We start from the raw sequence: 56,903 nt of genomic DNA, 5'->3' as shown, positions 1-56,903 counted from the left end.
GAGAACTGAGATATCGAGCGGTGTCACCATCGGGATGTGTTTCGGTAAGATACCGAGTTCACCGGTCACCGATTTGGCGACGACCATCCGTGCCTCGCCCTCATAGGCTGCACCATCCGGGGTGACGACGTTGACGTGAAGAGTATTCATCGTCTAGTTTCCCCCTTCCGTGTAGGTCTTAGACCAACGTCTTCGCTTTTTCGATGACGTCTTCGATTGGACCAACGAGACGGAATGCATCTTCTGGAAGATCGTCGTGTTTACCATCGAGGATCTCTTTGAAGCCGCGAACTGTCTCTTTAACTGGTACGTACGAACCTTTTTGGCCTGTGAACTGCTCAGCCACGTGGAAGTTTTGTGACAAGAAGAACTGAATACGACGGGCACGGTGAACCGTGAGCTTATCGTCTTCAGACAACTCGTCCATACCGAGGATTGCAATGATATCTTGAAGCTCTTTGTAACGCTGAAGCGTCTGCTGGACGTTACGGGCTACTTCGTAGTGCTCTGGTCCGACGATGTCAGGCGAGAGGGCACGTGAAGTCGATGCGAGCGGGTCAACGGCTGGGTAGATCCCCATCTCCGAAAGACGACGCTCCAAGTTAGTCGTTGCATCAAGGTGAGCGAACGTTGTCGCTGGAGCCGGGTCAGTATAGTCATCGGCTGGTACGTATACGGCTTGAATCGATGTAACCGATCCTTTAGCTGTTGACGTGATCCGCTCTTGAAGCATACCCATTTCCGTCGCGAGTGTCGGTTGGTAACCTACGGCAGATGGCATCCGACCGAGAAGGGCCGATACTTCCGAACCTGCCTGTGTGAAACGGAAAATGTTATCGACGAAGAGAAGAACGTCTTGTCCTTGCTCATCGCGGAAGTATTCTGCCATTGTAAGACCCGTCAAGGCTACGCGAAGACGCGCGCCCGGCGGCTCGTTCATCTGACCGAAGACCATCGCCGTTTGCTTGATAACGCCTGAGTCCGTCATCTCGTGGAACAAGTCATTTCCTTCACGCGTACGCTCACCGACTCCTGCAAATACAGAAATCCCGCTGTGCTCTTGCGCGATGTTGTTGATGAGTTCCTGAATGAGAACGGTTTTACCTACACCGGCACCACCGAAGAGGCCGATTTTACCACCTTTGATGTATGGTGCGAGAAGGTCGACGACTTTGATTCCTGTTTCCAAGATCTCAACTTTTGTCGACAACTCATCGAACGTCGGTGCGAGACGGTGGATCGGTGACCGACGGACAGTCGGTGATACTTCTTTATCGTCAATCGGGTTACCAAGTACGTTGAAGACACGACCGAGCGTCTCTTCTCCGACCGGTACTGAAATCGGTGAACCTAAGTCAAGTACTTCCATGCCGCGGCGAACGCCGTCCGTTGAGTCCATCGCAATCGTACGGACCGTGTCATCCCCAAGGTGAATCGCCACCTCGAGCGTCAAGTCGACACTGACATCTTGCGCCGATTCAGCCACATGCGTGACTTTGAGGGCGTTGTAGATGTTCGGTAAGTGGTTGTCGAACTTAACGTCGATAACTGGGCCCATGACTGCGACTACGCGGCCTTTCATGCCGTATTCGTTCATCGTGTTAGCCTCCTACAATCTAGAGGGCGTGCGCTTATTCAAGCGCAGCCGCACCTCCGACAATCTCTGTGATTTCTTGTGTGATCGCCGCTTGACGCGCGCGGTTGAACTTGAGCTTGAGTCCACGGATAAGTTCATCCGCGTTGTCCGTCGCGTTCGACATCGCCGTCATCCGAGCCGCGTGCTCCGATACTTTCGCATCGAGGAGCGCGCCGTAGATGAGTCCTTCCGCGTAACGCGGAAGAAGCGCTGCTAAGATCGTTTCTTCTTCTGGTTCGTATTCATACATCACATTAGATGCGGTCTGTTCGATATTCCCAAGCGGAAGCAATCGATCGATCTTCACTTCTTGGCTGATGACAGAGATGAATGAGTTGTAGCAAAGCTTCAATTCATCGATCTCGCCTTCACTGAACGCGCCGACCGTCTGTTTGACGATCTCTGCGACTTCAACGAATGATGGCTGGTCGTTGAGTCCTGTCATGGCACTGTACACCGGAATGTTACGGGCCTTGAAGAACTGAACGCCGACCTTCCCGATCACGTACAGACGGTATTCGTCTGTTGAACCGTGTTTGGCTTTCAACTCGCGATACACGTCACGAAGGACGCTGGCGTTGTATCCACCAGCAAGTCCGCGGTCTGACGTGATGACGATATAGCCGGTCCGTTTAACGGGACGGACTTGAAGCATCGGGTGTGTTGCGCCTGAAGTACCGCCGGCAATCGACGAGATGACTTCCTGCAACTTGGTCATGTACGGCTTGAAGTTGGCGTTGCTCCCTTGAGCGCGGTTCAATTTCGAGGCCGACACCATGTTCATCGCTTTCGTGATTTGCTTCGTGCTTTGGGTCGAGGTGATCCGCATCTGGATCTCACGTAATGATGCCATTTCGATTCACCACCTTAATAGACGCTCGTCACCGGATTAAACCGATGGCGAGAACGTCTTTTTGAATTCCGTAAGTGCATCGACCATCGCCTCGTCAGCAGGAAGGTTTCCTGTTTGACGGATTTCACGGCAGAGGTCCGCACGGTTTTGGTCGAGCCATGCGTTCATTTCTTTTTCGAAACGACGGATGTCTTCGACTGGGACGTCATCGAGATGACCTTTCGTGAGAGCGTAGATGATGATTACTTGCTTGTCGACCGAAAGCGGTGCGTTCAAGTCTTGTTTCAAGACTTCAACAGTCCGTTGTCCACGGTTGAGCTTCGCTTGTGTCGCTTTGTCGAGGTCCGACCCGAACTGGGCGAACGCTTCGAGCTCACGGTATGACGCGAGGTCAAGACGGAGCGTACCCGCAACTTTCTTCATCGCTTTCACTTGAGCCGAACCACCAACACGCGATACCGAGAGACCGGCGTTGATCGCAGGACGTACCCCTGAGAAGAAGAGGTCCGACTGAAGGAAGATTTGACCGTCTGTGATCGAGATTACGTTCGTCGGGATGTAAGCCGAGATATCCGACGCTTGTGTCTCGATGAACGGAAGTGCTGTCAATGAACCGCCGCCGAGTTCGTCGTTCAACTTCGCCGCACGCTCAAGAAGGCGTGAGTGGAGGTAGAAGACATCCCCTGGGTAGGCTTCGCGGCCTGGAGGACGACGGAGAAGAAGCGAGAGCTCACGATAAGCTGCCGCTTGTTTCGAGAGGTCATCATACACGACGAGGACGTGTTGTCCGCGGTCCATGAAGTACTCACCCATCGATACCCCAGCGAATGGTGCGAGGTAAAGAAGTGGGGCTGGCTGTGAAGCCGATGCCGAAACAACGATCGTGTAATCGAGGGCGCCGTTTTGACGGAGCGTCTCAACTACGCCACGGACAGTCGATTCTTTCTGACCGATTGCGACGTAGATACAGACCATGTTTTCTTCTTTTTGGTTGATGATCGCGTCGATTGCGATCGAAGTCTTACCAGTTTGACGGTCACCGATGATGAGCTCACGCTGACCGCGACCGATTGGTACGAGGGCGTCAATCGCCTTAATCCCAGTTTGGAGCGGTTCGTGAACTGACTTACGGGCCATAACGCCGTAAGCTTTACGCTCGATCGGGTTGTATGTGTCCGTCACGATCGGTCCGAGACCGTCGATTGGTTGTCCGAGCGGGTTGACGACGCGTCCGAGGAGCGCTTCACCGACTGGAACTTCCATGATGCGGCCCGTACGTTTTACCGAGTCGCCTTCTTTGATGCCTTTGTAGTCGCCAAGGATGATAATCCCGACGTTACCTTCTTCTAAGTTTTGCGCCAAGCCCATTACGCCGTTAGAGAACTCTACGAGTTCCCCCGCCATAACGTTATCGAGTCCGTATGCACGAGCGATACCGTCACCTACTTGAATGACTGTACCTGTCTCACTGACTTCGATTTCAGAACCGTACGAAGCGATCCGCTCTTTTAGCAGGGCGCTGATTTCTTCAGCTTTGATCGTCATTGAATTCACCCCTATTTCTTACGCATTCAACAATTCACGCTCGAGGCGTGTTAGTTTGTTTTCGATTGTGTCATCATACGTCGTGTAGCCGATCTGGACACGAAGTCCACCGATGACGTCTTCATCGACGACGTTCTTCAATTGAAGCGTCTTGTTCATCTTCTGACCGAAGACGAGTTCGACTTCTTTCAACTCTGTTGCCGACAACGGGTAAGCACTCGTGACGAACCCTTCGGCGATGCCACGGTAGTCGTTGATGTAATCAAGGACGTAGCGCGACAAGCCGCGAACCTCGCTCGCACGGTCGTTTTCGACCATGACGAGAAGTGTGTTGAGCACGATATCTGTCATGTCACCAAAGCTATGTGTTAAAAGCTGTGCAAGCTCGCTGTCACTGATCGCCGGATTCGTTAAGAGATCCGTGAGTTCAGGAGTCGCGTGGAGCACTTCATCGAGCAGACGCACTTCCGCTTCGACTTGGTCGAGCGTGCCTTGTTCCCGCGCTAAGTCGAAGAGCGCTTTGGCATAGCGTTTTGCTAACGATGTGTTCATCAGTTAGCACCTTTCGCTTTAGACAGGAAGTCTGTAACGAGGGCACGTTGTTTCACTTCGTCGCCTTTGAGGTCTGACTGAAGGACGTGGCGTGCGGCCGAGAGCGCCTGTGTGACGACTTCGGTCTGGAGCGATTGCTTCGCGAGCTCACGCTCACGTTCGATCGCTTTACCCGCCTCGATCTTGATTTGTTCGGCTTCCAAACGCGCCTGCTCCACCAAGCGTGCTTGTTCCGCTTCTGCTTGACGACGGCTTGAATCAAGCATTTCTTTCGATTCTGTACGTGCGGCGCTGAGCGCGTCACGTTGTTCGACTACATATGTTTCCGCATCTTTGCGGCTCTTTTCGGCGAGCTCAATTTCGTTCGCTACATACTCTTCACGCTGTCTCATCATTCCAAGGAGTGGTCCCCAAGCAAATTTCTTCAACAGGGCCAAGAGTACGAGGAATGTGAAAAGTGTAAAGATCATATCCAGGATGCGGAGGCCTTCGCCGCCAGCACCAGCTGCAATCATCATCGTATCCATGCATACCCTCCTCTTGACTAAATAAGTGAGGGAGACACGCTCCCTCTTACGTTGTTCTCGTTAACTCGTAATCAAGAGTTGAGGAGAAGGAAACCGACAGCCACACCGATGATCGGGAGGGCTTCAACCAAACCGATACCGATGAACATTGTTTGACGAAGTTCGTTTTTGAGTTCTGGCTGACGTGCTTGTCCTTGTACTGTTCCGTATACGATGAGACCGTTACCGATACCAGCCGCGAGTGCTCCAAGACCGATAACGAGTGCTGTTGCGAGAAGATTCATTTGTTCCATTGTGTATATTCCTCCTAAAAGTTAAGTAAATAGTTTTTTTGTTCAACGCTTTGGCGAGACCTGCCCGAATTAATGCTCGGCAGAAGCTTTATGCCCGATGTACACCATTGCAAGCGTCAGGAAAATGTAGGATTGGATAACCCCGATAAAGATTGAGAAGCCTTGCCATAAAATCATTGGGAGAACTGCGAACACAGCACCGAGCGGGTTAAGTGCCCCTTCTGCGGTAATTGCGAGTCCCAAGATGATGGTAATCATGATTTCACCGGCAAAGATGTTACCGTAAAGACGCAGACCGAGCGTCAAGGTGTTCGCGAACTCCTCGATGAGCTTGATCGGCAATAAGAACCAGACCGGCTTCACGAATTCCGCCGAGTAGTGCTTCAAACCGTGTAGCTTCACGCCGTAATAGTGCGACATTGCAACGACGAGTGTCGACAATGCCAACGTGACGTAAGGATCGGCCGTCGGTGAGTTGAACCATACATTGTGACCAGAAATGACGTTAAACTCTAGACCCATCAAGTTCGAGAAGAGAATGAACAAAATCAACGTCATCCCGAACGAGATAAAGCGGCCACCTGTCTTCCAGTCCATCGCACTCGAGATGACCCCGCGTACGAATTCTGCAAAGAATTCCATGAAGTTCTGCTTACCGGTCGGCTTCATAGCCAAGCGTCGCGTTCCCCAAACGGCAAACGTAAATACGAGTAGTGATGCGATCAGCACCGTAATGACGTTCGTCCAGCTCCCATATAACGTATAATCTCCGAGTTGTAGAGAATATTTGGGATACTCATGACCCATTAGTATTCACCTCTTTTCCTGCTGAGCTGGGCAAGTGTGAACTCGCCAAATTGTATGATGTGGCCGGCGATTAGACCAGTTACCACCGCAATCAGCGATACTCGATCCTCATAAAAGAGGCCGACTATCACGGCTAGTGCACCGACTGCCATTCTTGAAACAGTCCCGTGCGACTTTGGGCGTCGTCCATGTTCGATGACGTCATACATGCGAATGACGCTTCGATTCTGCATATGTAGAATAATGAGACTGGCGACCCCACCTAGGAACAAGCCGAGAAATACCGGTTTGTACATAGGGACGATGAATGCACCGATGAGGAGAATGGCGAACCATCTACTAAACCACTTCGTATAGCGTTTCATCAACTGCTTCTGTACTTTTCTGTCAGCTTGCACTTGTTGTAGTTCCGTTTGTTCTAGCTTCATTCGTCCTCTCCTGTCAGTAAACTTCGAAGGGTGAGAACAAGCGCCGTGATTCCGAGAGCCATACCCAGAAACACCGACACATTCCAACCAAACGTGCCCCAAAATTCACGTCTCGCCCCGTATTGGCCAACGAGATAACCGATGACGATCGGTCCAGCGAGCGCGGTCGAAATTTGAGAGGCGAGCGAGGCGTAGGATAGGTAACGATTGTCTTTTTTCGTCATCCAAATCCCCCTTTCGAGCTGCCATGCTTTCCATCTTCTTGATCGAATTCACACTCGCGTGACCATCAAAAGTCACACAAGTTCAGAGTAATGGAAATGGCATAAGAAGTCAATGAATTTCACAATTATAAAAGCGCTTTAAATCAAGGTGTATCAAGGCTTTTACGCAGTTCACAAACTAAATTAAAATCGCTAAATTTTAAAAAAGTATGAAGAAACGGTGAAATAAAAATGTTGACTTTATAACATTTCACATTGCGAATCAGATGAAGAATAGTTCAGTTATACCTCCACGTTTTGGAAAACACAATGACAAACGGCTTACGTTCACAAAAGGTTTTGAAACGAACGTTGACCCGATTTTGAAATCGTTTTCATCGTCCTGTATCAGTATACCGATTATCTTTTTGTCGTGTCGAGGGGTTCTGACGAATTTGTAGTGATGAATCTCACAGGACGATTTTAGCCGTCCATGCGACTGGAAATCCCTTCCCATCAAGCCGAAGTGGGTGGACAATCCCAGTTCGAATGGCTACGATTACGATGTAAGCGCTATCTAAAAATGTGTCGATTTTGTGACTTTCGAAACCGACGCCCGCATCGTGAGTATTTTGATGCGTGTGAGGAGGAACTACCATGGACTGGATGAATCAATTACGCGAGGAAATCGGTGACGATGTCGTCTTCACGGACCCGACGACCCGACTCGCCTATTCGTTTGATGCGACACCGAACTATCAAGCGATGCCCGATGCCATCGTCGCCCCTCGTTCGACCGAACATGTACAGGCCGTACTGCGATTGTGCCATGCACACCGCATCCCGATCGTCCCGCGTGGGTCGGCGACGAACCTTGCCGGCGGGACGACGCCACTCTCGGGCGGAGTCGTCATGGACTTCCGGCATATGGACCGCATCCTCGAGATTGATGAGAAGAATTTGACGGTGACGGTCGAGCCCGGTTGTATCACCGCCCACTTGGCCCAAGCCGTCGAGGCGAGAGGACTGTTCTATCCGCCCGATCCGAGCTCGATGAAGATCTCGACGATCGGCGGCAACATTAGCGAGAATTCCGGGGGCTTGCGCGGTCTAAAGTACGGAGTGACCGCCGACTACGTACTCGCCCTCGAAGCGGTGCTCCCGAACGGCGAGCTTCTCAAAACGGGTGGGAAACTCGCGAAAGACGTCGCCGGCTACGACTTGACGCGCCTCCTCGTCGGATCTGAAGGGACGCTCGCCGTCATCACAAAGGCGACACTCAAACTCATCCCGCTCCCCGAGACGAAGCGGACGATGCTCGCCCATTTCAGCAACTTGGACAGCGCGGCCCGAACGGTGAGCCGCATCATCGAGAACCGCGTCATCCCGGCGACCCTCGAGTTCATGGACAAGAAGACGATTGAGGTCGTCGAGGCGTATGCGAACATCGGATTGCCGACCGACGTCGGCGCTCTCCTTCTATTAGAACAGGACGGTCCATGTGACGTCGTCCGACAAGATATCGAGTCGATGCACGCCGTCTGCCGAGCTGAAGGCGCCTTAGCGGTCGAAGTGGCCCGTGACGAGGCGCACGCCGAGACGTTGCGTTACGCCCGACGGATCGCCTTGTCCGCCCTCGCCCGGCTCAGTCCGACGACGATTTTAGAGGATGCGACCGTACCGCGGAGCGAGATTGCCGAGATGGTCCGACGCATCGAAGCGATCGGACGGGCGTATGACATTCAAATCGCCACGTTCGGCCATGCCGGGGACGGCAACTTGCATCCGACGGTCGCGACCGATGCCCGGGACCATGAAGAGATGGAACGCGTCGAAGCGGCGTTCGCTGATATCTTTGCTGCCGCGCTCGACCTTGGCGGGACGATCACCGGTGAGCACGGGGTCGGGGCGATGAAAGCCCCGTATCTCGAATGGAAGCTCGGACCGGCCGGGATTGACGTCATGAAAGGCATCAAGCTCGCCTTCGACCCGCACGGCATCATGAACCCACAGAAGATGTTCGCCAAAGCGGCGAAGAAACGGATCGTCCAAGGAGGCACAGCATGAAGCAGACGCCCGAACTCGCCACCCGTATGACCGACAAGCTCGACTATGAAGAGATGCTCGGCTGCATGCGCTGCGGCTTCTGTCTCCCGACGTGCCCGACGTATATCCGCTCGAAAGACGAGACGGCCTCCCCGCGCGGCCGCATCGCCATCATGAAAGGCGTCGTCGACGGCTTGATCGAACCCGACGCCGGCGTCGAGAAGACGCTCGACGAGTGTCTCGGTTGCCTCGCCTGTGAACCGGCATGCCCGGCCGGGGTGCGCTATAGCGTCCTGCTCGAGGACGCGCGGGCCGCCATCACCGAGCACAAACGGGCGACGGGCCAAATGGACGTCCGAGAGCGCGTCATCCGCAAGGTCGTGTTCGACGGCTTGTTCATGAACAAGGCGAACATGGAGACGGCGACAGGCTTCCTTCGTTTTTATCAACAGTCCGGTGTGCAGACGCTCACGCGGAAACTGCACATCCTCGACTGGTTCCCGGACCAGCTCCAAAAGATGGAGGCGATTTTGCCACCGGTCCCACCGAAGACGGAACGACGTCGTCGTCCGGAACGGCTGAAGGCGGCGGGTCAACCGACGGCCCGGATCGCCTTCTTCAGCGGATGTCTGATGGACACGATGTTCTACGAGACGAACGCAAATACGATGAAGTTGCTCCAGGCAGCGGGCTGTGACATCGTCATCCCCGACACCCAACAATGTTGCGGTGCCCTGCACGGACACGCCGGCGAACAAGCCGGGGCCGTCCGACTCGCGAAACAAAACATCGAGGCGTTCGAAGCACTCGACGTCGATTACGTCATCACGAACGCGGGCGGGTGCGGGGCGTTCCTGCTCGGTTACGACCATCTGTTGAAACAAGATTCCGCCTGGCTCGCGCGCGCCGAGCGTTTCAAGGCGAAAGTGAAAGACTTCGCCTCGATTTTGATTGAGGTCGGCTTCCTCGACCGGGTCACACTCACGTTGCCGAAGCAAGTCATCACGTATCAAGACTCGTGCCATCTCCGAAACGTGCAACAAGGCGCGCTCGCCCCGCGACTTTTACTCCAAGCGATTCAAGGGACGACGTACGTCGAACAGCGCCACGCCGATCACTGTTGCGGCTCGGCTGGCGTGTACAACTTACTCCAACCTATCATCGCGAACGACATCCTCGAGATGAAGATGGGCCACGTCCGGGACACGGCCGCCCAGACGATTGTGACCTCGAACCCGGGCTGTCATCTGCAAATGCAACTCGGCATCCAAGAACACGGGACCGACTCGATGCGGGCCGTCCATTTAGCCGATTTATTGGCGGAGGCGTTACCGAATACGTAAAGGAGAAGAGCCCACGCTCTCCTCTTTTTTTGTCGTCCCATACATTCCCCTTCTCTGATTCACACATACTTCACAATTCCGATGATTTCACATGAAATTAAAGCTTACACACTTTTCACATGGGGTATAATAAAATATAGACGGTTCTACCAGTCTGTCGAAATGTGTAAACAGAGAAAGGGGTTTTCAAATGGAAGAGAGGCAGTGGCATACGCTATCGATTCACGAGACCGAGGACCTTCTCGATACCGATATCGATCAAGGGTTACGTGAGGAGACAGCGAAAGAACGAATCGAACAACACGGGAAGAACGTCCTTCCCGAGCCAAAGAAAGACCCGAAGTGGCTGAAATTCGTACGACAGTTCAATGACGTCCTCATTTACGTCCTGTTGGCCGCCGCCGTGATTAAGGTCGTACTCGGCTATTGGTACGACTCGATCGTCATCGCTCTCGTCGTCCTCATCATCGGGATTATCGGTTACCTGCAAGAGAACAAGGCTGAGCAGGCACTCGAAGGGATTAAGAACATGTTGTCCCCGTCCGCCCTTGTCCGTCGTGACAGCAAGCGCAAGGAGATCGAGGCCGAGTACCTCGTCCCAGGTGACATCGTTTATTTGAAACCGGGTGACAAAATCCCGGCCGACCTTCGCCTCATCACAGTGGAGAACATGAAAGTCGAGGAGTCGGCCTTGACCGGTGAAGCGATCACCGTCGACAAGACGCTCGACCCGCTCGAAGAGAAAATCGGTCTCGGCGACCGGACGAACTTGGCGTTCTCCGGGACGTCGGTCGCTGCCGGTACAGGTAGCGGAATCGTCATCGCGACCGGTTCAAAGACCGAACTCGGTAAAATCAACGCGTCCATCGCCGAAGTCGAGAAAGTGCAAACACCGCTCATCCAGCAGACGCAACGCTTCGGGAAGACCATTGCGAGCGTCATCGCCGGTGTCGCCGTGTTCACCTTCATCTTCGGCTACTTCTTGCGTGATTATGAGACGACTGAGCTGTTGCTCGCGGTCATCGGTCTCTCCGTCGCCGTCATTCCGGAAGGACTACCGGCGATCATTTCCATCATTCTCGCCCTCGGCGTCCGCCAGATGGCAGACAATAAGGCGATCGTCAAAAACTTGCCGTCCGTCGAGACGCTCGGTGCCGTCTCCGTCATCTGTTCGGATAAGACCGGGACGTTGACGAAAAACGAGATGACCGCTCAAAATATCCAACTCGCTGACCGCACGCTCCGTGTGACCGGTTCGGGGTACGCGCCGGAAGGTCGCATTGAATTTGAAAACGACGTCTACTCGAACAAGCAAGACGAGATTCTCAACGAGATTCTCCTTGCCGGTGTGACGTGTAACGATTCAGACTTGTTCTTCGACGAAGAGTCGAAGCAATGGATGATCACGGGCGACCCGACGGAAGGTTGCTTGCTCACGCTCGGAGAGAAAGCAGAAGAGTCGATTCGACCGCTCCGCGTCATCTCGAAGATCCCGTTCGACTCGGCGCATAAATATATGGCGACACTCTCGCCACGTGACGAAGCGCACGTCATGTACTTGAAAGGTGCACCGGACCGCTTGTTCTCGATGGCCGAGGCGAGTGACTCGAACTTCCCGACAGAGATGTGGGAAGAGAAGATGACCGACCTCGCTAAAAAAGGGCAACGTGTCATCGGTGTCGCCAAACGCACGTTCAACACATCAAAAGAGAAGATTGACCATGACGACTTATATGAAGGAATCGAATTCCTCGGGCTCATCGGCATCATGGACCCACCGCGTCCCGAGGCGATTGAAGCGGTCAACGAATGTCAGTCTGCCGGTATCCAAGTGAAGATGATTACCGGCGACCATAAAGACACAGCCATTGCCATCGGGAACGAACTCGGTATCCCGACTGAGGCCGGCGCCCTTCAAGGGACGGAGATTGATGACTTAACGGACGAGGAACTCGTCGAAGTCGTCGGTCAATACAATATCTTCGCCCGGACGAGCCCCGAGAACAAGACGCGTCTCGTCAAGGCGCTCCAGACGCAAGACCATATCGTCGCCATGACCGGTGACGGTGTCAACGACGCCCCTGCCCTCCGCCGCGCCGACATCGGTGTTGCCATGGGAATCAAAGGGACAGAAGTATCGAAAGAAGCGGCCGAGATGGTGCTTGTCGACGATAACTTCAACACGATCTTCAAAGCCGTCAAAGAAGGTCGACGTGTATACGACAACTTGAAGAAGACGATTCTCTTCATCTTGCCGACGAACGGAGCGCAAGGATTATTACTCCTCATGAGTATCTTCCTCGGGACGCAGCTCCCGCTCACGGCGCTTCAAATCTTATGGGTGAACATGGTCGTCGCCATCACCTTGTCCTTTGCGATCGCCTTCGAGCCGCTCGAGCCGTCGACGATGCAGCGGGCTCCACGACCGAAGAAGACACCGCTATTGAGCGGTTACTATATCTTCCGCATCTTGCTCGTCTCACTCCTGATCAGTGGCGGGACACTCATGTACAACCTATATATGAACACGGGTGATTATAGTGTGGAATATATCCACACGATGACGCTCAACACGATCGTCTTCGCCCAGCTCTTCCACTTGTTCAACGTCCGTGTCGAGCTCGAACCAGCGCTCAGCCGTTCGTTCTTCGAGAACCCGATTGCGTTCTACGTCTCCGGGGTGCTCATCGCGTTGCAGCTATTCATCACGTACGTGCCGTTCATGAACACGGCATTCGGAACGATGCCAATCGCTGCGACCGATTGGTTGATTCCGATCGCGCTCGGGATTATCGTCTTCTTCATCATCGAACTCGAGAAGCTGATTTCACGCAACCTCATCAGACGCAACCAATCCTAAATGACTCCAATAAAAGGAGCGATGCCTACGGGCGTCGCTCCTTTTATTCGTGTGGCTCATATATGAGACTACAACTTTACCTAATCCCGTTTTAGAACGTCTTCAAACCTCATTTTGAGAAAAAGATGTTTACATCTTCATAACAAGGGAACATTAAGGTTATGTGAAAATAATTTGAAAAGAGTTGAGTCGATGATTGAATTCAAGCAAGTGAAAAAAATGTTTAAGAACACGACCGTCTTGAAAGAGATGAACCTTATCATCAACAAAGGTGAGCTCGTCGTCTTTATCGGCCCGTCCGGCTGCGGGAAGACGACCTCGCTGAAAATGATTAACCGATTGATTGAACCGACGGAAGGCACAATCATCGTCAACGGCCAAGACACGCGCAAAATGGATCCGATTGAATTGCGGCGCCAGATGGGGTACGTCATTCAACAGACCGGCCTCTTCCCGCATATGACGATCCGTGAAAACATCCAATTGATTGCCGGGCTCGAAGGCCATGCCGAACAAGACATGGACGCCCGGACCGAACACCTCCTCCGCATGGTCGGCCTTGACCCGGATCAGTTCATCGATCGCTATCCGAGCGAATTGAGCGGTGGCCAACAGCAACGCATCGGGTTCGCCCGTGCTCTCATGAACGACCCGGAAGTCATCTTGATGGATGAGCCGTTCAGCGCCCTCGATCCGGTGACCCGGAACGACCTGCAAGAAGAGCTGTTCAACCTGCAAGAAGAAGTGAAAAAGACGATTGTGTTCGTCACCCATGATATGGATGAGGCGATCAAGCTGGCCGATCGCATTTGTATCATGCGCGACGGGGAAATCGTCCAATTCGATACCCCGGAACAAATCCTCCGGAACCCGAAAGACGAGTACGTCGAGTCGTTCATCGGGAAAAATCGAATTTGGAACAGCCCTGAATTCATCAAGGCAAAAGATATCATGATCACCGACCCGGTATCGATCAGCGGGAAACGGACGGTGCTTCAAGCGATTGAAATTATGCGTTCGCGCAAAGTCGACAGCCTATTGATTACCGACCGTGACCGTACTTTGCAAGGACTCATCAAATTGAAGGACGTCCACGGCATCCCAGATAAGACGAAGCGACTCGAGGAAGTCATGAACACGAATTACGCCTTCGTCTCAATCGAGGATTCGCTCCTCGATATTTTAGACGTCATGAACACAAGCGACCAAGGGTACCTCCCTGTCGTCGACGGTTCGATGCTTCACGGCTTGATTACACGCAGCAGTTTGCTTTCCGTCCTCAGTGAGCAATTCATGCAAGAGGAGGGAACGCTATGAACGCCATCCAATCATTTTTTGATTACTTCACAAACAACACGAACCAAATCGGGACACTCTTACTCGAACACTTACAACTGACGGTGTTCGCCGTCTCGCTTGCGGTCCTGTTAGGGGTACCGCTCGGGATTCTCATCTTACGGATCCCACGGCTCGCGAAGCCGATTCTCGGTCTGACGAGCGTCGTCCAAGCCGTGCCAAGTTTGGCACTCCTCGGTTTTCTAATCCCGTTCATCGGCATCGGGTCGACACCGGCGATTATCATGGTCGTCCTCTACTCGCTCCTCCCGATCGTGAAGAACACGTATACGGGACTGTCGAGCATTCCTGGTGACACGCTCGAATCGGCCAAAGGGATCGGCCTGACCGATCGCCAGATTTTAAGTAAGATTCAGTTACCCCTCGCCTTACCGATCATCATGGCCGGTATTCGCATTTCTGCGGTCACGGCCGTCGGACTGATGACAATCTCGGCGTTCGTCGGGGCTGGCGGACTCGGCTATCTCGTCTTCGCCGGGATTCAGACTGTCGACAACAACCAGATTCTCGCCGGGGCCATCCCAGCTGGTCTTCTCGCCTTGTTGATCGACTTCGTCGTCAGCCGTATCGAGTATAAAGTCGCACCGAACGGCATCGTCCTCGCCGACGGCCGCATGAAGAAGAAGACGCGTCGCTCGGCGAAGAAAGTCACAAAACCGCTCATCGTCATCGCATCGGCGTTCGCCCTACTCCTTGCTGGTTCGATTTACGCCTTCACCCGTGAAGACGATACGATTGTCGTCGGTTCGAAAAACTTCACCGAGCAATTGATTCTCGGGAACATGGTCGCCGACTTGATTGAGGACAAGACCGACCTCGATGTGAAACGTCAACTGAACCTCGGTGGCACCCAGGTCGCTTTCAGTGCCCTACGGACCGGTGAGATTGATACGTACGTCGAATATACGGGCACATTGTTCGTCGATGTATTGAAGCAAGAAGTCGAGAACGACCCCGACGTCGTCTACGACAAAGTCGTGAAACAAGTGAACGAACGTTTCGATATCCGCACGCTCGACCCGATCGGCTTCAATAACACCTACGCCATCGCCGTCAAACAAGAAGACGTCGACAAATACGGTTTAAAGACCGTCTCAGATCTCGCTGCGGTGAGTGACGAGCTCGTCTTCGGTCCGACAATCGAGTTCTCGAACCGGGAAGACGGCTACCTCGGATTGAAAGAGGCGTACCCGTTCAACTTCCAAGACGTGAAACCGGTCGACGGCGGACTCCGCTATACGGCACTCATGAACAATGAGAGTAACGCCATCGACAGCTTCTCGACCGACGGCTTGCTCAAGCGTTTCGACTTGACCGTCCTCGAGGACGACAAGCAGTTCTTCCCACCGTACTATGCGGTCCCAATCGTCAGCGAAGAGACGCTCGCCGAGCATCCTGAGCTCGCGGACGTATTGAACTTGCTGAGCGGGAAAATCACGGACGAGACGATGCAAGAGCTCAATTATCTTGCTGACGTCGAGAAACAACGTCCGGAGAAAGTCGCCCGCGACTTCCTTATCCAAGAAGGATTAATTGAACAATAAACCTATACGAAAGACGACCCTCCCGTTCGAATCGGGAAAGTCGTCTTTTTTCTGTGGCCGATTTTAACCTACGTTCGTCGCCTGGCCGACCGAGACGCGGTTGCGCCCACTCTGTTTTGCTTGATAGAGGGCTTGGTCGGCCGCCTCCATCAAGTCGGTCTTATCGCCACTTGGCGTTGGCGCATGTTCGGCGACGCCGATGCTGACACTCACTTTTCGCAACGGTGTGTACATTTCGTGCGCGATGTTCAGTTTGAGCACCGCTTGCCGAATTCGTTCCGCGATTTCTTTCGGTTGGCGCGCGTGGCGTGGCCGCAGGAGCACCGCGAACTCTTCGCCTCCATAGCGGGCCGTCATGCCGTCTTCCCCGACCGCCTTGTCGATCGCGTTCGCCACCCGTTCGAGGCAAGCGTCTCCGGCCAAATGGCCGTATGTGTCGTTATACGTCTTGAACGCATCGATATCAAGCAAGAGGAGCGCAAGCACGTCTCCGGTATCGGTCGCTTCGTCCCACATCCGTTCTAACTTCTCGTCAAAAGCTCGACGATTCCAAATCCCGGTCAAGGCGTCATGGAGCGAGCGATGGATGAGCGCTTGTTTGCTGCGCTCGAGCCGGAACGTATGCATGAACGTCATCAACAGCAACAATGCAATGCCGACGACGATGAAGATGACCCATTTCGCTGAATTTGAGGCAGTTTCACTCCGAAGCGTGGCTTGTTGGATGATGTTGTCGATGTCTTCACGAAGGGCCGCATCGACGTCTCGGAACTGGTTGATATAATCGATGCCGCTATAGCGACGCGCGTTCGCGGCGATGACATCCCCCGCCTCGATGAGTTCGATTTGCGACGCATGGAACGCCTCCATTTTTTGAATGAGCGGCAACGCCTCGTCTTGAATCAATTCCTGCATGATCGGATGACGCTCGTCGAGTTCACGAATAATACGAATCGTCTCCTCCAATGATTGTTTCGTCGCCTCATACTGTTCGAGCGACTGCGCGTCTTGGTTATATGTATAGCCCCGGACCGACAGCTCTTGGTCGAGCAGTAACCGAAACAGCTCCGAGGCGGCGTTCGAAATCGGGATGGCTTCCTCGACAATTCGTCGATTTTCCTGCTCGATGTCCTGAAACGCGCTATAGCTCCAGACGCTCGTTAAAAACAACGCCATCAAGGAGATGAGTAAGTATCTTTGCAGTAGCGAGAATTTAGTCTTCATCGTGTCTCTTCCCTTATCCCGACATCGGACCGACTTACGGTCTCTTCCTCTTCTACTATCGGCCGTCTCCTCGATCGTCTCAACTAATTTGAATCGATTGGTGCACATTCCCACAAAAAAGAGAGGATCACCAGGATCCTCTCATCGGGTTCATGCTTATTTTGTTCCGAACAGACGGTCACCTGCGTCACCGAGTCCTGGTACGATGTAGCCGTGGTCGTTCAACTTCTCGTCAAGTGCGGCGAGATAGATTTCGACGTCCGGGTGTTCGGCTTGAACACGTTCCACACCTTCAGGGGCTGCACAGAGGCAAGCGAGCTTGATCGACTTGGCACCGTGCTTTTTAAGCGCGGCAATCGCGTCGGCTGCTGAACCGCCTGTCGCGAGCATCGGGTCGACGACGATGAAGTCACGTTCTGTGACGTCCGTCGGCAACTTGAGATAGTATTCGTGCGGCTCGAGCGTCTCTGGGTCACGATATAAACCGATGTGACCGACTTTGACGTTCGGCATCATTTTGAGGAAGCCATCCACCATGCCGAGGCCTGCCCGTAAAATTGGGACGATTCCCAATTTCTTGCCGGCAATCATCTTCTGTGTCGATACAGAGACCGGTGTCTCAATTTCCACATCGGTAAGCGGAAGGTCGCGTGTAATTTCATATGCCATGAGTGACGAAACCTCGTCTACGAGTTCACGGAACTGCTTCGTCCCCGTCTCTACTTTACGCATAATCGTCATCTTGTGCTGAATCAATGGGTGGTCATAAACGTGTACTTTGCCCATCATGCTTCACTCCTCTCTCAATCTCTCTTGAGCATTGTACCCTAACTTTTCTGAGAAAGGTAGGGTCAACTTCTGTTTTTTAAGAGGTCAGACGAAACCCGAAGGAACGAAATCGATCCCTCGGGGTTCAGGTGACACATGGTTTAGAATTTGAAGAAATTTAGGAAACCGGCCGTCTTGTGTTTCACTTTTCCGCACATGTTTCCTTTGGCGGCGTGATGGTCGTTAGACGAGCTGTGCTTGGCGGCATGCTTTTTAGCATGTTTTTTGGCATGCTTTTTCGCCTTCTTCTTCTCTTTTTTGTCTTTCTTCTCTTGCTTCCAGTCAGCTTTTGCTTTTTGTTTCGACTCGGTCGGTTTGTCCGTCGAGGCATCTGCTTTCGGAGCTGAGACTGGCTTTGTGACAGGCTTTGTCGCCGTTTCTGTTACAGGCTTCGCCGTTGTCGTCGCAGCCGGTTTCGTGGCTGTCGTTGTAGCAGGCTTCGTCGTTGTCGTCGTAGCCGGTTTCGTCGTTGTCGTCGTAGCTGGCTTCGTTGTTGTCGTCGTAGCCGGTTTCGTCGTTGTCGTCGTAGCTGGCTTCGTTGTTGTCGTCGTAGCTGGCTTCGTTGTTGTCGTTGTAGCCGGTTTCGTCGTTGTCGTTTCAGCTGGCTTCGTCGTTGTCGTCGTAGCTGGCTTCGTCGTCGGTGCTACTGCGACCGGTGCCGGCGCCGTATCCTGTGTGCGCGTCACGAGACCTGCGTTCCAGTTCACGTAAGCATCCGCTTCGTGGAAATGGATGAAGCCAGAATCTTTGGCGAGCTTGTGGCTGTCCGCGCTAAGACGTGTCGAAATCGTGAGCGTCTTGACCGAATACTTCGCGTCGACCGCTTGTAATTTCTTAATCATGTTTTGTGACCAAGCGTCGCTCTTGATCGTGTCGGCGTTGAAACTCTCCCACATGATGCCGTCGACGTAAGGTGCCGTTGACGTTTCTAACGTGTCAAAGCCCCAGTTTTGGACCATGGCGATTTCACCATAGCGGGCCCGTGCTTGCTTCAAGAAGTTGACGAGTCCGTCACGTTGCTGCTTGAGCACGGTCGGATTGTTCAAATGTTCGTTATCAATATCACCGACCGTATCCATGAACACGCCATCGATGCCTTTGGCGACGACTTGGTTCTGGATTTCCGTGAGGAGCAATCCTTGGAAGTTCGGTGAGGCGATGTTCGTCAAGTACGAATCCCATTCCGAGTAATGGACACGTTGTCCGTTACGCGTAAAGAAGTCACCTGACTGAAGTTTTGACATGAGACCCGTGTTCCATGTCGCGACTTCCATGACGCTAATATATCCGAGTACTTTTGTCCCGCGTGCTTTGATTTGCTCCACTTGCGCTTTCGTGTAATGGAGTGGCTCAATGATGACGAGGTCATAGTTTTGCATATCTTTCAAAATCGCTGCCGTTGGATGGCCATAATACACTTGATAGTTCTTCACACCGTCGAGTGGGTTCATGGTTTGTGCCCCCGTTTTAGACATGTTCAGACTAACAATCAACAACACTACCGTTAGAGACATAATTAACTTTTTCAATTTCACTACCTATTCCTCTCCTGATGACTGACAAAACGTGGTGACGGACGATGATGGTTGAATGGAGTTGTGTCTCGTTGCTCCCCCTTTTCTTATATTCAAATGACGAGAAGGTTAGTGCTGTGTGTTTTATGGATGTATCGGATTCGTGTATGTAATGTTGAACCTTCGCAAAAAAAATTATAGGATAGTTTTTCACGAAAACATAGTGTCAATTTGACAACAAAAACCCGTCTCACGACATGAAAGTGTCATGAAACGGGAAAAGAATTTGTTTTAGCTCATATGTAAGTGTCTAGCAATCCCTCTAATTCCAGTTGATCAATCAAATAGACCCGCTTCGACTCGACGTCCATCAGTTGAAGGGTATCTTTCCCTTCCTCGGTCCAAACGTCGAACCGTTGCTCGGTCAACTGCTCATATAACACGAGCGTCCCACGTCGTTCGCCCGTCGGTGCGGCACTCGTCGTCTTCACGCGGGACAAAAGTTCGAACAGTTCGCGCGTGTTCGGGCCTCCGAGGTGGGCCGTCTTCGTCTCCGTCTCGTACGTCGCCAACCGCATCGCCTCTTTTTGCTCCGATGTGATCGTCAATTCACCGGCTCCTGGTCGTTGAACGGCCCCCCATACCTCGATTACGGTATCATAACGAGTCGATAAGACGGCCGAATCCTGCTCCGAGACGTCTTCGATCGGCTCATCCGCGAGCACGATTCGTTTCAAGAGCCTACGTCCTTCGGCATCTAAATTGAAGACGGCTTCCATCGAGTCAATTTGCACGTACTCACTCGACAGCGAACTGGGTAATACGGTGCGATCCCACGCCTGTGCTGTACCCATCTGGAGGGTAATCCGTTGATCGGCCAACTGGGTCAAGAACGCCACGCCTTCATTCTTGCCACTCTCGAAAACGAACAGTCCCGGTTCAATCAGCTGTCCCGCCTCGGCACCGCCTTGATAGACGTGATAGGTGACGTGAAGCGCGCCACGGTCCGGTGTGTGATACCGGAAGACCGAACCGGGAACAATCGTCTCATGCGTCTCGTTAACCGCGAAGGCGCGCGCCACGGTCGTGACGTCTGGTTCAGGAATGAACGATAACGTGCTCCCGACATCGACCTCCCTCGGCCCTGAACCGGCCGCGGACTCGAACGCCTCGATTCCATCGGTACGGAAGACGCGCTCATTTTGTTCGTTGCTGTTCAAACAAGAGACGTAATGCTCGTCCCCGCTCCGCCAATATTTGACGGTCTTGCTACCTAATTCGTCATAGAAGGGGTGGCGGAATGTGATGGCCGCCAATTCGGCCCGACGCGTCGGCAACACGTCTGTCGGTTGCCGCTCACAGTAATTCAACAGTCGCGTCTTCAACGCAGACGTCAACGGAATGTCTTGGTCTTGTTGAATCGCATACGTCGACAGCGGTCGTAAATTGAGCGCATTGATTTCATTCGTCCCGCATCCACTTAACAGTATGACGGCTATACTCATCAGTCCGATGACGTTTTTCATCCCGTCCCCTCCTTTCACATTTATTTGGTTTGAATCGCCTAAAATTTTCATGTTCACCTTATCATACAATAATAATTACAACTCTTGTTAGAAGAATAAACAAAAAATGCCACTTGCGTGGCATTTTTTTAGTCGTCGTCGCGATCATCATCTTGATCATCGTCACGGTCGTCATCTTGGTCGTCATCATTTTGATCGTCGTTTTGATCATCTTGATCGTCTTGGTCATCCCGGTCATCGTCGCGTTCAATCTCTTTCACTTGCTGTTGAAGGTTCAACTCGAGTTTGACCCGGTCACCGGCTTTTGGCGCCTCGTCGTCAAGCTCGTAGCGGCTCGCGAGTTTGAACGTCTCTGACTTGCCATCACGTTCGATGGTCACGTCACGATCCGACAGGCTGACGAACGTGCCGTAAATGTCGAAGTCGTCACTTTCACGGTCGACTTCCTTCACTTCTTCGTTTTGATTGAATTCGAGTTTGACGCGGTCACCGGCTTTCGGTGTGTCGTCGTCAATCTCATGACGGGCCGCGAGCGGATACGTCGATTCTTTACCGCTGAAGCTGATCGTCACGTCACGGTCTGATAGGCTGACGAGGGTACCATACAATTCATAATCATCGTCATCGACCGAACGAACCGGCGTATCGCTCGATGCTGATCCTTCTGACGAAGTGGCTGCTTCTTGACTCGCATCATCTTGCGCATCGTCTGCGGCATCATCGGTTCCGCTGTTCACGCTATCGACCGCGCGTGGGACGATGACCGTGTCCGTCTTGTCGTTCGCGACATACAACCCGATTCCGGCGACGGCTAGTACCGCCAACCCGACTCCTAAAATCCATCCGATTAGTTTCATGATGTTTCCTCCTCGTTTCATGTGGTGAACTTGTTCTACATCTTCATCATAGAACGGTGACCTTAGAGCACCACGAGGATTCCATTAGAAAATGATGAGAATCTGCGAAAGTTTTGTCATTTTGTGACGTAGAAGACGCTGCCGTCCGGCGCATTCGCATAACTGCCGACCGTCCACCCGTTCAAATCCGCCACTTCTTTGGCGATAGCAAGACCAAGTCCGCTGCCGCTCCGGTCCCGTGCCTCATCGAGTCGATAGAACCGGTCAAATAACCGTGCCCGGTCCTCCTCATTGAGCGCCGTCCCATGGTCGCGTACTTCGATGCGGTCCGGCGTCATCGTCACGCGTGTGTCAGTCGCATACTTCAAGCTGTTATCGATGAAGATGACGACGAGCCGCTGCAACGAATCACGATGACCGTGCCACTCCCCCATCGCCTCGATCGGTACGTGGATACCGTGCGATCGTTCGAACCGTTCGGTCAATTGTTCGGCCAGCTCAGTCAATCTGATCACCTCGATCTCCACTTCTTTGAGCGAAGAGAAACGGCTCAATTCGAGCATCGGTTCAATCAAGTCCTCGCGCATTTGCCGCGATTCGGTCAAGATGTGGTCGATGGCCTCGTCACGAACGGCCGGGTCGCTCTGTCCCCAGCGCCGGAGCAGTTTGGCGTACCCTTCGATGACGGTGAGCGGCGTCTTCAGTTCATGTGAAACATCGGCGACGAAGCGGCGCTGTTGCTCCATCGACCCTTCGACCCGGTCAATCATCTGGTTGAAGCCGGTCGCGAGCGTCGAGACTTCGTCTCGGTTCGTCCCGACATCGATCGTCTCGAGCGTACCCGACTCGGTGATCCGTTCCATCGTCGACTCGAGACGGCGGAGTGGATCGAGACCTTGCCTGACGATCCATAGGCTACCGAGGAACGTCATCGCCACTGCAATCAAGAAGATGATGAGAAAAATCGTGGCCAGCGTCTGGAGCGTCTCGCTCACGGCCGCGTCTTGAAACGCGTAGCCGAGCCCGTTCGACGTCGCGATGACGAACCAATCATCGACGAGCGCCGGTTCTCCGAAGTTGACGGGAAAACGTAAACTCTCTTCGGCCTGGCCGCCGATGATGCCCCAATCGCCGTTCGCTTGCCGTTCGAGCACGACACTGTCCTCGTGCAACGACAAGACGGCTTGTTGGTTCCGCTCGTCTTCCTCGAGCAAGCTGAGTGCTTGGCGCAAGACATCATAGCGGGCGTCGACGATCTGTTGCCGCGAGACGAGCCAGGCGACACCGAACGAGGTGATGAGTAAAAACAACATGAACCCCGCCATCGCCAAGGCGATCTTCGTCCGTAGCTTCATATTATTCACCACGCTTCAACATATAGCCGACGCCTCGGACCGTCTGAATCCAGGAGCCACCGAGTTTCTTCCGGACATAGCGGACGTACACATCGACGACGTTCGTGTCCCCGTAATAATCGAAGCCCCAGACGTGTTCGACGAGTTGGTCGCGTGTGAGCACGCGTTCGGGATGTTCGAGCAGATAGACGAGCAAATCGAACTCCCTCCGGGTCAGGTCGACTTTTTGCCCCTCACACACCACTTCATGGCGATTGACGTCGACGGTCAGCCCCTCATAGGAAAGGACCCGTTCACTCGTATCGACTTGGACGTGTTGACGCATCCGTAAGAACGCCCGAATCCGCGCGAGCAACTCCTCCATTTCGAACGGTTTTGTGATGTAATCATCGGCCCCGAGGTCGAGCCCGCTCACTTTGTCGTAGCGGTCCCCGCGTGCTGTTACCATCAATACCGGGAGAAGCGGTTGCTCTTCTTTGACGCGACGCACGACTTCAAGACCGCTCATCTGCGGCAGCATGACATCGAGCAACATGAGATCAATCCCACCAGTGAGTGCCCGGTCGAGCCCGGCCCGCCCGTCATGGGCGACCTCGACTGCGTAACCGGCATGCATGAGTTCAAGTTCGAGTAATCTGGCAATTTTAGCATCGTCTTCAACGACGAGAATCGTAGGCATTCCATTCATCCTTTCTCAAAAAAACGCCGAGCAGTCCGCCCGACGCATCATTTTAAGTGTTCCCGGATTCCTCAGTCAAAAAACGGACGAACTGCTTCTGGAATCGCTTGTTCGATGCGCAATTCGAGTGAATCGCCCATCCGGTCAAACGTCGTTTCAATCCCTTCCGCCTGAAACGCCAAATCAGTCCCGACTTGAGCGATTTGGTCGAGCCACGCGTTGCCGGTCAAGGTGAATAATAAGAACCCGGCGACACCTGCCGCCATGAGTGTCAATGCGAGCACACCGACGGCCACTCCTCGAATCAATCTTCCAATCTTTCCTCTGCTAGTTGAGCGCATATGTCCCTCTCCCTTATCCTTTTTCTTTACTGTACGGGAGCGAGCTGAGAAAGAGCGGTGAAACAGATTAAAATTTGATGAGAAAAAGGTCACAGCACGGCTGCGACCTCATTCTTCCTCGAGCACCGATTTGGCAATCGGGGCCCAATACGTCCCGTCCATGGCGGCGACTTCGGCGAGCGTCGTCCGGTATGTGTCGTCCCCGGCCTTCTTCTCAGCGATGCCTTTCATCCATAAGACGTCCGCCTTATATCCCGACTCTGGATACGTGTCGACATAGGCGGCATAATCGGCGATCTCTGCTTCGCCGAGCTTGTTGTCGACGAGCAACCGATAAAACCCGACGACCTGTTCCTGACCGGCTTTCGCCTTGCCGATGAGGAGCGCATCGGCTTCCTCGTACCGTTTGTCCGAGACGAGCGCTTCGACTTCGCCGAGCGGGATGACGGCCGGCGCCTCAGGGGCTTCGGTCGTCTCGTCCTCGGTTTGGAGCGCCTCGTTCGCTTCCTCGAGTCGAGCAACTTCTTGCTCGAGCTCTTCTAACCGTTTCGCGAGCGCCTCGTCCTCCGTCACCGTTTCGACCCGTTCGTTTGATGCAGTCGGCGTCACGGGCGGCGGCTCCGAATCCGGCCAAAAGAGGAGTGCGACCAGACCGAGACCAACGACGAGCGGCAGACCGAGCCACGATTTGTTCCATTTGAAGGCGTTACGCCAAGCCGACAAGTCCGCATGACCGGTGACAGCCGGCGAGAACGAACGAAAGCGGCGCTTGGCCGCCTTCTTTCCGTTCGCCTTCACTTCGAGCGCAAGACCGAGCCGATGAAACGCCGCCGGCACTTTCATTCCGAGAAGCGGTACAATCCGTTCACTTGCCTCGATAAAATACCCGTGGTCGAGTAGCGTCGTCACGACCCCGAACTCGTTCGCGACGAGGCGAAACGTCGGGTCATGCTCGCCTTTTCGGACGAGCCATTCCGTCATATCGATGAGCGGCAGTTCCGCAAGTTCCCGATCTGCGAGTGTCCGTACGTCCATTCGTCAGCCTCGTTCAGGATAGAGCGAGAACTTCGACGTCAACGCGCGAACTGCTTCGTGCGCTTCCGCGAGCACTGCTTCATCTTCATGGTTCGTCAAGACGCGTCCGATCAAGCGAGCGACTTCACGCATATCGTCTTCTTTCAATCCGCGCGTCGTCATCGCGGCCGTCCCGAGACGAATCCCGCTCGTGACGAACGGTGATGCCGGATCGAATGGAATCGTGTTCTTGTTGACCGTGATGCCGGCTGCGTCGAGCGCATGCTCGGCCGCTTTCCCGGTGATGTCGATGCCGCGGAGGTCGACGAGGAGAAGGTGGTTATCCGTACCGCCCGATACGATGCGGAGTCCTTCCTCTTCTAGCCCTTGTGCGAGCACCTGTGCGTTCTTGATGACTTGTGCCTGATACTCTTTGAACTCAGGTTGGAGTGCTTCCCCGAACGCCACGGCCTTCGCCGCGATGACGTGCATGAGCGGACCACCTTGAATCCCTGGGAAAATCGACTTGTCGATTGCCTTGGCGAACTCTTCTTTACAGAGAATCATGCCGCCGCGTGGACCGCGAAGTGTCTTGTGCGTCGTCGTCGTCACGAAATGCGCGTGCTCGACCGGGTTCGGATGAAGACCGGCTGCGACGAGACCCGCGATGTGGGCCATGTCGACCATAAGGTAGGCACCGACGCTATCGGCGATTTCACGGAACTTAGCGAAGTCGATCGTCCGCGGGTACGCCGAGGCACCAGCGACGATGAGTTTTGGTTTATGTTCTTTCGCGAGGGCTGCGACAACGTCATAATCGATGTGTTCTGTCTCTTTGTCCACACCGTATTCGACGAAATTGTACTGAACGCCTGAGAAGTTGACCGGACTTCCGTGCGTCAAATGGCCACCGTGCGACAAGTTCATGCCGAGCACCGTGTCACCGGCTTCAAGGACTGTGAAGTAAACGGCCATGTTCGCTTGGGCACCCGAGTGCGGCTGAACGTTAGCGTGTTCTGCACCGAACAGCTCCTTGGCGCGGTCGCGGGCCAAGTTCTCGGCCACGTCGACGAACTCACAACCGCCGTAGTAGCGACGGCCTGGATAACCTTCCGCGTACTTGTTCGTGAGCACGCCGCCTTGCGCTTCCATGACTGCTTCTGAGACAAAATTCTCCGAGGCAATGAGTTCGATGTTCTCGCGTTGGCGACCGAGCTCGTGTTGCATCGCTTCAAACAATTCCGCATCCTGTACTTTCAACTTCGTCGTGTTTACCATGTTGAAACCCCCTCTGAATGTCTAAAAATCAACACCCCCATCGTAACATATGCTTCTTTTTTTGGGTATCGTCTAATCCACGGGCAAGTCGGGTATCATATGAAAGAAGACGATCAGAGGAGGCTACTTATGATTGAGACAAAACAAATTACCATCACCCCGTTCGAGCGCGAGCGGACGATTCGGATTTATACGCCGGCCGATTACGACATGTCGGATAAACGTTATCCCGTGCTCTATATGCATGACGGACAGAACGTGTTCGCCGACGAGGACGCGAGCTATAAGACGAGCTGGCGCGCCGGTGAGTATATGGACGCCTCGAAGCGCGACATCATCATCGTCGGCATCGACAGCGCCCCCGGCGAGATGCGACTCGACGAGTACGGTCCGTGGGAGAACCCGTACATCGGCGAGAGCTTGCTCGGTCAAGACGTGACGCTCGGCGGACAAGGATCAGCCTACATTGAATACATCGCCCAAGAGTTGAAGCCGATGATTGACGCGAACTATCGGACGAAGCCGGACGAGACGGCGATGATGGGCAGCTCGATGGGCGGCTTGATTTCGATTTACGCCGCTTGCGTCTATCCCGACGTCTTCAAGCGCGTGGCTTCATTGTCCTCGGCGTTCTGGTTCAACCAGACCGAGCTTGAGCAATTGATTGACGCGAGTGATTTGAACGGCGTCGAACGTCTGTATATGGACGTCGGCCGCAAAGAAGTCGAACAGCCGTCAGCGGACGGTCCGACGAACGAGATGTATCTCGAGTCGAGCGAGCGTGTCTACGCCCTGTTGCGCGACAAGGTCGAACATATCCGCTTCGAGGTCATCGAGGAAGGTGTCCATAACGAGCTCGCTTGGCGCGATCGGTTCCCGATGGTCATCTCATATTTGTTCAGTGAAGAGTTATAACGCAAAAGAAAGCCGGTCGCGCAGACCGGCTTTCTTTATTTTGCTGGATAGTGGGCCCGTGGGCCGCCAATCAGTTTCGGTCGCGTGATGGCGAACGTGACGTACGCCTCACCGAGCTGCTTCGCCGACAACCGGACCGGGATCGCGACCGGCTTCAAATGCATGCCGATCAGCGTCGATCCAATATCGATGCCGGCGTCCGCTTGAATCGATTCGACGACGCACGGGGCGTCGAAACGCTCGTACGCCTTCTCGGCCATCGCCCCGCCCGCCGCGCGGACTGGGACGACCGTCACTTCCGTCAACCCGAACTGTTTCAAGGTCCGTCGCTCGATCGTAAGGGCGCGATTGATATGTTCGCAGCCTTGAAAGGCGAGATGGACGCCGGTCTTGTCCCGAAACGCAAGGAACGCCTCGATCAAATCCGACGCCACATCAATCGAACCCGCTTTCCCGATCGTCTTGCCGACGACCTCGCTCGTCGAACAACCGATGACGAGCATCTTTTCCTCATCTAACGGAAACCGTTCATGCAACTCCGTCAATAAGTTCAAAAGCTCCGCCTTCATCGTCGTCACTTCGTTTCGTAAGCGCTCATCTTGTCGACACGGTTCGAGTGGCGTCCGCCTTCGAAGTCCGTATCGAGCCATGTCGCCACTAAGTCGAGTGCAAGACCCGGTCCGATGACGCGCTCGCCCATCGTCATGATGTTCGAGTCGTTATGTTGACGCGTCGCTTTCGCGCTGAACGAGTCGTGTACGAGTGCCGCCCGGATGCCTTTCACTTTGTTGGCGGCAATGCCGATGCCGATTCCAGTACCGCAAATCAAGATGCCACGGTCGAATTCACCGGCCGCGACTGCTTCGGCGACTGGAATGGCTACGTCCGGATAATCGATTGACTCGGCCGAGTGTGTCCCGAAGTCCTTATACTCGTGTCCAAGCTCCTCCAATAATCCGATGATGTCTTTCTTCAAATTGAATCCGCCATGATCGGCGCCGATTGCGATTTTCATTCCGTCATTCCCCCGTCTTCTTTGGTAGGCGTCTCGGTGGTTTCGTCACCTTTGACCCGTCATTCGTCAATTTTAGCACAAGTCGATTCACGAGTGGTTCGAGTTCGTTTCGGACTTGGCGGTAGACGTTCATCGACCCTCCGAACGGGTCGTTAATATCGCGCTCGAGTCCCGTGACGAACTCATATAATGTGAATGTGCGATCGGCCAAATCCGGATACGTATCCCGAATCTGTTCACGATGCGCCCGTGTCATCGTCAAGATGACGTCCGACCAGCGTCCGAGGACGTCGTCAAACGTTTGCGTCACGTGCTCGAGCTCAATTCCTCGTTCACGCAACACTTGGAGTGCATTTTCTGATGCGTCAAACCCTTGCATCGTCCGAAGCCCGGCTGAACGAATATCGAACTCGTCCCCCGTCACTTTCGAACGGAGCAGGGCCATCGCCATCGGGCTTCGGCATGTGTTCCCACTACATATGAATAATACGCGTTTCATCGACATCGCGTGATCCTCCTCTATGTCCTTAAGCCTCTTCCTATGGACGGATGACTTTACCGCCAGCCGCCTTGTAGAGGCGGTTATAAACGGCAAGAGCGACTCCCGTCGGTTCAATCCGATTCACGTAAATCTCTTCTACATCCGTCTCATCAAATTTACGCAACGCCTCGTATAGCCGCTGGGCCGCCGTCTCCATCGAAGTCCCGAGAGAGAGGGTGACGTCAGCCGGGGTCGTCGCTTCATCGAACACGAGTGCGCCAACTCGCTTGCCCGCTTCCTGCCGCGCCATGACGACACGGACGAGGTCTTCACGTCCCCCTTCGACTAAATACAGGGGTGCGCTCGGGGCGTAATGGGTGTACTTCATTCCTGGTGATCGTGGCGCAGCTGTTTCATCGCTCAAGTTGGCATCGAGAATGACCGGGCCAATAACCGCTTCAATCGCTTCTTTCGTCACGCCGCCCGGACGTAAAATCGTCGCCGGTTCTGCCGTGCAATCGATTACGGTCGACTCGACACCGATGCCTGTCGGTCCCCCATCCATAATACCCGCAATCCGACCGGTCAAATCATCTGCCACGTGCCGGGCCGACGTCGGTGATGGACGTCCCGAGCGGTTCGCACTTGGTGCTGCCAGTCCAAGACCGGACGTGCGGATCAAGTCAAGTGCGGCCGGATGGTCCGGCATCCGCAATCCAATCGAATCCAGACCAGCCGTCACGAGTGACGACGCCCGACCATTCGACGGTAAGATGATAGTCAAGGCACCGGGCCAAAACGCTTCCATCAAACGTCTCGCGACCGGCGGGATGGTTTGCGCGAAATGTTCGGCCTGTTCGACCGTGGCGACGTGGACGATGAGCGGGTTATCCGACGGTCTTCCTTTCGCCTCGAAAATCTTTTTGATGGCGACATCGTTCGTCGCATCTCCGGCGAGTCCGTAGACAGTCTCCGTCGGGATGGCAATCACCTCGCCAGCCTTCAAGAGACGTACCCCTTCATCAACTTCTGTCGGCTTGATCCATTTCGTTTCCATGCGCAATCCCTTCCCTTACGGCGTAGACGATTCGGTCTTTGCCGTTTATATCTTTTAAAATACCCGTTTCTGCTTCAGGATAACGTTCGGACAGGTACGATTTCACAACTTGTCCTTGATTATACCCGATTTCAAATGCAATCAATTGCCAATCGGCACACAGGACGCGCATCGAGTCGGCGATGATCGTTCGATAAAAGTCGAGCCCGTCCGCTCCGCCGAACAAGGCGAGGTGAGGCTCGAAGCCCGCGACCGTCTCATCGAGCAGTTCGTCCGCCTCGATATAAGGCGGATTTGAGACGAGGACGCGAATCGAGTCGTCGGCAATCGGCGCCAGGCAATCTCCTTCATGGAAGGACACATCCGCCCCGAGGGCCGCTGCATTACGCTCGGCGACAGCGATTGCTTCCCGGGAAATATCGACCGTTTGGACACGGACACCGAGCTCGAGACTGAGTGTGACGGCGATTGCGCCGCTGCCCGTCCCGATGTCGACGATCTCATCGTCGGAGACATTATGCACATGCTCGACGACCCATTCAATTAGCTCTTCCGTTTCCGGACGCGGAATCAAGACGTCACGATTGACCTCGAACATCCGTCCATAAAACGGGGCGTGACCAATCAAGTGTTGGACCGGCTCACCTGCCAAGAGACGCTCGAACCCGGCGTCAAACGACTTCGCCTCTTCCGTCGTCAATTCATCGGACAAACGGATGAGTAGTCCCGTCCGATCGACGTCAAGGACGTGCATGAGCCACCACTCCGCCATCGAGACGTCGCGACCCGAGAGCGCGAGCTCCCGTTCTGCTTGTTTCAGCCTCGCCGCGATCCGCATCAATCGACATCCTCCATTAGACGGGCCTGTTCGTCCATGACGAGGGCGTCGATGATATCTTCAAGTTCCCCGGCGAGGACGCGGTCGAGCTTTTGGAGCGTCAGCCCGATGCGGTGATCGGTCACACGGCTCTGCGGGAAGTTATACGTCCGAATCCGCTCTGAGCGGTCTCCCGTCCCGACGGCCGACTTGCGTTGTGCCGACAGTTCTTGTAGGTGTTCGCTTTGCATCTTGTCATACAGGCGGGCTCGGAGTACTTTGAGCGCCTTGTCTTTGTTTTTATGTTGCGACTTCTCGTCCTGACACGAGACGACGAGCCCCGATGGGATGTGCGTCAAGCGCACGGCCGATTGGGTCGTGTTGACCGACTGGCCGCCCGGACCCGATGATGTGAACGTGTCGACACGGACGTCTTTCATGTCGATGTGCACTTCGACGTCCTCTGCTTCTGGCAACACGGCGACGGTCGCCGTCGACGTATGGATGCGTCCGCCCGACTCGGTCGATGGGACACGTTGGACCCGATGCGCCCCGTTCTCAAACTTCAGTTTCGAATAGGCACCCGTCCCGTTGATGAGGAACGTCACTTCTTTGAAACCGCCGAGTTCTGTATAGTTGGCGTCAATCAATTCGGCCTTCCAGTTCTGCCGCTCGGCGAAACGCGTGTACATCTTGTACAGGTCGACTGCGAACAGTGCCGCCTCGTCTCCGCCGGCTGCCCCGCGAATCTCGACGATGACGTTCTTGTCGTCGTTCGGGTCTTTCGGTAACAGCAAGACGCGTAATTTCGCCTCGAGCGCCTTCACTTCCGGCTCGAGGAGTGACATCTCTTCTTTGGCGAGCTCGCGCATATCGGCATCGAGCGTGCGGTCCTCAAGCATCGCTTTTGCTTCTTTATACGCCGTGCTCGTCTCTTTATAGTGACGGTACGCCTGCACCGTTTCTTCGAGTTGCGACTGTTCTTTTGAATATTGTCGTAATTTATTCGCGTCGCTGAGCACTTCAGGGTCAGCGAGCATCTCATTTAATTGCATATAGCGTTCTTCTAATACGCTCAAACGGTCAAACATGATGATCCGTCCTTTCTCCGTCAAATCGAACTGTCTTCATTATAGCAAAAAACGAACCGCCAAGGGCGGTCCGTTGACGTCAGTCGGCCACTGTATGGCGGACTGGGCGTGGTTTATTCGGGACGTCGTGGCAATGACGGCAACGCGGTTCATACGACTCGGAAGCGCCGACCAAGATGACCGGGTCTTCGAAACGCGCCGGTTCACCGTCAATCAATCGTTGTGTCCGAGAAGCTGGCGCCCCGCATGATAGACAGATGGCCTGCAGCTTCGTGACAAATTCGGCACGCGACAATAGCTCTGGCATCATCGTGAACGGCTCACCTCGGAAGTCCATGTCGAGCCCTGCGCAGATGACACGTTTGTCTTCTGACGCCAATTGCTCGATCACGTCGACGATTCCTTCGTCGAAAAACTGAACCTCGTCGATGGCGATCACTTGCGTCTCTTCACGCACCGCATCGTATAAGTCTTGACTCGATTGAATCGGCACGGCCACGACCGAGTTGCCGCTGTGGGAAACGACGTTCTCTTCATGATACCGGTCGTCGATTGCCGGTTTGAACACTTGGACAGGGATTTTCCCGTAGTGCGCCCGACGGACACGGCGGATCAGTTCCTCCGATTTCCCAGAAAACATACTCCCACAAATCACTTCTATCCAACCGTAACGGTTCGTCACATGCATCATTCTACTTCGCCCTCTCCTTCGTTAATCGCTTCCCGATTATACCCATCTTTTTCTTGAAGAAAAAGGGTTGACTTCTATCTAAAAAAAATAAAAACCGCCAAGGGCAATCCCTAGGCGGTGTGCATACAAGTTGACGATTAACGTTGGTACTTCTTGTTGAAGCGCTCGATACGACCGTCCGCAGATGCGAATTTCTGGCGACCTGTGTAGAACGGGTGCGAATCAGAAGATACATCGACACGGATGAGTGGGTATTCGTTACCATCTTCCATCGTGATTGTCTCGTTAGAGTAACGAGTCGAACCAGAGATGAATTTGAACTCAGTCGTCGAGTCCATGAATACGACTTTACGGTATTCTGGGTGGATTCCTTGTTTCATTGCTTTTCAACTCCTTCTGCCCTAAGTATTCTTTCAACCTAGAGAAAGTTCACTAGAATATAATAGCACCCGGTTCACGGATTTACAAGTCCGTTTTCGTTTTTTTCACCGGGCGTCGACTCTTTTTCTTATCGGCTTCAAGCGCCGCAAAAAAGTCGAGGTTCGTTTTCGTTTCGCGGACCCGGCGCAAGAACTGATCGACGAAGTCTGGCGACTCGTTCATTGTGCGACGAATCGTCCAAAGCGAGTCGAGTTCGCCTTTGCCGAGCAGCAATTCTTCCTTGCGCGTTCCCGAGCGACGAATGTCGATGGCCGGGAAAATCCGACGTTCCGCCAGTTTGCGGTCGAGGTGCAGCTCCATGTTGCCCGTTCCTTTGAACTCTTCATAGATGACGTCATCCATGCGCGAACCCGTATCGACGAGTGCCGTGCCGAGAATCGTCAAACTGCCGCCGTCCTCGATATTACGGGCCGCCCCGAAGAACTTCTTCGGTTTATGGAACGCGGCCGGGTCAATCCCGCCGGAGAGCGTCCGTCCGCTCGGCGGGACGGACAAGTTGTACGCCCGCGTCAGACGCGTGATCGAGTCGAGCAAGATGACCACGTCCTTCTTATGTTCGACGAGGCGCATCGCCCGTTCGAGAACGAGCTCCGAGATGCGAGCATGGTTTTCCGGTGTCTCGTCAAACGTCGAGTAGGCGACGTCTGCACCAGGCACCGAACGTTGAATGTCCGTCACTTCTTCCGGCCGCTCATCAATCAACAGAATAATCAACTCGACGTTCGGATGGTTCGTCGTGATCGAATTGGCAATCTCTTTTAAGAGGGACGTCTTCCCTGCCTTAGGCGGTGCGACAATCAACCCTCGCTGCCCGAAGCCGACGGGAGCAATCATGTCCATGACGCGGACCGACAAATGGTTTGGCTCCGTCTCGAGCACCATCTGTTGTTCCGGGTAAATCGGCGTGAGCGCCGGGAAGTAATCCCGGTTGCGCGTCGAATCCGTCGTCTCGCCATTGACCGCCTCGACGCTGAGAAGCCCTTGGAACCGTTCATTCTCTTTCGGTTTCCGGACTTTCCCCGTCACGAGGTCGCCGTTACGGAGGTTAAAGCGGCGGATTTGCGAAGCCGCGATATAAATGTCTTCAGACGATTGCGAGTAATTGATGGGGCGTAGGAAACCAAAACCGCCATCGTTTTGCGACTGTGGGTTAGGCGGAATAATCTCTAGGATTCCTTCGAGGAAATAAAGATCTTTTGATTCTGCCTGTGATTTCAATATCCGGAACATGAGCTCACGTTTACGTGCCTCGCGATACTGAGGCACGTTCACTTCTTTCGCAATCTCATATAACTCTTTCAACGTCTTCGTCTCGAGTTCCCGAAGCGTGTAGTTTTTAGCCGGTTCAGTCGTTTGACTCATTCAAGTCACCTGTCTTTCATGATTCTATATTTCAAAAGTAAACGTTCATTCCTCATTCATCTAATCACACTTCAGTCAAACCGTCACTGTTTGAAAAACGGCTTTATGTCAGTCTATTCCCCTGTTGTTGAAAACATAACAACCTTTTTACTATGTATGTAACAAATAAGTCTCTATTCTCGCATATTGTTTCAAATATGTTACAAGAAAACTGTTTTTGTCTTGTGATTGAAAAATGCCATCGGTCTTGCGCATGATATAGTTTATTTGCACAGGAAACCGGGTAATATCCGCAACTTGTGCTCTAATCTTGTTAACACACATCGATCATATACAGCCACTTAGGGTTTTATTTTAAAAAACGGAGGGAAATACACTATGTTAAAGCGTTTCGCATCTATTATTGTCGCTGCCACTCTCGCTTTCTCGGGTCTTGCTTTCACAACAGGTGAACAAGCAGAAGCCGCTACTGGTAAATTCGCTTACTCGAAAGTTAACGGCTTGAACATCCGCACAGCACCGTCGCTCAGCTCGAAAGTCACGACAACGATGAACAAAGGCCAACGCTATACATACCTTGGCAAAGTTGGTTCATTCTACAAAATCAACTACAAAGGGTCTCACCGTTATATCTCAGCTTCATCTACTTACACGTACTTGAAAGCAAACACGAAGACAGCGACTGCGAAGAAAGTAACAACTGCTTCTGCATCAAGCGCTCGTACAAAACTTGTCGCTGAGTCGAAGAAGTACCTCGGTACACCTTACCGTTACGGCGGAACGACAACTTCTGGTTTTGACTGCTCAGGTTACACAGGTCACGTTTACAAGAAAGCCATCAACAAATCGATCCCACGTGATTCACGCTCGCAATACGCTAACTCGAAAAAAGTTTCGAAGTCAGCGATTCAAGCCGGCGACCTCGTGTTCTTCTCACACAACGGAAGCACGATCCAACACGTTGGAATGGCACTCAGCAAAACACAAATGATCAACTCTGAAACAGGCGGCGTGAAATACGCGAGCTTCACATCAGGTTACTGGGCACCACGTTATGTCGGTGCAGGATCATACCTCTAATTTAAACGACCAAACGACCCGGTTCATAGGAACTGGGTCGTTTTTTTACGTTCGTTCATCTTCCGTTCATCTGGCTTCGTTACGATAAAGCCATCACGTTGAAGGAGTTGTTCTATGCCATGGAAAAGATTTGGAGTCTTCGCTTAATTCGCCTCGCCGCGCTGTTCGGTGTCATCGGGACGGCGCTCGGGTCGCATATGTCGGGCGCCGGCAGTTATGCCTTTCGTCCGATCCACGCCCATATTCTGCTCGCCGGTTGGCTATCGGTCTTCGCCTGGGGAGTCTTCTATCGCTTATATGCGGTCCGGAACCAACTGCTCGTCACGATTCACGGGTGGACGGCCGTCATCGGATCAATCGGATTGACGAGCGGGATGTGGTTCTACACGATGAACCCGTTCCAATGGAATGAGACCGTCACCCTTGTGTATTTCATCGTCGGGGGCACAGTCTCGTTAATCAGTTTTATTCTCTTTTTGATTGTGACGTTCATGATCGACCAGGACGAGCGGGGCTGAACCCCGCTCGTCATTTTTGTTTCAAGGCACCGCGTGCGTTCGTCGCCGCGAACACGACCATGATGACGCTCATCGCCCCGGCGACGGCAAGTCCGGCCGATAACGCGCTCCAGTCGATCGTCGGTTGCGTCAAGACGGCACGCATCCCTTCAAAGATGTACGTCGTCGGATTGAACGTCGCCGCTACTTTGAGCCATTCTGCCTCAATCAACTCTTTCGGGACGAACGTCGTCGACAAGAAGATGAGCGGGAAGAACAAGAGCGTCCCGGCTTGTGCAGCCTGAGCGTTCCGTGTCTTTAACGCGACACCGACCGAGTAACCAGCAAAACCAAGGCCGAATCCGATGGCAAGCAGCACCGTGAACAAGAATCCAGGCAGACCGACCGGAATCGACAAACCGAGCAAGAACGCTACCCCGAAGATGAGGAGCGTCTGGACGAGCAGTTGCAACATCCCGGCAATCATCGGGCCGAGCACGATCGCCGTCCGCGTCGCGGGAGTCAGAAGCAAGCGGGCGAAGTAGCCGCTCTCGATATCACGGACGAGCGCTTGTCCCGTCCCCCCGGCCCCACCGACCGCCCCGGACACGATGGAGACCGGCAAGATGAAGTTTAAATAGGCGCTCCCATCAAACTGAGGAAGCGATGCGACGCTCGATAATCCGCTCGTGTAAACGAGTAGGAAGAAGACGGAAATAATCAAGTTCGGGATGAACGAAAACGGATTCCGAATCGTCGTAATGAGGCTCCGTTTCGTGAAGAGCCATGTCTCAGTCCACATCGGGCACACCTCCTTCATATGACTCACCGGTCACTTTCAAAAAGACGTCATCGAGCGACGGTTGCTTCACGGTCAGACGTTCCGGTTGAAGCGACCGTTCATCGAGCTGGCGCACGACTTCCATCAGCGTATGATTGACGAGCTCGAACGCCACGTGTTGCCCGGTCGCCGTATGACCGAACAACGCAGCGGCTGCAGACGCTTCTTGATTGCTGTGGAACGTCATCGCAATCGTCTCGCCGCCGACGAGTCGTTTCAATGTCTCAGCCGTCCCTTCACTGACGATTTTCCCATGATTGATGATGGCGATCCGGTCGGCCAGTTCATCCGCTTCTTCTAAGTACTGAGTCGTCAAGAAAATCGTCGTGCCGAACTCCTCGTTGAGCCGTCTCACCTCGTTCCAAATCTCGATGCGGCTCGCCGGGTCGAGCCCGGTCGTCGGTTCATCTAAAAACAAGACGGTCGGTCGATGGACGAGCGTGAGCGCTAAATCGAGCCGACGCCGCATCCCGCCCGAATATGTGCCACTTCTCCGGTCGGCCGCTTCCGTGAGCGAGACGACACGGAGCAGTTCCTCGGCGCGCGTCTCCGCCTCTTGTTTCGTCATCTTGAACAACCGGCCTTGCAAGACGAGCAGTTCCCGCCCGGTCAACACTTTGTCGATTCCGGTCTCTTGCAGGGCGACGCCAATCGACAGGCGGACGTCCTTCTCTTGTTTGACGACATCGAATCCATTCACCCGCGCCTTCCCTTCGGTCGGTCGGACGAGCGTCGTCAACATTTGCACGGTTGTCGACTTGCCAGCCCCGTTCGGTCCAAGGAAAGCGAAAATCTCTCCTTTCTGGACCGAGAACGAAATCCCATCGACGGCCGCCACGTCCCCGAACGTTTTGACGAGCGATTCCACTTCGATCATTTGTATACACCTCCTGACTCTCTATTCCCGTTCTAACGCATAATAAATATGTAGGAACACATCAAAAAAGCTGTGGACGCAATGTCCACAGCTCGAGAGAATTAAGGTTTCATGACCATTTTCGGTTTTTTCTTCAAGGAGTGGATGCCTTCGACGAAGCGGACCGTTCCTGACTTGGCTCGCATGACGACCGAGTGCGTCTGACCGCCTTGCCCGGTGAACTGGACGCCGCGGAGGAGTTCCCCGTCCGTCACGCCCGTCGCCGCGAAGATGCAATCTTCACCTTTGACGAGGTCGTCTAACAGCAAAATCCGGCCCGTATCGGCGATGCCCATGTCTTGGCAACGTTTCTCTTGGGCTTCGTCTTCAGGAAGCAGGCGACCTTGGAAGTCACCGCCGAGACATTTCATCGCGACGGCCGCGATGACGCCTTCCGGCGCACCACCCGAACCGAGCAACAAATCGACACCCGTTTTCGGGAACGCCGTGTTGATGGCCGCGGCCACGTCTCCGTCAGGAATCAACTTGATACGAGCACCCGTCGCGCGGACACGTTGAATCATCTCTTCGTGACGATCACGATGTAAAATCGTGACGACGACGTCTTCGACGTTCTTGTTCTTCGCCTTGGCGACGATGGCGATATTCTCTTCAATCGAGTTGTCGAGACTGATCAATCCGGCCGCTTCCGGACCGACGGCAATCTTGTCCATATACATGTCCGGCGCGTGAAGAAGGTCACCGGCGTCAGCGACCGCGAGAACGGCAAGCGCTCCCCATGTTCCCGTCGCGACGATGCTCGTCCCTTCGAGTGGATCGACAGCGACGTCGAGGCGCGAGCCATAGCCGTTCCCGACTTTTTCACCGATATAGAGCATCGGTGCCTCATCCATCTCGCCTTCCCCGATGACAACGACCCCTTTCATCGGAATCGTATCAAACACTTCACGCATCGCGGTCGTCGCCGCATCGTCCGCCTCTTCTTTCAAGCCTTTACCCATCCAACGAGCCGAAGATAGCGCTGCCGCTTCTGTGACTCGGACCAATTCCATTGATAAACTACGTTCCACCCGAATTCTCCCCTTTTTACTCGGACACCTCATCGACCCAGACGAGCGCGCCGAGTTGTTTTAGTTTGCCGACGAAATCGACATATGAATCGTTCAATTTTTCCGCATGGATCACCGTGGATTCGCCACTCGCTTGAAGCCCAGCTAAGGCGAGGGCTGCCCCGCTCCGTGCGTCTGCACATTCCATTTCCGCATTGGCGAGCGTTGTCCCGCCGCGAATGACGGCCGAAGCGTCCTCGAGCGTAATCTGTGCGTTCATGCGCCGCATTTCCGCGATATGGCGGAAGCGTTGGGCGTACAGCTTGTCGGTGACGATACTCGTTCCGTCCGCTTTCAACAGTGCGGCCGACATGATCGGCTGCAGGTCGGTCGGATACCCCGAATAGTGGAAGACACGGATATCAATCGGTTTAAAGGCGTTCGCCCGCACCGTGATCGTCTCTTCCCCGACTTCGACGTCGGCCCCGTAATCCAGTAGTTTTTGAATGACGCCTTCTAAGTGAGTCGGAATGACGTTTCGAACCGTCACTTCACCCGCGACCGCGCCATAAATCATGAACGTCCCAGCCTCTAACCGATCGGGAATGAGCGTGTGTGTACAGCCGTGGAGCTTGTCGACCCCTTTGATGCGAATCTCGTCGGTGCCCGCCCCGATGACATGGGCCCCCATCGAAGTGAGCATCGTCGCGACGTCGACGATTTCCGGATCGATGGCCGCGTTCTCGATGACGGTCGTCCCGTTAGCGAGCACGGCCGCGAGCATGGCGCTCACTGTCGCCCCGAACGAACGGAGATCGAGATAAATTCGATTTCCTTCCAGCTTTTCGGCGTTCACATGATAAAGTCCCGACTCGTTCTCGACTTTAATGCCGAGACGTTCGAGTGCTTTCAAATGTAAATCGATCGGTCGTGGACCAATCGCATATCCACCGGGAAGCCCGACGGCCCCTTTCCCAAAACGAGCCGCAAACACCCCGAGCAAATAGACAGCGGCTCGGACTTTACGCGTCTCTGAGCCGAGCAGCGGCATGGCGACGGCATCTTTCGCATGAAGCGTCATCCGCTCCCCGTCCCGTTCAATCGCGACGCCGAGTTCTTGTAATAGACTGAGCATCACTTCGACGTCCTCAATGACGGGGACGTTCTCAATCGTCACCGGTTCTTCCGTCAAAAGTGCTGCGACGAGACAAGGCAAGGCGCTCTGTTTGGCACCGCTAATGTCAACTGTTCCTTCAAGTTTTTGCTGTCCTACGATATGGAGAATTTCCACGAAGATCAAACCTTTCTGCGACAAACTTATTTGGATTGAGCGTTGTTCCAATCCGCTAAGAATTGCTCGATCCCTTTGTCAGTGAGCGGATGTTTCATCATCTGTTCGATGACTTTGTATGGTACCGTGGCGATGTCGGCTCCAAGGAGAGCCGCCTTCGTCGCGTGGACCGGATGGCGAACGGAAGCTGCGATGATTTCTGTATCGATACCATGGATGGCAAAGATATTGGCAATCGTCTCGACGAGGTCGAGACCATCTTGACCGATATCGTCCAAACGACCGATGAATGGCGAGACGTATGACGCGCCGGCCCGAGCCGCGAGTAGCGCTTGGTTGGCGTTAAAGATGAGCGTCACGTTCGTCTTGATGCCGAGCTGTGAAAACGTATTGACCGCTTCCATCCCTGCTGGCGTCATCGGTACCTTGACAGTAATATTCGGCGCGATGGCCGCAAGTTCCTTTCCTTCTTCCACCATACCCGCTGCGTCGAGCGCAATAACTTCCGCGCTGACTGAGAGATCCCCGACGATCTCACAGATTTCGCGTAGCCGTGTATGGAAATCGACGCCTTCTTTGGCGACGAGCGATGGATTCGTCGTCACTCCCCCGATGACGCCCATCTGATGAGCTTTCTTGATGTCTTCCACGTTTGCCGTATCAATGAAAAAACGCATGTACAATTCCTCCTCGAATGGTGTTGTGATCGCTTACACTTCTTATTATGAGGAAATTGTCATGGAATTGCTACACCCTTTACGTCAAGGCGGCGATGGCGAACATCGATCCGATGAGTAAACCAACGCCAACAAGCGTCCCCACTGCCGTCCATCGTTTCACGTTTTTTTGTTTTGTCTCATACGCTTGATACGGCCCTTCCTTTAAGCGCTCCGACCCATGCGTCTCGATCCAAAGTCCGACCGCGGTCTCTTCGTCGGTCACGAGATTGCCTGTATACGTGAACGGGATGATTTCTTCGGGTCGACGGAGCATGTCGAACCGCTCCCGCCGTGTCGCGATGTTCGCCCCGATCCAGTAGAGCCGTTTCGGTGTATAGAAAACTGGCACGCTATCTCCGATAAAATACTGAATCCACTGTTCGAACGCGGCGAGATCGCGTTGGTCGAACAAGATTTCCATTGAATCCTCGTCAGTCATGATGGCGAGCATCGGGCACAACTCGATCGTCCGTCGTCTATAGGGATGCGGCATGGCCGCTTCTGTCTTTCGGACGATGGCCGGGAAGAAGACGACTTGCTTGATTGCGTCGAGCGGGAACGATTGCTCGACTGACTCACCCGGCTCGTGCCGATACGTCGTCCCCTCAATATATGTCGCGGTCACTTCATAGTGCGACTGGTGCCGCTCTTTCCAGAACAGCTGGCGAAACAGTTGCAAGAACCGATACACGCCGTAACCGCCGAGTACAGTGAGTGACAACAGCGGAATCAACCACGGTTTCGGATTCATGAGGATGAGAATGACCGGCAGCGCGGCAAAGGCCAACGTCATACCAATTATAATGATGGGACCGACGATATAAAAAATGCGCCAAAATGATTCTGTCGAACGTTCTTGATACTTCATGCAAACTCCCCCTTTTCATCTATATACGGTACCCTAACCGCTTACGTTTCAATAAAAAAAGCCGGCTCTCGCAAAGAGAGCCGACTGATGTGACAGGATTATGCTTGGTTGCTTGAACCGAACTCACGCATTTTGCCAGTAACGACGTTGTAGATCGCTTCGACACCAGGGCCGATGACTTTACGTGGGTCATATACTTTCGAGTCCGTGTTGAGCTTCTCACGTACGGCACGAGTCCATTCTTGTTGGCACTCTGTGTTAACGTTGATTTTGCTGTGACCGAGCTCGATTGCTTTTTTGATTTGGTGCTCAGGAATACCTGAACCGCCGTGAAGAACGAGTGGAGTTTTAGTCGCTTCTGCGATTTCTTCCATCTCTTTGAAGCCAAGTTTAGGCTCGCCTTGGTATTCTCCGTGTACAGAACCGAGTGCTGCCGCAAGAGCGTCAACTTTCGCTTCTTTCACGACGCGTACGCACTCGTCGAGGTCAGCGTATTGTACGCCGCCAACAACGCCATCTTCTTCGCCGCCGACTGTGCCGACTTCCGCTTCAACTGAAGCGCCTTTAGCGTGTGCGTATTCAACGACTTGTTTCGTCATTTCGATGTTCTCTTCGATCGGGTGGTGTGAACCGTCGATCATAACAGACGTGAAACCAGCGTCAATTGCTGCTTTACACTTGTCGAAAGATGAACCGTGGTCGAGGTGGATTGCAACTGGAACAGTGATGTTGTAGTCGTGCATGAGACCTTCAGTCATTTTAACAACTGTTGTGAAGCCACCCATGTACTTCGCTGCACCTTCTGATACACCGAGGATAACTGGTGATTTCTCGTCTTCCGCAGCGCGAAGAATCGCTTGCGTCCACTCGAGGTTGTTGATGTTGAATTGGCCTACTGCATACTTGCCTTCGAATGCTTTGTTAAGCATTTCTGTCATTGATACTAATGGCATAATGACATCCTCCTGTCTGTTCGCTATTGTGCACTTTGGGAAAAATGCCCCCGTGCAATTCGTTCCCATTATAACACACGTCGAAACTTGTGCCTATGCTATTCGGGCATAGAAATGGCTCTGCGCAAGCGTTTACATATGTCATCTTCGTGACGAATTACGTGATTTTGAGGACTTCCTTCACTTTTTCAATCATCCGATAAATATCGAACGGCTTTTCAAATTGCGCGGTAATGCCAAGTCGTTGCACTTCTTCGAGCGTCGATTTTTCCCCGAACGCGGTCATAATCATGACCGGGGTGTCGATGTTCCGTTGGCGCATGTTGCGTAGTACTTCATGACCGAACATGCGCGGCATGTTCATATCGAGCAATACTAAATCGTATCCGTTCTGTTCGAGCTTTTCCCAAGCGTTCTGTCCGTCGTTCGCCGTGTCGACCTCGATGCCGAGGCTTTGGAACACTTGCGCTAACATCAACCGAATCCCGTCTTGGTCGTCTGCGATCAACATCCGTGACATCCATCTACCTTCTCTCCATAGTTTGCACTAGTCTAACCATACCAAATCCGATTTCGTTTGGCGACGGACCTATTTTGAAATCAAGGCAACGGTATCGATACCGGTTCTTCGGTCTGTTCGTCCTTTAACTGGGCCGGTACTTCCGACTCAGGTACCGGCTCGTAGGCCGTCACCGTCTGCTCGTCTTTCACATACAGTTTCAAAAAATCGCCTTCGGCCAGCCGAATCGGTGCCTCGAACGTGATTGGTCGTTTCTTGCCGTCTTCATCATAGCCAATCGTTTCATACGTATGTCTCTTTCCTTGGTCGGTGACGTTTGTGCTCGGCACTTTCGTATAGTAGACGTCGGCAAACAGCCGATTCGTATCGACGAACTGCCAACCGAGAAATAAGATGAGGACGACGCCACCGATTGCCCATGCTCGTTTCATCGTAACTCCCCCGCCTTTCTCTTTTCCATCTTTTTCAATACCATTGTCTCCCTATTTCTAAACACCCGGTGCGCTGATATACTGAAAACATGAAACGAACAGGAGCGAAAGCATGAAACCATATTTGTTATACATATTGTTCATCTTGACGATTGGAAGCGTGGTCGGACTCGTGGTGAACGTCTTCAGCGAAGACCAAGAAGAGATACCGCTCGCCGCTGCCGTCGAGACCGATCTCGAGGAATTGCCGGAGACGTTCGCCGTCTTATCCGAGACGTTCGATGAGCCAATCGCAGACAGTGACATCGCCCGCATCAAAAAGCTGGCTTCTGATCCGGAACTCGACGAAGCGAACGTGCACGCCCTCGGCACAATCGATGTCATCTTTAAAGGACGACCGACCACACTGACACTCGAAACAGAAGTGGATCGTGAGGACGGCACGTATCTTTATCTGTATTTGTTCGGCGAACCGGACATCGTCGAGGCGCTCGACGAACGCATCATGGCGTATTATGAAGAATTAGGCATATGAAAAGGAACCTCGCCGCGGCGAGGTTCCTTTTATTTCGTTAGTCGACCGTGACAGGGACGACCGCGAGATCAATCTCTTTCTCGATCTCGGCCCGCTCTTCAGCGAGACGAGCATCCGACCATTTGAAGACATCGGCCATGCAACGGAGCACGCCGTCTTTATAGTTGCGGACGAAGTCGATGTCGAAGAACATCGCTCCGGTGCGGCGGACGAGGAAGTCGATGGCCCGAACGACCGACTCTTCTTCGATGCCGTACATGAGTTGTGCATAGACGTACTCTGGAAGGTCGTACGCGTTCGAGTCCATCCGTTCGATGACACGATCGATGTTCGATCCGTAGAGACGGACGAGTTGCTCGGCTTTGACGTCATCGAGACCAAGGTTTTTCAGTTCAGCCTTCTTCTTCGTCAAGAAGTCATCGAACCCTTTCGAACCGCCGACATGGCCTCCCGACATCGGCATATGTTTCGTGCGCGAAGCGAGGAAGACGATGCCTTCTTCTTGCTTGAGCAGTTTCGCCACCAAATCGACGACCGTCTCTGACATCTTGCGATAACCGGTCAACTTCCCACCGGCGATCGTGATTAAGCCGCTTTCAGACTGCCAAACCTCATCTTTCCGTGAGATTTCAGACGGGTCTTTGCCTTCTTCATAGATGAGCGGACGAATCCCGGCCCAGCTCGACTCGACGTCATCTGCCGTCACGTTCACGTCTGGGAACATATAGTGGATTGCCTCTAAAATATAGTCGCGGTCCTCGGTCGTCATGCGTGGGTGAGCTTTATCCTTATCGAAGAACGTGTCTGTCGTCCCGACGTACGCTTTGCCGTCACGCGGAATCGCGAACACCATCCGGCCGTCTGGTGTATCGAAATAGATGGCTTGTTTGAGCGGGAATTTCGACTGGTCAATGACGAGGTGAATCCCTTTCGTCAAACGGAGCATCTTCCCTTTGTTCGAGCCGTCTTGTTCGCGGAGCACGTCGACCCAAGGTCCGGTCGCGTTGATGACTTTCTTCGCATAGACATCGTACGTCTTGCCGTCGATTTGGTCTTCAACGTGGACGCCGACGACTTTGCCTTGCTCATAGATGAGACCAGTCACTTTCGAATAGTTCAAGAGGAGGGCGCCGTGGTTGGCCGCCTCTTTCGCGACTTCAATCGTCATACGGGCATCATCTGTCCGATATTCGACGTAATAACCGCCACCGACAAGACCGTCTTTTTTGACGAGCGGCGCTTTTTGAATGACTTCATCCGGCTTCAACATCAAACGTCGCTCGGCGCGTTTGACGCCCGCTAAGAAATCATACACCATCAAGCCGACCGCTGTGGAGAGCGGTCCGAACGTGCCGCCTTTATGCATCGGCAACAGCATGCGTTCTGGCGTCGTGACGTGTGGCCCGTTCTCATAGACGATGGCGCGTTCTTTTCCGACTTCGGCGACGAGCGCGACTTCGAACTGTTTCAAGTAGCGCAACCCTCCGTGGACGAGTTTCGTCGAACGGCTCGATGTTCCGGCTGCGAAGTCTTGCATTTCGAGCACGGCCGTCTTCATTCCGCGAGACGCGGCATCGAGCGCGATTCCGGCACCGGTGATTCCTCCGCCGACGACGAGCACGTCGTGACGTTCACCCGTTAACTGTTCATATCGTTTGGCACGTTCTTTTGCTGAGAAATTTCTGATTTCCATCTTGTCCCCTCCTATAATGAATCCGGTTCGATGTATGCGAAAAGAGACCACAACAAAACAAGGCTTCGCCCCCCATGTCGTGGTCTCTCTGTAGTCTCCAACCGGTTATCAACTTTTCTCCTGTATTATACCCCATTTTCTAGCATTCAACCATCGACCCGCTCACGGAGTGTGCAACCTGCTCCTCAGAAAGCGTCCCGCTCGCAATTTCAAAATGAGAAGACTAGACTTCAAGGTATCACCAACAAGGAGGAGTTTTTTTATGAAACGCATGTTACAACCTTTCCAATTCAAAAACGGCGTCGAGCTCCACAATCGGCTCGTACTTGCGCCGATGACCCATTATTCGTCAGAACCGACGGGTGAAGTGTCGGAACACGAACTCGCCTATTACCGCAAGCGAGCGAAGAACGTCGGCCTCGCCATCACGGCGTGTGCTTACGTGACCGAAGACGGCAAAGGGTTCCCGAACGCCTTCGGTGTGAATGACGACAAGTTCATCCCTGGGCTTCGTCAGCTCGCTGAAAGTTTGAGAGCGGAAGGCGCGAAAGCGATTCTTCAAATCTTCCATGCAGGACGCATGTCTCCTCCGGAACTCGTTCCGAACGAACAACCAGTAAGCGCCAGCGCCATCGCACCGGTCCGTGAAGGTGCCGCCACACCACGCGCCCTTGAGACTGAAGAAGTCGAAGCCATCATCGAGGCGTTCGGCGAAGCGACACGTCGTGCCATTGAGGCCGGTTTTGACGGCGTCGAGATTCACGGGGCGAACACGTATTTGATTCAACAGTTCTTCTCACCTCACTCGAATCGACGCGACGATCGCTTCGGTGGCGACGTAAACGCACGCCTCACATTCCCGCGTGAAGTCATTCGCTCGGTCAAACGTGCAGCTGAAGGCGCGGACAATTTCTTAATCGGCTACCGCTTCTCGCCTGAAGAAGTCGAAGAGCCAGGCATCACGCTCGACGATACGGACGTATTGATCGATATGTTGCTCGAAGAAAATCTCGACTACCTCCACGCCTCGCTCTGGAACTTCAATATCGGTTCAATTCGGAACGAGAACGTGACGGAGCGGTCGATTGATCGCATCGCTAAACGCATCAACGGTGCCGTCCCGCTCATCGGAGTCGGACAGCTCCAGCGCCCAGGTCAAGTCGAAGACGCACTGAACGTCATCGACCTCGCCGCGCTCGGCCGCGAACTCATCATCGACCCGGATTGGCTCGAGAAAGTGAAAGACGGTCGTGAAGACGAAATCGAGACCGAACTCGACTTGAACAAACAAGCCGAACTCGCCGTCCCGGCTCCGCTCTGGAACGCCATCACAACACGTGCCGGCTGGTTCCCAATCAAAGACCAAGCCGTCAAATAAGCCTTCAACCGCAGACTTCATGTCTGCGGTTTTTTTGTGGTTTGTGCAATTCATCGAGTAGTGTGAGAAATGGGATATGCTACGGACACAATTTCGTCACATTTTTCATCTTTTTCACCTCTTCTTTCGTGTTGACCTAACTTTCCAACCTTTCACCCCCTTCGTAAGCTAAGGACAGGAACCGTTTCCTCGATGAAACTGCGGGCCAAGCCTCGCTTGCACCGCGCCTGTCTGTTTGACCGTCTTTTGAAAGGGGCATATGATGTATGACGAAAAAGCCAATTGATCTCGATGCGTACAACAAACAACTCAATCAGCATCAACAGCGTACGAAAGAAGTCGCTGAAACGTATCGACAAAAAAGTAAGGAACTCGAACACCACCTCGAATCATCCGCACGTTCCCGTGAAGAAGCACTCGCTCGCGAAATCGCCGAATTAAAGCAAGTGACTAAACGGAACGTTCCACGAAATAAATAAACGGTTCCCGATCGTACGACGAAAGAAGTGACTCATCCGGTGGAAAACAAAATCAAACGCCAATTTCTGAATCATCTGCATCGTGACAAAAATTTGTTCGATGATTTTCAGCATGTGGATAACTTTTATACGCTCGATCAACAGATTGTGAGTGCGCTCCGCAGCGCCCATCCGATTCGGGCCGAACAGCTGCTCGAGACGCTGACGCTCGACCTATTGAAACTTCCGGTCTCCGATGAGTATATGAGTGTCCGTTTCTACTACCGCGGCCTCGTCTATCACATCATCCGTCTGATTCCAGTCGATAACCCAAACGTCCAGACCGCGCTCAATTATACGAGCGCTCTTCTCATCTTAATCGATGAACTGACGACGACACTCGACTTTATCTATGCCATTCCCGTCATCGTCGACCATTTGACGAAGATGATGGCGTTTCTATCCCCTCCCGTGTCGACGAACCCGAACGTCACGACGACCATCCATTTGATTGAAGAGCATTTGAAAGAGCCGGAACTATCGCTCCCGTGGATCGCCCGACAAATCGGGTTATCGAACAATTATTTGTCGGCCCTGTTCAAACAGGAAGTCGGCGAGAGTGTACCCGAACGAATCCGGCGCCGCCGCATCGATGCGTCCATCGCCGATTTGCTCGGAACGAATTTGCCGATTTGTACCATCGGTGAGAAATATCGCTTCGCCTCGTGCACGGCCTATATCAACACGTTCAAGACGTACAAACAAATGACCCCGCTCCAATACCGCCAATTGTTCCACACGTGAAAAGCGCTAAGCCTCTACCGAGACTTAGCGCTTTCTGTCATCCATTCTTCTCGCAACAAACCCATGCGAATCGAGTCGTAACGCACGTCGTCGACGACGCGCACCTGACGAATCCGACCTTCGAGTCGCATGCCGATTTTCTCGGCCACTTTCATCATCCGCTCATTGCCCGACCACGTCGTCAATCCGACCCGGACCGTCGGCAACGTCTGAAACAGATGGCCGACCCACAGCTTGAGCGCCCGCGTGCCGATGCCACGATTCCAGCGGTCGGCTTGATGGAGGATGATGCCGACCTCGAGCCAGTTCTGTCCGGCGTCCTCATAATAGAAGGAAACCGTCCCATAGACGGTCCCATCGACCTCGATGACCCACATGTCGTCACGGCCGACGTGTTCGTCCGCATTCTGACAGTACACCTCATACGTCTGCGCCCGATGTTCGAAATACGGCGCGTCCCATTTCTTGAATTCTGGTGCCTCATCCTTATACATCAATTCCCATAACCGATCCAAGTCGCGTGACTCAATCGGTCGAATCACTAATTCTTCATCGCGAACCATAACGTCTTCCTCTCTAACTGTGCTCTTGACGGTTTCGCGATGTCAGTTCGAATTCCCTTTTTTCCGCTTCCGCCAGACGAGCGCCAAAATGACGAGCAAGAGACTCGCCGTCACCGAGACGACGGCGAACGGACTCGCACCGGTGATGAACAGTTCGCCGAGCGAGACCGAATAGGCGAGACCGAACGACGTGACGAGCTTCGCGCCGATGGCGATCAAAACGAATCGAGGAAATGGCACCCGGCTGAACCCAGCCGCGAGACAAATGATCTCGTCAGGCAAGATCGGAATGATGAACAAAACGAGCAACACACCAAGTCCGTACTTGTCCACGTATCGGTCATACGTCGCGAGCTTGTCGGCGTCGATAAGCCGCATCACCCGCTCCCGTCCGAACCGAGCGAGCCCGTACATGACGAGGATGCCGAGCGTCGTCGCGACGCTCCCGATTAAGGCCGCCCGGAGCGGCCCAAAGGCGACACTGCCAATCGGGACACTGACCGCCTCTGGGACCGGGAGCGCGATCGGCTGCAGGAAACTGAAGGCGGCGAACACCCACATCGCCTGGTCGCCATACTGTTCGAGCAACCGCTCGAGCCCGTACGAGTCGTACAAGACGAGTCCGAACGAGACGTAGTATACGAAGACGAACAACAAGAATAACGTGAACGTGACTTTTAGCATTTGTTTCAAGTACGTATTCGAGCCCTCGCGAATCGACCGCAATAGACCAATCGACAGTGCGAGCAATACAATCCCGGTCCACCCGAGTTGATACGGCAATAATAGCGTCGGCAAGACGACGAACGGCAACAGGCTGAGCGTGACGAGCGCTCCCCCGTATCCTGCATAAATCATAGTTCGTTCTCGCATGTCGCATCGCCCTCTCCCTGTTCTACTATTAGTGTACCCGGATTTCGGGCAACATGTATCCACCTGAAGCTGTTGCGCACATCAGCCTTTTGCCCGAGAAAAAAGGCCACAGTCATAGACTGTGACCTGCCACTCACTCGCCGAGTGAGGCTTGGATGAAATCGTGGAACAAGCGTTGCGGACGCTCTGGACGCGAAATGAGTTCTGGGTGGAACTGTGACGCGACGAACCACTTGTGCTCTGGAATCTCGATGATTTCGACGAGACGGCCGTCCGGGCTCGTTCCTGAGAACTTGAACCCTTCTGCCTCGAACGCTTCACGGTACTCGTTGTTGAACTCGTAACGGTGACGATGGCGCTCGTAGACGAGCTCTTGGTTGTAAGCGGCGTGCGCTTTCGTACCTGGCTCGAGCTTGCATGGATAGAGGCCGAGACGGAGCGTGCCGCCGAGGTCCTCGATATCTTTTTGTTCTGGAAGCAAATCAATAATCGGATAGTTCGTCGTCGGATCGATTTCGGCCGAGTGGGCACCGTCGAGCTTCAAGACGTTACGGGCGAACTCGACCGTCGCGAGCTGCATGCCGAGGCAAATCCCGAAGAATGGGACGTTGTTCTCACGCGCATAACGCGTCGCTTCGATTTTCCCTTCGATGCCGCGTTCTCCAAATCCGCCTGGGACGAGAATCCCGTCTGCGTCTCCGAGAAGCGTCTCGACATTCTCTGCCGTCACCTCTTCAGCGTTGACCCAATCGATATCGATGTCGGCGTTGAAGGCGTAACCGGCGTGCTTGAGCGATTCTGCTACCGAGATGTACGCGTCACGAAGTTCGACGTATTTTCCGACGAGAGCGATTTTGACTTTCTTCTCGAGGTGCGTGACCGTGTGCACGAGCTCTTTCCAAGCCGTCATGTCAGCGGCCGGCGTGTTGAAGCCGAAGTAATCGTTGACGAGTTGGTCCATTCCTTGCTTTTGAAGGTTGAGCGGCACTTCGTAAAGCGTCGACGCATCTTGTGCCTCGATGACCGCTTCTTTACGTGTATCACAGAACAAGGCAATCTTTTCCCGCATCTCTTCTGGGATATCGTGCTCGGTACGGAGGACAATGATATCCGGCTGAATCCCGTAACTGCGGAGCTCTTTGACGCTATGTTGGGTCGGTTTTGTCTTCATCTCACCGGCAGCGCGGAGATAAGGGACGAGCGTACAGTGAACGTACATGACGTTCTCTTTGCCGATATCGTTTTTCACTTGACGAATGGCCTCGATGAACGGAAGCGACTCGATGTCCCCGACTGTTCCACCAATCTCTGTGATGACGACATCTGCGTTCGTCTCGCGACCGGCGCGGAAGACGCGGTCTTTAATCTCATTCGTGATGTGTGGAATGACTTGGACCGTTCCCCCGTTATAATCGCCACGACGCTCTTTTTTCAAGACCGTCGAGTAGATGCGACCTGACGTCACGTTGGCGTTTTGCGACAAGTTGATGTCGATGAAGCGCTCGTAGTGACCGAGGTCAAGGTCCGTCTCAGCGCCGTCATCTGTGACGAACACCTCTCCGTGCTGGTACGGGCTCATCGTTCCTGGGTCGATATTGATATACGGGTCAAACTTCTGAATCGTCACGTTCAAACCTCGGTTTTTGAGTAGACGTGCGAGTGAAGCGGCTGTGATCCCTTTACCGAGTGAAGATACTACCCCACCTGTTACGAAAATATACTTTGTCATCATCATTCTCCTCTCTTAAATGCCACAACGGGAAACGAAAAAACAAAAAAAGCAAAAGTGCCCCCACTGAAATGGAGGACACTTTTGCTGCATCGTTACGTGCTAAACTAGCCCATGACTAATTTACGTCAGAGACGATGCAGTCGTCAAGTCATTATTTTTTCTTTTTTTCAACTGTCAAAAAAGAAAAAGAGACACGCCTAGCCGGGACAAATGCCCGGCTTTTTGCGGTCTCTTATAAATCATCCTCGTCTTTAAGGTCGAGGTCGTCGTCCAAGTCTTCGTCCTCGAACTCGTCAAGGCCTTCCACTTTTTCGGCTTCATCCTCAGCATCGAACTCAGATGCGTCAAAATCTTCACCTTTTGCAAAGACGTCAAGGTCGTCTTCAATGTCGACGATGCCTTCATCCGTCTCATCGATCTCTTCTTCGAACTCATCGAGCTCACCGCGCTGGCGTGCTTCGATGACGAGATCTTCGTCTGACTTATCGAACGGATACCAAACACGAAGCGCCCAACGGTTAGCTCCCAAGTTGACGAATAGTCCGTCGATGTTCATGTCCGTGTAGAGTTGCGCGATTTTCTCGAGCTCCTCCTCTTCACTTGCGAACGTATAGTTTTGTCTGATCAGCTCACGAATCTCATCAAATGACACTGGTTGCTCGCCAGTCTTTTGAAGAATTTCGTAAACGAAATCGATCAACGATTTATTCATTAAAGGACACTCCTTTTCCGTCACTAGTTAAACATCACTCCTCATTATAAACAAAACCGATATGAAAAAGCTAGAGGAAATTATTTTGAAGTTTCAACGGTTTTTTGGATGCTTAACCAATAGAGCGTAATCAATCCGACGTTGAAGATCCACGTCAAACCGAGCACCCCGAGCATCCAACCGCGCGGGACTTTGAAGGACAACTCTGCATTGACGGACTGGCCAGTATATAGGCCGTAGCCGAGCAATCCAACCATGAGCGCGGAATACGCGACGACCATCCCGAACCGTTTCCATAGTTGCAAGAGCAGCGAGGCGAACTCTTTATTGTCCCCATACGATGCATATAGATAGACATGACCCGCACTCGCATACATCGTCTGGACGTACCCACTCACAAACAGGACCGGGATGAACACGAGCGGCTCCAAGAATCCGAGGAAGAATAGCAGCGACGTGACGAGCAGGACGTAGTAAGGATGACGCGCCACGTCGAACACACGGTTCAATAATATCCAGCCGATGACGCCCGCCAAGAACGGCATGAACACGTAGAATAAGAGCACTTGAAACGAATATAGGGCCAGACTGATGAATACGGCGCCAATCAACGTCCAGCCGCCGAACAACCCGACGACGAACGCGAGCAGTTGAACTTGGCGCGTCCGGGTGGCACTGACGTACGTTCTCGTCCGCTCCTGGAACAATACCCACCCGACGTAGCCGAGCAAAATAATCATCAATAAAAAGATTTCCACATACCCGCTCGCCCCTTCCAACAGGCTGAGGAGACGGCTCACCAACGTGAACACGGTGACGGTGATGAAGGCAAGCACGAACTTCCCTGTCGCCCATGCCCACGTCGCCGTTTTCTCGAGCGGCAACTTTCTCACGAACAGCCAAGGCAGGATCAGACTGACGAGGAAGAGGATGACAGCCTCGTCATATGATCGAGTCAGCACATAAGAGAAAATGACGATCCAGGCAACGAGTGCGAGTACGAGCGGGAGCGAACTCCCTTTCTGATCCGCCGACTCGTCTGTGGTGGACAGTTCCTTCAGCTGTGACAAAATCGTCGTCATAATCGACCCGACACCGATCGATCCGACACCGACAAGAAAAGCGCTCAATTCGATCGCCCAGCCAAACGGCAGCAAAAAGCAGATGAGTCCGGTCACCAAGACGGTCAGCGCCAGTAAGAATGTCTGTTTCGAGCCAAGGCGACCAATGATGTACACCCATAGAAGCAGTCCCGACATACTCGCCACGTAAAAAATCATGAACGGGATTAATCGTCCGACGCCGTCTTCGACCGCCATGATGGACAAAAATAAAATTTGAGGCAAGATTTGACTGCTGAGGGCACTGACAATCGTCAATAACACGACCGTGTTTTTCATTAAAGATACCTCATTTCTAGAAAATGATTGAATCGCTCTCCTTTCCTTCTTTCCCGCCCCCTTCCATTCGAGAACCTCTCGAATCACACATCAGCTCCTCAGTTTTTTCACATGTTTGCCGATATAGAATAGAACGCTATTTTAGCTGTACGAGAAAAAGGAGAATGAAACATGGCACTGTTCCGTAAATCAAAACCTACCGCTTACACCGCGTCGATCGGCTTCCCTGATGTGGCTAAGACCGCACGACCGACCGATCCAAATTTGAACGGGCGCACCCATTATATGGGTTATACGGCGTCGCAAGTGAAGCGACTCCAAGACATGGCCCCGCTCGTCGAGTCCGTGTTAGACGATGTCCTCGAAAACGTCCTTGACCACTTGATGTTGCAGCCTGAGATGGTCCAAATCGCCAACGCCTCGTCGACACGTGAGCGGCTTAAAAAAGTGTTCGCTGACTACTTCCGGAGCCTATTGACCGGGAACATCGATGACAAGTTTCTCGCGATGCGCAAACGGATGGGACAGACGCATCACCACTACGCGGTGCCAGTCGTCTGGTTCCTCGCGACGTATTCCGCCTTCAACACGTTGCTCGTCCCAAAAATCGTCGAGACGTATCAACACGACCCGGCCACATTGACCGAATCGCTCCTCGCATTGTCCCATGCGATGAACTTGGACGCCCAAATCGTCACTGAGCAGTACGTCGATGCGCGTCTCGATGAGATTGAATCGGCAAACGTCGCCCGAGCGACGCTATTGAACGATGTCAGTCGCGTCAGCACGGAAGTCGCGACGACGATGGAGCAGACCGGTCACGCCATGTCCGAGACGAGCAAGCGAGCCCATCAAGTGTTGTCCGAGACCGAGCAGACGGAGAAGATGAGCCGTCACTTGATGAGCTTGACGCATACGAACGGCGAGCAAATCGAACAGATGGAATCCGAGTTCAAACAGTCGGCGACGTACGTCGACGCCTCGCTCGATCGCATCACCGCGCTCAAGGACGGCTCGCAAGAAATCGTCAGCATGACTCGGAGCATCGAACAGATTGCCAACCAGACGAACTTGCTCGCCTTGAACGCATCAATCGAAGCGGCCCGAGCCGGTGAGCACGGCAAAGGCTTCGCCGTCGTCGCGACCGAAGTGCGGACGCTCGCCGAGAATGCGAAACAGCTGAGCAGTCAAATCAACGTCCTCATCCATGAGAATGAAGCGAACATCGCCGCCCTGCTCGATCAAATGGGACAGATGCATCGAACGAACGACGAGGCAATGCGTCAACTCGGTGCCGTCAAAGCTGGCTTCTCGACCGTCAAAGACGAGATGGGCAATTACGTCATGTCGTTCGAACGAAACAAGCAAGACCTCGGCCAAATGGTCGAGACGATTTCGGCCATCAATGAGACGACGCAAGGACTATCACACCTGACGTCTTCCTTATTGGCCACTTCCGAGATGCACTAACGACAAACAAGGCACGGTCCGCGGACCGTGCCTTGTTTTTATTGGACAATCGGTTCTGGTACTTCGATTGGAGCGAGGGAGCGATCAAGCAATTCGACGACGTCGAACGTACCGACCGTCTCATCGACTTCTTTCGCTTTCGTCCCGTCCGAGAGCATCGTCAAACAGTACGGACATGCCGACCCGATGACCGTCGGTTTCGTCTCGAGCAACTGCTCGGTCCGGGCCACGTTAACGCGCGTCCCGACTTTCTCTTCTTGCCACATGAGACCGCCACCGGCGCCGCAGCACATGCCGTTCTCACGGTTCCGCTCCGCCTCGACGAGTTCGACACCTGGGATGCATTCCAAGACGAAACGTGGGGCGTCGTAAATACCGTTATAGCGTCCGAGATAACATGAGTCGTGATAGACGACACGCTCGTTCACGGAGAAGTCCGGTTTGACCCGGCCCGTATCGAGCAGCTCGGCGAGGAGCTCGGTATGGTGATACACTTTCACACCCGTGAGTCCAAAGTCCGGATACTCGTTTTTGAACGTGTTATACGCGTGTGGGTCGACCGTGACGATTTTCGTGACCCCATACTTCTCGAACAGTTTAATGTTCGCTTCGGCGAGCTCTTGGAACAACAGCTCGTTTCCGATACGGCGTGGCGTATCCCCTGAGTTCTTCTCTTCATTCCCGAGGATGGCGAACGAGACGCCGGCCTTGTTCAAGACGCTCGCAAAGCTTTGGGCGACTTTTTGGCTACGGCTGTCGTATGAGCCCATCGCTCCGACCCAGAAGAGGAATTCAAACTCTTCGCCGGCCTTTTTTTTCTCTTTCGCCGTCGGGATGACGAGTTCTTCCCGGTCTTTGCGCCAATTCTCACGCTCTTTCCGGTTCATCCCCCACGGGTTGCCTTGACGTTCGATATTGGCGACCGTACGCTGCGCTTCTGGATCCATCTTGCCTTCCATCATGACGAGGTAACGGCGCAAATCGATAATCTTGTCGACGTGCTCGTTCATGACCGGACATTGGTCCTCACAGTTGCGGCACGTCGTACATGCCCAAATCTCTTCTTCAGTGATGACGTTGCCGATCAACTCATCGGCGACGAGCATATGTCCGTCTTGGGCCGCGGCGGCAATCTCGGCCCCTTGCGTGTTTTGGAACAAGAGCGCCGGTGCCCACGGTGACTTCCGGGTGACGGCGGCCCCTTTCATGTTCATATGGTCGCGCAGCTTGACGATGAGGTCCATCGGCGACAGCATCTTACCGGTCCCGGTCGCCGGGCAGACGTTCGTACAGCGTCCGCACTCGACACAGGCATACAAATCGACGAGTTGTTTTTGGTTGAAGTCTTCGATTTTATTGACCCCGAAGACGACTTCTTCGTCCGACTCCTCGGCTTCTTCCATCGCCGAGAAATCGACCGGAGCGAGACGACCGACCTGGTGCGTCCGTCCGAGCCAGACGTTGAGCGTCCCGGCGATCAAGTGGGCGTGCTTGCCTTGCGGGATATAAATCATGAAGCTGAGCAAGAACAAGAGATGAAGCCACCAGAAGACGACGAACAAGGCGAAGGCGACCCCTCCCGGTACCCAAGCAAACGCCGAACCGATGAGCGTCGCGACCGGTTCACCCCACATCGGAAGTTCTTCCTTATAGACGAGGTAGAACCCGTTCCCGAACAAG

General features: G+C 53.5%; 58 protein-coding genes (2 of these 58 cut by a window edge). 13 read left to right on the top strand and 45 right to left on the bottom strand.

Annotation, left to right across the window (positions count from 1 at the left end; genetic code table 11):
• The 10 genes from KNP68_RS03820 to KNP68_RS03775 all read right to left on the bottom strand — a co-directional run.
• On the bottom strand, positions 1–150 hold the 5' end (the start) of the coding sequence (locus tag KNP68_RS03820; protein WP_021066141.1) for a F0F1 ATP synthase subunit epsilon. 261 nt of this gene lie to the left of the window's left edge; 150 of the gene's 411 nt are visible here — the first part of the coding sequence; the start codon lies at positions 148–150; its stop codon lies off the left edge, out of view.
• 28 nt (positions 151–178) lie between these two features.
• Positions 179–1,597, bottom strand: coding sequence for a F0F1 ATP synthase subunit beta (gene atpD / locus KNP68_RS03815; protein ID WP_021066140.1), 1,419 nt, complete (start codon positions 1,595–1,597; stop codon positions 179–181).
• A gap of 34 nt (positions 1,598–1,631) precedes the next feature.
• A complete protein-coding gene (gene atpG, locus KNP68_RS03810) occupies positions 1,632–2,489 on the bottom strand; it encodes an ATP synthase F1 subunit gamma (RefSeq protein WP_021066139.1) in 858 nt (285 codons plus the stop codon).
• A gap of 36 nt (positions 2,490–2,525) precedes the next feature.
• The gene (gene atpA, locus KNP68_RS03805; RefSeq protein WP_029594689.1) at positions 2,526–4,034 is read right to left on the bottom strand and encodes a F0F1 ATP synthase subunit alpha; all 1,509 of its coding nucleotides are present in this window, start codon (positions 4,032–4,034) and stop codon (positions 2,526–2,528) included.
• A gap of 18 nt (positions 4,035–4,052) precedes the next feature.
• Positions 4,053–4,586 carry a F0F1 ATP synthase subunit delta gene (locus KNP68_RS03800; RefSeq protein WP_021066137.1) on the bottom strand — a complete coding sequence of 178 codons (534 nt, stop codon included), beginning with the start codon at positions 4,584–4,586 and terminating at the stop codon, positions 4,053–4,055.
• On the bottom strand, positions 4,586–5,113 hold the full coding sequence (gene atpF / locus KNP68_RS03795; protein ID WP_021066136.1) for a F0F1 ATP synthase subunit B: 528 nt from the start codon (positions 5,111–5,113) through the stop codon (positions 4,586–4,588). Before atpF ends, KNP68_RS03800 begins: the two co-directional genes overlap by 1 nt.
• 71 nt (positions 5,114–5,184) lie before the next feature.
• The gene (gene atpE, locus KNP68_RS03790) at positions 5,185–5,397 is read right to left on the bottom strand and encodes a F0F1 ATP synthase subunit C (RefSeq protein ID WP_024370837.1); all 213 of its coding nucleotides are present in this window, start codon (positions 5,395–5,397) and stop codon (positions 5,185–5,187) included.
• Positions 5,398–5,475: 78 nt separating this feature from the next.
• Entirely contained in the window at positions 5,476–6,213 is a 738-nt protein-coding gene (gene atpB, locus KNP68_RS03785; RefSeq protein WP_131471427.1) for a F0F1 ATP synthase subunit A, read from the bottom strand.
• Positions 6,213–6,641 (bottom strand): ATP synthase subunit I, encoded by a 429-nt coding sequence (locus KNP68_RS03780; protein WP_214756107.1) that lies wholly within the window; start codon positions 6,639–6,641, stop codon positions 6,213–6,215. Before KNP68_RS03780 ends, atpB begins: the two co-directional genes overlap by 1 nt.
• A complete protein-coding gene (locus KNP68_RS03775) occupies positions 6,638–6,865 on the bottom strand; it encodes a hypothetical protein (protein WP_021066132.1) in 228 nt (75 codons plus the stop codon). Before KNP68_RS03775 ends, KNP68_RS03780 begins: the two co-directional genes overlap by 4 nt.
• Before the next feature lie 645 nt (positions 6,866–7,510).
• Here KNP68_RS03775 and KNP68_RS03770 point away from each other — a divergent pair.
• The 5 genes from KNP68_RS03770 (at position 7,511) to KNP68_RS03750 (ending at position 15,993) form a co-directional block, all read left to right on the top strand.
• Complete coding sequence (locus tag KNP68_RS03770; protein WP_242678960.1) at positions 7,511–8,911, top strand: FAD-binding oxidoreductase; 1,401 nt, start codon at positions 7,511–7,513, stop codon at positions 8,909–8,911.
• On the top strand, positions 8,908–10,233 hold the full coding sequence (locus tag KNP68_RS03765) for a (Fe-S)-binding protein (RefSeq protein WP_251130787.1): 1,326 nt from the start codon (positions 8,908–8,910) through the stop codon (positions 10,231–10,233). Before KNP68_RS03770 ends, KNP68_RS03765 begins: the two co-directional genes overlap by 4 nt.
• 190 nt (positions 10,234–10,423) lie before the next feature.
• Positions 10,424–13,093 (top strand): cation-transporting P-type ATPase, encoded by a 2,670-nt coding sequence (locus KNP68_RS03760; RefSeq protein ID WP_214756105.1) that lies wholly within the window; start codon positions 10,424–10,426, stop codon positions 13,091–13,093.
• A 192-nt stretch (positions 13,094–13,285) separates the two neighbouring features.
• The gene (locus KNP68_RS03755; RefSeq protein WP_034807367.1) at positions 13,286–14,410 is read left to right on the top strand and encodes an ABC transporter ATP-binding protein; all 1,125 of its coding nucleotides are present in this window, start codon (positions 13,286–13,288) and stop codon (positions 14,408–14,410) included.
• Positions 14,407–15,993, top strand: coding sequence for an ABC transporter permease/substrate-binding protein (locus KNP68_RS03750; RefSeq protein WP_131471434.1), 1,587 nt, complete (start codon positions 14,407–14,409; stop codon positions 15,991–15,993). Before KNP68_RS03755 ends, KNP68_RS03750 begins: the two co-directional genes overlap by 4 nt.
• 63 nt (positions 15,994–16,056) lie before the next feature.
• On the opposite strand, the gene KNP68_RS03745 is transcribed toward KNP68_RS03750, so the two are convergent.
• The 10 genes from KNP68_RS03745 to glyA all read right to left on the bottom strand — a co-directional run bounded on the left by KNP68_RS03745 (position 16,057) and on the right by glyA (position 26,609).
• Positions 16,057–17,217, bottom strand: coding sequence for a GGDEF domain-containing protein (locus KNP68_RS03745; RefSeq protein WP_242678950.1), 1,161 nt, complete (start codon positions 17,215–17,217; stop codon positions 16,057–16,059).
• A gap of 156 nt (positions 17,218–17,373) precedes the next feature.
• Positions 17,374–18,003 carry a uracil phosphoribosyltransferase gene (gene upp, locus KNP68_RS03740; protein ID WP_021066126.1) on the bottom strand — a complete coding sequence of 210 codons (630 nt, stop codon included), beginning with the start codon at positions 18,001–18,003 and terminating at the stop codon, positions 17,374–17,376.
• 143 nt (positions 18,004–18,146) lie between these two features.
• Entirely contained in the window at positions 18,147–19,496 is a 1,350-nt protein-coding gene (locus KNP68_RS03735; protein WP_165569421.1) for a glycoside hydrolase family 191 protein, read from the bottom strand.
• A 359-nt stretch (positions 19,497–19,855) separates the two neighbouring features.
• A complete protein-coding gene (locus KNP68_RS03730) occupies positions 19,856–21,085 on the bottom strand; it encodes a hypothetical protein (protein WP_029594679.1) in 1,230 nt (409 codons plus the stop codon).
• A gap of 128 nt (positions 21,086–21,213) precedes the next feature.
• Positions 21,214–21,942 (bottom strand): hypothetical protein, encoded by a 729-nt coding sequence (locus KNP68_RS03725; protein WP_242678953.1) that lies wholly within the window; start codon positions 21,940–21,942, stop codon positions 21,214–21,216.
• A 116-nt stretch (positions 21,943–22,058) separates the two neighbouring features.
• The gene (locus KNP68_RS03720) at positions 22,059–23,297 is read right to left on the bottom strand and encodes a sensor histidine kinase (protein ID WP_029594677.1); all 1,239 of its coding nucleotides are present in this window, start codon (positions 23,295–23,297) and stop codon (positions 22,059–22,061) included.
• A 1-nt stretch (position 23,298) separates the two neighbouring features.
• The gene (locus tag KNP68_RS03715; RefSeq protein WP_029594676.1) at positions 23,299–23,976 is read right to left on the bottom strand and encodes a response regulator transcription factor; all 678 of its coding nucleotides are present in this window, start codon (positions 23,974–23,976) and stop codon (positions 23,299–23,301) included.
• Positions 23,977–24,047: 71 nt separating this feature from the next.
• Positions 24,048–24,317, bottom strand: coding sequence for a hypothetical protein (locus KNP68_RS03710; RefSeq protein ID WP_125317990.1), 270 nt, complete (start codon positions 24,315–24,317; stop codon positions 24,048–24,050).
• 108 nt (positions 24,318–24,425) lie between these two features.
• Entirely contained in the window at positions 24,426–25,352 is a 927-nt protein-coding gene (locus KNP68_RS03705; RefSeq protein ID WP_214798696.1) for a hypothetical protein, read from the bottom strand.
• 3 nt (positions 25,353–25,355) lie between these two features.
• Entirely contained in the window at positions 25,356–26,609 is a 1,254-nt protein-coding gene (gene glyA / locus KNP68_RS03700) for a serine hydroxymethyltransferase (protein ID WP_021066118.1), read from the bottom strand.
• Positions 26,610–26,738: 129 nt separating this feature from the next.
• Between glyA and KNP68_RS03695 the strand changes: the two genes are divergently transcribed.
• Positions 26,739–27,524, top strand: a complete 786-nt coding sequence (locus KNP68_RS03695; protein WP_131471444.1) for an alpha/beta hydrolase — start codon at positions 26,739–26,741, stop codon at positions 27,522–27,524.
• Positions 27,525–27,559: 35 nt separating this feature from the next.
• On the opposite strand, the gene KNP68_RS03690 is transcribed toward KNP68_RS03695, so the two are convergent.
• The 9 genes from KNP68_RS03690 to rho all read right to left on the bottom strand — a co-directional run bounded on the left by KNP68_RS03690 (position 27,560) and on the right by rho (position 34,479).
• Positions 27,560–28,102 (bottom strand): TIGR01440 family protein, encoded by a 543-nt coding sequence (locus tag KNP68_RS03690; protein ID WP_087576458.1) that lies wholly within the window; start codon positions 28,100–28,102, stop codon positions 27,560–27,562.
• On the bottom strand, positions 28,099–28,539 hold the full coding sequence (gene rpiB / locus KNP68_RS03685) for a ribose 5-phosphate isomerase B (protein WP_021066115.1): 441 nt from the start codon (positions 28,537–28,539) through the stop codon (positions 28,099–28,101). Before rpiB ends, KNP68_RS03690 begins: the two co-directional genes overlap by 4 nt.
• 4 nt (positions 28,540–28,543) lie before the next feature.
• Positions 28,544–29,038 (bottom strand): low molecular weight protein arginine phosphatase, encoded by a 495-nt coding sequence (locus KNP68_RS03680; RefSeq protein ID WP_241764566.1) that lies wholly within the window; start codon positions 29,036–29,038, stop codon positions 28,544–28,546.
• Between the two features lie 40 nt (positions 29,039–29,078).
• Positions 29,079–30,077: an L-threonylcarbamoyladenylate synthase gene (locus KNP68_RS03675; protein ID WP_058764828.1), complete on the bottom strand. Its 999-nt coding sequence runs from the start codon at positions 30,075–30,077 to the stop codon at positions 29,079–29,081.
• The gene (prmC, locus tag KNP68_RS03670; RefSeq protein WP_131471543.1) at positions 30,043–30,915 is read right to left on the bottom strand and encodes a peptide chain release factor N(5)-glutamine methyltransferase; all 873 of its coding nucleotides are present in this window, start codon (positions 30,913–30,915) and stop codon (positions 30,043–30,045) included. Before prmC ends, KNP68_RS03675 begins: the two co-directional genes overlap by 35 nt.
• Entirely contained in the window at positions 30,915–31,985 is a 1,071-nt protein-coding gene (prfA, locus tag KNP68_RS03665; RefSeq protein ID WP_029594669.1) for a peptide chain release factor 1, read from the bottom strand. Before prfA ends, prmC begins: the two co-directional genes overlap by 1 nt.
• A gap of 79 nt (positions 31,986–32,064) precedes the next feature.
• Entirely contained in the window at positions 32,065–32,676 is a 612-nt protein-coding gene (locus tag KNP68_RS03660; RefSeq protein ID WP_021066110.1) for a thymidine kinase, read from the bottom strand.
• A gap of 137 nt (positions 32,677–32,813) precedes the next feature.
• Positions 32,814–33,056, bottom strand: coding sequence for a type B 50S ribosomal protein L31 (locus KNP68_RS03655; protein ID WP_021066109.1), 243 nt, complete (start codon positions 33,054–33,056; stop codon positions 32,814–32,816).
• Between the two features lie 82 nt (positions 33,057–33,138).
• The gene (gene rho / locus KNP68_RS03650) at positions 33,139–34,479 is read right to left on the bottom strand and encodes a transcription termination factor Rho (RefSeq protein ID WP_021066108.1); all 1,341 of its coding nucleotides are present in this window, start codon (positions 34,477–34,479) and stop codon (positions 33,139–33,141) included.
• A 378-nt stretch (positions 34,480–34,857) separates the two neighbouring features.
• On the opposite strand from rho, the gene KNP68_RS03645 reads away from it, so the two are divergent.
• Together KNP68_RS03645 and KNP68_RS03640 are read left to right on the top strand one after the other, a co-directional pair.
• On the top strand, positions 34,858–35,559 hold the full coding sequence (locus tag KNP68_RS03645; RefSeq protein ID WP_131471445.1) for a C40 family peptidase: 702 nt from the start codon (positions 34,858–34,860) through the stop codon (positions 35,557–35,559).
• 119 nt (positions 35,560–35,678) lie between these two features.
• Positions 35,679–36,077: a hypothetical protein gene (locus KNP68_RS03640; protein WP_131471447.1), complete on the top strand. Its 399-nt coding sequence runs from the start codon at positions 35,679–35,681 to the stop codon at positions 36,075–36,077.
• A 10-nt stretch (positions 36,078–36,087) separates the two neighbouring features.
• On the opposite strand, the gene KNP68_RS03635 is transcribed toward KNP68_RS03640, so the two are convergent.
• The 9 genes from KNP68_RS03635 to KNP68_RS03595 form a co-directional block, all read right to left on the bottom strand.
• Complete coding sequence (locus KNP68_RS03635; RefSeq protein ID WP_131471449.1) at positions 36,088–36,858, bottom strand: ABC transporter permease; 771 nt, start codon at positions 36,856–36,858, stop codon at positions 36,088–36,090.
• Positions 36,848–37,774 carry an ATP-binding cassette domain-containing protein gene (locus tag KNP68_RS03630; RefSeq protein WP_214714448.1) on the bottom strand — a complete coding sequence of 309 codons (927 nt, stop codon included), beginning with the start codon at positions 37,772–37,774 and terminating at the stop codon, positions 36,848–36,850. Before KNP68_RS03630 ends, KNP68_RS03635 begins: the two co-directional genes overlap by 11 nt.
• A 101-nt stretch (positions 37,775–37,875) precedes the next feature.
• The gene (gene glpX, locus KNP68_RS03625; protein WP_029594665.1) at positions 37,876–38,844 is read right to left on the bottom strand and encodes a class II fructose-bisphosphatase; all 969 of its coding nucleotides are present in this window, start codon (positions 38,842–38,844) and stop codon (positions 37,876–37,878) included.
• A gap of 16 nt (positions 38,845–38,860) precedes the next feature.
• Entirely contained in the window at positions 38,861–40,114 is a 1,254-nt protein-coding gene (gene murA / locus KNP68_RS03620; RefSeq protein ID WP_214714450.1) for a UDP-N-acetylglucosamine 1-carboxyvinyltransferase, read from the bottom strand.
• A 26-nt stretch (positions 40,115–40,140) separates the two neighbouring features.
• The gene (fsa, locus tag KNP68_RS03615; RefSeq protein WP_021066101.1) at positions 40,141–40,791 is read right to left on the bottom strand and encodes a fructose-6-phosphate aldolase; all 651 of its coding nucleotides are present in this window, start codon (positions 40,789–40,791) and stop codon (positions 40,141–40,143) included.
• Positions 40,792–40,870: 79 nt separating this feature from the next.
• The gene (locus KNP68_RS03610) at positions 40,871–41,701 is read right to left on the bottom strand and encodes a hypothetical protein (protein WP_214798693.1); all 831 of its coding nucleotides are present in this window, start codon (positions 41,699–41,701) and stop codon (positions 40,871–40,873) included.
• Between the two features lie 98 nt (positions 41,702–41,799).
• Positions 41,800–42,654, bottom strand: a complete 855-nt coding sequence (gene fba / locus KNP68_RS03605; protein WP_021066099.1) for a class II fructose-1,6-bisphosphate aldolase — start codon at positions 42,652–42,654, stop codon at positions 41,800–41,802.
• Between the two features lie 157 nt (positions 42,655–42,811).
• Entirely contained in the window at positions 42,812–43,174 is a 363-nt protein-coding gene (locus tag KNP68_RS03600) for a response regulator (protein WP_058764844.1), read from the bottom strand.
• An 80-nt stretch (positions 43,175–43,254) separates the two neighbouring features.
• Positions 43,255–43,605: a YxeA family protein gene (locus tag KNP68_RS03595; protein ID WP_029594660.1), complete on the bottom strand. Its 351-nt coding sequence runs from the start codon at positions 43,603–43,605 to the stop codon at positions 43,255–43,257.
• Between the two features lie 112 nt (positions 43,606–43,717).
• Here KNP68_RS03595 and KNP68_RS03590 point away from each other — a divergent pair, with 112 nt between their 5' ends.
• The gene (locus tag KNP68_RS03590) at positions 43,718–44,140 is read left to right on the top strand and encodes a hypothetical protein (protein WP_214798691.1); all 423 of its coding nucleotides are present in this window, start codon (positions 43,718–43,720) and stop codon (positions 44,138–44,140) included.
• 37 nt (positions 44,141–44,177) lie between these two features.
• On the opposite strand, the gene KNP68_RS03585 is transcribed toward KNP68_RS03590, so the two are convergent.
• Positions 44,178–45,833, bottom strand: coding sequence for a glycerol-3-phosphate dehydrogenase/oxidase (locus KNP68_RS03585; RefSeq protein WP_214798688.1), 1,656 nt, complete (start codon positions 45,831–45,833; stop codon positions 44,178–44,180).
• A gap of 262 nt (positions 45,834–46,095) precedes the next feature.
• Here KNP68_RS03585 and KNP68_RS03580 point away from each other — a divergent pair, with 262 nt between their 5' ends.
• The 3 genes from KNP68_RS03580 (at position 46,096) to KNP68_RS15275 (ending at position 48,473) form a co-directional block, all read left to right on the top strand.
• Complete coding sequence (locus KNP68_RS03580) at positions 46,096–47,211, top strand: NADH-dependent flavin oxidoreductase (protein WP_029594657.1); 1,116 nt, start codon at positions 46,096–46,098, stop codon at positions 47,209–47,211.
• A 266-nt stretch (positions 47,212–47,477) separates the two neighbouring features.
• Positions 47,478–47,690, top strand: a complete 213-nt coding sequence (locus KNP68_RS03575; protein ID WP_029594656.1) for a hypothetical protein — start codon at positions 47,478–47,480, stop codon at positions 47,688–47,690.
• A 114-nt stretch (positions 47,691–47,804) separates the two neighbouring features.
• A complete protein-coding gene (locus KNP68_RS15275) occupies positions 47,805–48,473 on the top strand; it encodes a helix-turn-helix transcriptional regulator (RefSeq protein ID WP_131471457.1) in 669 nt (222 codons plus the stop codon).
• Between the two features lie 14 nt (positions 48,474–48,487).
• Here KNP68_RS15275 and KNP68_RS03565 read toward each other — a convergent pair whose 3' ends face one another.
• The 5 genes from KNP68_RS03565 to KNP68_RS03545 form a co-directional block, all read right to left on the bottom strand.
• On the bottom strand, positions 48,488–49,036 hold the full coding sequence (locus tag KNP68_RS03565) for a GNAT family N-acetyltransferase (protein ID WP_131471459.1): 549 nt from the start codon (positions 49,034–49,036) through the stop codon (positions 48,488–48,490).
• Positions 49,037–49,078: 42 nt separating this feature from the next.
• Positions 49,079–49,909: a TVP38/TMEM64 family protein gene (locus KNP68_RS03560; protein WP_131471461.1), complete on the bottom strand. Its 831-nt coding sequence runs from the start codon at positions 49,907–49,909 to the stop codon at positions 49,079–49,081.
• Positions 49,910–50,042: 133 nt separating this feature from the next.
• The gene (locus KNP68_RS03555) at positions 50,043–51,638 is read right to left on the bottom strand and encodes a CTP synthase (RefSeq protein WP_021066089.1); all 1,596 of its coding nucleotides are present in this window, start codon (positions 51,636–51,638) and stop codon (positions 50,043–50,045) included.
• Positions 51,639–51,873: 235 nt separating this feature from the next.
• Positions 51,874–52,353, bottom strand: coding sequence for a DNA-directed RNA polymerase subunit delta (gene rpoE / locus KNP68_RS03550; RefSeq protein WP_029594652.1), 480 nt, complete (start codon positions 52,351–52,353; stop codon positions 51,874–51,876).
• Between the two features lie 80 nt (positions 52,354–52,433).
• Entirely contained in the window at positions 52,434–53,753 is a 1,320-nt protein-coding gene (locus tag KNP68_RS03545; protein WP_214798685.1) for a hypothetical protein, read from the bottom strand.
• A gap of 171 nt (positions 53,754–53,924) precedes the next feature.
• Between KNP68_RS03545 and KNP68_RS03540 the strand changes: the two genes are divergently transcribed.
• Positions 53,925–55,223, top strand: coding sequence for a methyl-accepting chemotaxis protein (locus KNP68_RS03540; RefSeq protein WP_214714464.1), 1,299 nt, complete (start codon positions 53,925–53,927; stop codon positions 55,221–55,223).
• Positions 55,224–55,261: 38 nt separating this feature from the next.
• Here the strand turns inward: KNP68_RS03540 and KNP68_RS03535 are convergent, their stop codons facing one another.
• A protein-coding gene (locus KNP68_RS03535) for a (Fe-S)-binding protein (protein ID WP_214798682.1) crosses the window boundary here: on the bottom strand, positions 55,262–56,903 show its 3' portion. Its footprint extends 488 nt past the window's final position; only the last 1,642 of its 2,130 coding nucleotides appear in the window; the start codon falls outside the window, past its right edge; the stop codon is at positions 55,262–55,264.

This window comes from Exiguobacterium sp. s50, from assembly GCF_018618175.1.
Lineage (GTDB): Bacteria > Bacillota > Bacilli > Exiguobacteriales > Exiguobacteriaceae > Exiguobacterium > Exiguobacterium chiriqhucha.
This window is presented reverse-complemented; position numbering and strand designations above follow the sequence as displayed.

What these genes read in the sequence shown, in the direction of transcription:
- atpD (WP_021066140.1), bottom strand. Translation starts at nt 1,597, where the DNA reads ATGAACGAATACGGCATGAAAGGCCGCGTAGTCGCAGTCATGGGCCCA.
- atpG (WP_021066139.1), bottom strand. Translation starts at nt 2,489, where the DNA reads ATGGCATCATTACGTGAGATCCAGATGCGGATCACCTCGACCCAAAGC.
- atpA (WP_029594689.1), bottom strand. Translation starts at nt 4,034, where the DNA reads ATGACGATCAAAGCTGAAGAAATCAGCGCCCTGCTAAAAGAGCGGATC.
- KNP68_RS03800 (WP_021066137.1), bottom strand. Translation starts at nt 4,586, where the DNA reads ATGAACACATCGTTAGCAAAACGCTATGCCAAAGCGCTCTTCGACTTA.
- atpF (WP_021066136.1), bottom strand. Translation starts at nt 5,113, where the DNA reads ATGGATACGATGATGATTGCAGCTGGTGCTGGCGGCGAAGGCCTCCGC.
- atpE (WP_024370837.1), bottom strand. Translation starts at nt 5,397, where the DNA reads ATGAATCTTCTCGCAACAGCACTCGTTATCGGTCTTGGAGCACTCGCG.
- atpB (WP_131471427.1), bottom strand. Translation starts at nt 6,213, where the DNA reads ATGGGTCATGAGTATCCCAAATATTCTCTACAACTCGGAGATTATACG.
- KNP68_RS03780 (WP_214756107.1), bottom strand. Translation starts at nt 6,641, where the DNA reads ATGAAGCTAGAACAAACGGAACTACAACAAGTGCAAGCTGACAGAAAA.
- KNP68_RS03775 (WP_021066132.1), bottom strand. Translation starts at nt 6,865, where the DNA reads ATGACGAAAAAAGACAATCGTTACCTATCCTACGCCTCGCTCGCCTCT.
- KNP68_RS03770 (WP_242678960.1), top strand. Translation starts at nt 7,511, where the DNA reads ATGAATCAATTACGCGAGGAAATCGGTGACGATGTCGTCTTCACGGAC.
- KNP68_RS03765 (WP_251130787.1), top strand. Translation starts at nt 8,908, where the DNA reads ATGAAGCAGACGCCCGAACTCGCCACCCGTATGACCGACAAGCTCGAC.
- KNP68_RS03760 (WP_214756105.1), top strand. Translation starts at nt 10,424, where the DNA reads ATGGAAGAGAGGCAGTGGCATACGCTATCGATTCACGAGACCGAGGAC.
- KNP68_RS03755 (WP_034807367.1), top strand. Translation starts at nt 13,286, where the DNA reads ATGATTGAATTCAAGCAAGTGAAAAAAATGTTTAAGAACACGACCGTC.
- KNP68_RS03750 (WP_131471434.1), top strand. Translation starts at nt 14,407, where the DNA reads ATGAACGCCATCCAATCATTTTTTGATTACTTCACAAACAACACGAAC.
- KNP68_RS03745 (WP_242678950.1), bottom strand. Translation starts at nt 17,217, where the DNA reads ATGAAGACTAAATTCTCGCTACTGCAAAGATACTTACTCATCTCCTTG.
- upp (WP_021066126.1), bottom strand. Translation starts at nt 18,003, where the DNA reads ATGGGCAAAGTACACGTTTATGACCACCCATTGATTCAGCACAAGATG.
- KNP68_RS03735 (WP_165569421.1), bottom strand. Translation starts at nt 19,496, where the DNA reads ATGAACCCACTCGACGGTGTGAAGAACTATCAAGTGTATTATGGCCAT.
- KNP68_RS03730 (WP_029594679.1), bottom strand. Translation starts at nt 21,085, where the DNA reads ATGAAAAACGTCATCGGACTGATGAGTATAGCCGTCATACTGTTAAGT.
- KNP68_RS03725 (WP_242678953.1), bottom strand. Translation starts at nt 21,942, where the DNA reads ATGAAACTAATCGGATGGATTTTAGGAGTCGGGTTGGCGGTACTAGCC.
- KNP68_RS03720 (WP_029594677.1), bottom strand. Translation starts at nt 23,297, where the DNA reads ATGAAGCTACGGACGAAGATCGCCTTGGCGATGGCGGGGTTCATGTTG.
- KNP68_RS03715 (WP_029594676.1), bottom strand. Translation starts at nt 23,976, where the DNA reads ATGCCTACGATTCTCGTCGTTGAAGACGATGCTAAAATTGCCAGATTA.
- KNP68_RS03710 (WP_125317990.1), bottom strand. Translation starts at nt 24,317, where the DNA reads ATGCGCTCAACTAGCAGAGGAAAGATTGGAAGATTGATTCGAGGAGTG.
- KNP68_RS03705 (WP_214798696.1), bottom strand. Translation starts at nt 25,352, where the DNA reads ATGGACGTACGGACACTCGCAGATCGGGAACTTGCGGAACTGCCGCTC.
- glyA (WP_021066118.1), bottom strand. Translation starts at nt 26,609, where the DNA reads ATGGTAAACACGACGAAGTTGAAAGTACAGGATGCGGAATTGTTTGAA.
- KNP68_RS03695 (WP_131471444.1), top strand. Translation starts at nt 26,739, where the DNA reads ATGATTGAGACAAAACAAATTACCATCACCCCGTTCGAGCGCGAGCGG.
- rpiB (WP_021066115.1), bottom strand. Translation starts at nt 28,539, where the DNA reads ATGAAAATCGCAATCGGCGCCGATCATGGCGGATTCAATTTGAAGAAA.
- KNP68_RS03680 (WP_241764566.1), bottom strand. Translation starts at nt 29,038, where the DNA reads ATGAAACGCGTATTATTCATATGTAGTGGGAACACATGCCGAAGCCCG.
- KNP68_RS03675 (WP_058764828.1), bottom strand. Translation starts at nt 30,077, where the DNA reads ATGGAAACGAAATGGATCAAGCCGACAGAAGTTGATGAAGGGGTACGT.
- prmC (WP_131471543.1), bottom strand. Translation starts at nt 30,915, where the DNA reads ATGCGGATCGCGGCGAGGCTGAAACAAGCAGAACGGGAGCTCGCGCTC.
- prfA (WP_029594669.1), bottom strand. Translation starts at nt 31,985, where the DNA reads ATGTTTGACCGTTTGAGCGTATTAGAAGAACGCTATATGCAATTAAAT.
- KNP68_RS03660 (WP_021066110.1), bottom strand. Translation starts at nt 32,676, where the DNA reads ATGATGCATGTGACGAACCGTTACGGTTGGATAGAAGTGATTTGTGGG.
- KNP68_RS03655 (WP_021066109.1), bottom strand. Translation starts at nt 33,056, where the DNA reads ATGAAACAAGGAATCCACCCAGAATACCGTAAAGTCGTATTCATGGAC.
- rho (WP_021066108.1), bottom strand. Translation starts at nt 34,479, where the DNA reads ATGAGTCAAACGACTGAACCGGCTAAAAACTACACGCTTCGGGAACTC.
- KNP68_RS03645 (WP_131471445.1), top strand. Translation starts at nt 34,858, where the DNA reads ATGTTAAAGCGTTTCGCATCTATTATTGTCGCTGCCACTCTCGCTTTC.
- KNP68_RS03640 (WP_131471447.1), top strand. Translation starts at nt 35,679, where the DNA reads ATGGAAAAGATTTGGAGTCTTCGCTTAATTCGCCTCGCCGCGCTGTTC.
- KNP68_RS03635 (WP_131471449.1), bottom strand. Translation starts at nt 36,858, where the DNA reads ATGTGGACTGAGACATGGCTCTTCACGAAACGGAGCCTCATTACGACG.
- KNP68_RS03630 (WP_214714448.1), bottom strand. Translation starts at nt 37,774, where the DNA reads ATGATCGAAGTGGAATCGCTCGTCAAAACGTTCGGGGACGTGGCGGCC.
- fsa (WP_021066101.1), bottom strand. Translation starts at nt 40,791, where the DNA reads ATGCGTTTTTTCATTGATACGGCAAACGTGGAAGACATCAAGAAAGCT.
- KNP68_RS03610 (WP_214798693.1), bottom strand. Translation starts at nt 41,701, where the DNA reads ATGAAGTATCAAGAACGTTCGACAGAATCATTTTGGCGCATTTTTTAT.
- fba (WP_021066099.1), bottom strand. Translation starts at nt 42,654, where the DNA reads ATGCCATTAGTATCAATGACAGAAATGCTTAACAAAGCATTCGAAGGC.
- KNP68_RS03600 (WP_058764844.1), bottom strand. Translation starts at nt 43,174, where the DNA reads ATGTCACGGATGTTGATCGCAGACGACCAAGACGGGATTCGGTTGATG.
- KNP68_RS03595 (WP_029594660.1), bottom strand. Translation starts at nt 43,605, where the DNA reads ATGAAACGAGCATGGGCAATCGGTGGCGTCGTCCTCATCTTATTTCTC.
- KNP68_RS03590 (WP_214798691.1), top strand. Translation starts at nt 43,718, where the DNA reads ATGAAACCATATTTGTTATACATATTGTTCATCTTGACGATTGGAAGC.
- KNP68_RS03585 (WP_214798688.1), bottom strand. Translation starts at nt 45,833, where the DNA reads ATGGAAATCAGAAATTTCTCAGCAAAAGAACGTGCCAAACGATATGAA.
- KNP68_RS03580 (WP_029594657.1), top strand. Translation starts at nt 46,096, where the DNA reads ATGAAACGCATGTTACAACCTTTCCAATTCAAAAACGGCGTCGAGCTC.
- KNP68_RS03575 (WP_029594656.1), top strand. Translation starts at nt 47,478, where the DNA reads ATGACGAAAAAGCCAATTGATCTCGATGCGTACAACAAACAACTCAAT.
- KNP68_RS03565 (WP_131471459.1), bottom strand. Translation starts at nt 49,036, where the DNA reads ATGGTTCGCGATGAAGAATTAGTGATTCGACCGATTGAGTCACGCGAC.
- KNP68_RS03560 (WP_131471461.1), bottom strand. Translation starts at nt 49,909, where the DNA reads ATGCGAGAACGAACTATGATTTATGCAGGATACGGGGGAGCGCTCGTC.
- KNP68_RS03555 (WP_021066089.1), bottom strand. Translation starts at nt 51,638, where the DNA reads ATGACAAAGTATATTTTCGTAACAGGTGGGGTAGTATCTTCACTCGGT.
- rpoE (WP_029594652.1), bottom strand. Translation starts at nt 52,353, where the DNA reads ATGAATAAATCGTTGATCGATTTCGTTTACGAAATTCTTCAAAAGACT.
- KNP68_RS03545 (WP_214798685.1), bottom strand. Translation starts at nt 53,753, where the DNA reads ATGAAAAACACGGTCGTGTTATTGACGATTGTCAGTGCCCTCAGCAGT.
- KNP68_RS03540 (WP_214714464.1), top strand. Translation starts at nt 53,925, where the DNA reads ATGGCACTGTTCCGTAAATCAAAACCTACCGCTTACACCGCGTCGATC.